Below are 57,671 nucleotides of genomic sequence, written 5' to 3' on the forward strand. Positions count from 1 at the left end.
CTCATTGTTTACCAAGGAGTTTTCCGTTTCGACTGCGCCGGAAGTGGGGCGAATTATAGACAGATATAATTCGCCGTCAACATCTAATTTCAGACTTATTCGGATTTGAGCGTAATTCGCGCAAACGCCTTCTTACCCGCCTGACAAACGTGAGTGGCGCCCAGCTCATACATAAATGTGCGATCAACCACTTCACCATCTATACGTACACCACCCGACCCCAAGAGATCACGAGCGACCGCCGAGTTCTTCACCAAGCCCGCCTTATTAAGGACAGCCGCAATCGGCATAGCCTCGGCAGCGGTCAGTTCAATCTCCGGCAGATCGTCCGGCAGCTCACCATCCTTCATACGGTTACCAGCTGCACGATGCGCACTGGCAGCAGCCTCTTCGCCATGGAAGCGCGCGACAATCTCCTCAGCCAGCTTGATCTTCACATCACGCGGATTGGCGCCTGCCTCTACGTCCGCACGCAACGCATTGATTTCGTCCATCGAGCGGAAGCTCAACAGCTCGAAGTAACGCCACATCAACGCATCAGGAATGGAAACCAGCTTGCCGTACATTACGCCCGGCGCCTCCTGGATACCCACATAGTTACCCAGGGACTTGGACATCTTCTTGACGCCATCCAACCCTTCCAGCAACGGCATAGTCAGAATGCACTGAGCCTCCTGACCGTATGCGCGCTGCAACTCACGCCCCATCAGCAGGTTGAACTTCTGATCGGTACCGCCCAACTCAACATCCGCACGCAGCGCCACCGAGTCATACCCCTGGACCAATGGGTAGAGGAACTCATGAATCGCGATCGGCTGATTGGTGGAGTAGCGCTTGTCGAAGTCATCGCGCTCGAGCATACGTGCCACGGTGTACTGGGAGGTCAGGCGAATAAAGTCTGCCGGCCCCATCTTGTCCATCCAGGTGGAGTTGAATGCCACCTCGGTCTTGGCCGGATCAAGGATCTTGAACACTTGGGTCTTGTAGGTCTCGGCATTATCGAGAACCTGCTCACGAGTCAGCGGCGGGCGCGTAGCACTCTTGCCGCTGGGATCACCGATCATTCCCGTGAAGTCACCGATAAGAAAGATGACTTGATGGCCCAGCTCCTGGAACTGACGCAGCTTATTAATAAGCACGGTATGACCCAGGTGCAGATCCGGCGCAGTCGGATCAAAGCCAGCCTTGATACGCAGGGGCTGGCCACGCTTAAGCTTTTCGATCAGCTCAGCTTCAACCAACAGTTCTTCCGCACCACGTTTTATCAGCGCTAGCTGCTCTTCAACCGACTTCATAACAGACCCGCAAGGCTCAGATTCAAAAGGGAACCAACCATACAAGATCAGGGACTAATTACAAGTTTTGCCCTGCGCACGGACACCGTTCAGCGAGCCCAGCATTCGCGAGCTTGCGCCACAGATGATTTGGTTATATTTTATACAGTTATTTCATCTTCATCATGTCATTCATCTTTTCCATTTCATCTTCAAAGTCAAATTACCTATGACCACTGAACCGTCTAAAGCGCCGCCGCTTTACCCGAAGACCCACCTGCTCGCCGCAAGTGGTATCGCCGCCCTTCTCAGCCTGGCACTGCTGGTATTCCCTTCCAGTGACGTAGAAGCCAAACGAACATCCCTGAGCCTTGATCTGGAAAGCCCAGTTGAACAACTGACACAAGATCAAGACGCTTCCGACGCCCAACAAGCCACAAACACTGCAACTGAATCACCTTTCGCACAGATCGAAAGCGCTCCCGAAGACACCCAGCAAGCCGCCCAGGAAGCACCTGCGGCAGCTGCCGCAAAGAATCCCCAGCATCGCGAAGTCATCGTGGGCAAAGGCGACACGCTATCCACCCTGTTCGAAAAGGTTGGGCTGCCTGCCACCGCTGTGAATGAAGTGCTGGCCAGTGATAAGCAAGCCAAGCAATTCACCCAGCTCAAACGCGGCCAGAAGCTTGAATTTGAACTGACGCCAGACGGCCAGTTGAACAACCTGCACACCAGCCTCAGCGACCTGGAAAGCATCAGCCTGAGCAAAGGTGCCAAAGGTTTCGCCTTCAACCGCATCACCACCAAGCCGGTTATGCGTTCCGCCTACGTACACGGGGTGATCAATAGCTCCTTGTCACAATCGGCTGCCCGCGCCGGCTTGTCCCACAGCATGACCATGGACATGGCCAGCGTATTTGGCTATGACATCGACTTCGCTCAGGACATCCGCCAGGGCGACGAATTCGATGTGATCTACGAACAGAAAGTGGCCAACGGCAAAGTGGTGGGCACTGGCAATATTCTTTCTGCGCGCTTCACCAACCGCGGCAAAACCTACACAGCCGTTCGCTACACAAACAAACAAGGCAATAGCAGCTATTACACGGCCGACGGCAATAGCATGCGCAAGGCCTTCATCCGTACGCCCGTGGACTTCGCCCGTATTAGCTCGCGTTTCTCCATGGGCCGCAAGCATCCAATTCTGAACAAAATTCGCGCACACAAGGGTGTGGACTATGCCGCTCCGCGTGGCACACCCATCAAGGCGGCGGGCGACGGCAAGGTACTGCTGGCGGGGCGCCGGGGTGGTTACGGCAATACGGTGATCATCCAGCACGGCAACACTTACCGTACGCTATACGGCCACATGCAAGGGTTCGCCAAGGGCGTCAAAACCGGCGGCAACGTGAAGCAAGGTCAAGTGATCGGCTACATCGGCACCACCGGTCTGTCCACCGGACCGCACTTGCATTATGAGTTCCAGGTCAACGGCGTACACGTCGACCCCCTGGGTCAAAAACTGCCAATGGCCGATCCGATCGCCAAGGCCGAACGCGCACGCTTCATGCAACAGAGCCAGCCGTTGATGGCACGGATGGATCAAGAGCGCTCCACCTTGCTGGCTTCGGCGAAGCGTTAAGGTATGCCGCTCTATATCGGTGTGATGTCCGGAACCAGCCTTGATGGACTGGATATCGCCCTTATCGAGCAAGGTGCGGCAATCAAGCTGATCGCCACGCACTACATCCCGATGCCAGACACCTTGCGGGCTGAACTTCTGAGCCTGTGCGCCAGCGGCCCGGATGAAATCGCCCGCTCGGCAATCGCCCAGCAACAGTGGGTAACACTCGCCGCGCAAGGCATCCGGGCCTTGCTGGAGCAAAACCGCTTCAAGCCTCAGGACATCCGCGCAATTGGCAGCCATGGGCAAACGATCCGCCATGAACCCGCTCGAAGCTTTACCGTGCAGATCGGCAACCCTGCCCTGCTCACCGAGCTGACAGGGATCAGCGTAGTCAGCGACTTCCGCAGCCGTGATGTTGCCGCCGGAGGCCAGGGAGCCCCTCTGGTTCCAGCGTTTCATGAAGCTCTGTTTGGCGAGCACACTGGCAATCGCGCAGTGTTGAATATCGGCGGGTTCAGCAACCTCAGCCTCATCGAGGCGAACAAGCCTGTAGCGGGTTTCGACTGCGGTCCCGGGAATGTTCTTCTGGATGCGTGGATTCACCACCAGCGCGGTGAACACTTCGACCGCGACGGGCAATGGGCCGCTAGCGGCAAGGTTCAGCCTCAACTACTCAACGCATTGCTCAGCGACCCGTTCTTCTTGACCAAAGGCCCCAAAAGCACAGGTCGCGAAGTGTTCAATCTGGCCTGGCTGCAACAGCACCTGAGCCCGTTGCCCGTCTTTGAGCCCGAAGACGTGCAGGCCACTCTGCTGGAGCTGACGGCCCTCACCATCGTCGAATCTCTGCAAAGCGCACAGACGAGCACTGAGACGTTACTCATCTGCGGCGGCGGCGCGCACAACACGATGCTGATGAATCGGCTGACCGCGCTATTGCCTTCTACTCACGTCAGTAGCACAGCCACTTACGGGGTAGACCCGGACTGGGTCGAAGCCATGGCCTTCGCCTGGCTGGCGCACTGCTGCCTGGAAGGCATCGCCGCCAACCGCCCTAGCGTAACCGGCGCCCGTGGGTTACGGGTGCTCGGCGCCATCTACCCGGCCTAAACTGGCTTCAGACAGCAAAACGCCGCTTGGCCCATAAAAGCCAAGCGGCGTTTCTGTATCCGCTACCGATCAGATCGAGAACGAAGATCCGCAGCCACAGGTAGTGGTGGCATTAGGGTTCTTGATCACGAAACGCGAACCTTCCAGACCTTCCTGATAATCCACCTCGGCACCAGCCAGGTATTGGAAGCTCATCGGATCCACGACCAGGCTGACGCCCTCGCGCTCGACGATGGTGTCGTCATCGGCCACATCTTCATCGAAGGTAAAACCGTACTGAAACCCTGAACAACCGCCGCCCGTAACAAATACGCGCAGCTTCAAGCGATCATTACCCTCTTCATCGACCAGGCTCTTCACCTTGTGCGCAGCACCGTGGGTGAATTGCAAAGCCGTGGGGGTGAAGGATTCAACGCTCATGCTGATAATCTCCCGGCGTAGCGCCGCCATATGCGTAATGACCGGCATTATCCGCTTCTCCTAGAAAAGCGGTCAACTATTGTTACGGTATATCAATCTGTGCAGCCGCCATAAAAACACGAAAGGCCCGATCACCGGGCCTTTTGCGTAACCACCAGACTGCGTTAAGGCAACATCCCCGCGTGGGCCAGGCCCAACTTCTCATCCAGACCGAACAGGATGTTCATGTTCTGCACCGCCTGGCCCGACGCGCCTTTGACCAGGTTGTCGATCACCGACAGCACCACAACCAGGTCGCCATCCTGCGGACGATGCACGGCGATACGGCACACATTGGCACCACGCACACTACGAGTCTCCGGGTGGCTGCCCGCCGGCATCACGTCGACGAACGGCTCATTGGCATAACGCTTTTCAAACAGCGCCTGCAAGTCGACCGAGCGATCAGTGACGGTTGCATAAAGCGTGGAGTGAATCCCACGGATCATTGGCGTCAGGTGCGGCACAAAGGTCAGCCCCACATCCTTGCCCGCGGCGCGACGCAACCCCTGGCGGATTTCAGGCAAGTGGCGATGGCCTTTTACCGCATAGGCTTTCATGCTTTCCGACGTTTCGGAGTACAAAGACCCCACCGCCGCACCACGACCAGCGCCGCTGACGCCCGATTTGCAGTCGGCGATCAGGCGCGACGCATCCGCCAAGCCAGCTTCCAGCAATGGCAGGAACCCCAACTGTGTCGCCGTCGGATAGCAACCTGGTACCGCAATCAGGCGTGCTTGCTTGATCTGCTCACGATTGACTTCCGGCAAGCCGTACACCGCCTCCTCCAACAACTGCGGCGCTCCATGAGGCTGACCGTACCACTTGGCCCACTCATCGGCGTCCTGCAGGCGGAAGTCGGCCGACAAGTCGATAACCTTGGTGCCGGCCGCCAGCAACTCACCGGCCAGTGCATGGGCGACACCGTGAGGCGTGGCGAAGAACACCACGTCGCACGCGCCCAGGGTCTTGATGTCCGGCACGCTGAACGCCAGGCCGTCATAGTGGCCTCGCAGGTTCGGGTACATATCGGCCACGGCCAGCCCAGCTTCGGATCGGGAAGTGATGACCGCCACCTCAGCTTGCGGATGCTGAGCCAACAGACGCAGCAATTCGACACCGGTGTAACCCGTGCCGCCGACGATACCGACCTTGACCATAAACCTGCCCTCAACGAACCCACTGGAAAGCCGTCGATAATAGGGGCCGTATCGCCCTGCGACAACCGTCAACGTGACGTACGGGCGCATGAGCCACTACTATCTTCGCTACCGTGAACCTGGGAATAACCAAAATGCTCTATCTATGGGTCAAAGCCTTCCACATCGTCAGCATCGTCTGCTGGTTTGCCGGGCTGTTCTACCTGCCGCGCCTGTTCGTCTACCACGCCCAAAGCGAAGACAGCGTCAGCAAGGAGCGCTTCAGCGTTATGGAGCGCAAACTGTACCGCGGCATCATGGGACCGGCGATGATTGCCACACTGGTCTTCGGTATCTGGATGCTGACGCTCAACCCCGGCATTTTCCAGTCAGGCGCATGGATGCACGCCAAACTGACCCTGGTCGTTCTGCTGATCGGCTACCACCATATGTGTGGAGCGCAGGTAAAACGCTTCGCCCGTGGCGAAAACACCCGCAGCCATGTCTTTTATCGCTGGTTCAATGAAGTACCGGTTCTGATATTGCTGGCTATCGTAATTTTGGTCGTGGTCAAACCGTTCTAGTTTCAATTACTCGGGGGAACTTCCAATGTCGCTGCCCGCTTTACTGGAACAACATCTGCGCCTACCCGTCGTGGTGGCGCCGATGTTTCTGATTTCCAATCCGCAACTGGTCCTGGCCTGCTGTCGTAATGGCGTGGTTGGCAGCTTCCCGGCGCTCAACCAGCGTGAAAGCAGTGGTTTCAGGGCCTGGCTGGAAGAAATCGAAGCGGGCTTGGCCCAGTTGGACAACCCTGCTCCCTATGCTGTGAACCTGATCGTGCACAACAGCAACCCACGGTTGGAAGCAGACCTGGCAATCTGCGTAGAGCACAAGGTACCCATCGTCATCACCAGCCTCGGCGCGGTAAAGGAACTGGTCGATGCCGTCCACAGCTACGGCGGCCTGGTGTTTCATGACGTCACCACCCGGCGACATGCCGAGAAAGCCGCTGAGGCGGGCGTCGATGGCCTGATTGCCGTAGCCGCGGGTGCCGGTGGCCACGCTGGCACCTGGAGCCCCTTCGCTCTGATCGCCGAGATTCGCCAGTTCTTTGATAAAACCCTGCTGCTGGCCGGTTGCCTCAACCACGGCCACGAAATTCTCGCCGCCCAGTTGCTGGGCGCCGACTTGGCGTATTTCGGCACGCGCTTTATCGGTACTACCGAAAGCCACGCGCCAGATGCCTATAAAGAGATGCTGCTCACGTCGCGCGCCGCCGACATCGTGCACACTCCGGCAGTCTCCGGCGTACCTGCGAGCTTTATGCGCCAGAGCCTGGAAAATGCCGGTTTCGACCTCGCCGCGCTGCAAGGCAAAGGTGAAGTCAATTTCGGTTCCAAGCTCAAACCATTGAGTGATGAGGCCAAAGCGTGGAAAACTGTATGGTCAGCGGGCCAGGGCGTCGGTGAAATCGATGATTTACCCAGCGTCGATGAACTCGTCGCCCGCCTGGATGCCGAATACCGCAAAGCACGCGAGCATGCCGCGCAACTGCGCTGGCCACGCTGACCCACTGCACGGCCCGTCGATTGGACGGGCCTGCACACCCTCCCTGATTAAGTGACAAGGATGCCCGCATGAGCGACAACCGTTTCAAGATTGTGTTTGACGGAGCCTTGCGCAAGGGTGTCGAAAGCACCACTGCCAAGCTGAACCTGGCAGAGCTATTCAAAAGCGATGTCGAGTCGATCGAAAAGCTCTTTACTGGGCGCACGGTTGCACTGAAACGCGACCTGTCCCGTGCCGATGCCGAAACCTATCTCACGGCGCTGCAAAACGCAGGGGTCGAGGCAGGCATCGAAGCAGAACAACCTGTGGCGTTCAGCCTTGCCGAAACCCACGAGGCGGATTCCTCTGGCTCCGACTTCTCCCGCGCCGCCGTATCGCCTTATGCCCCGCCACGCGCAGCGGTTGGCGATGACTTGCCGGAGTTCGCCACACTCAAGGTCTTCACCATCCACGGGCGCATCGGTCGCCTGCGTTATCTGGCCTGGACACTGGCGCTGACCGTCGCGTTGCTGGTAGCCGCAGGCATCATCAGTACCGTCGGCTTCGCAGTGGCGACAGCCTCGCCAACCATAGCCATCATCCTCGGCTCGCTACTGGGTTTCGCACTGTTTGTTGCTCTGGTAGTCGTGAGCGTGCAAATCGGTGTGCAACGCTTGCACGATATGGGCTGGTCTGGCTGGCTGTACTTGCTGAACCTGGTTCCAGTGGTCAATAGCGTGTTCCCTATCCTGTTGCTGGTATTGCCGGGGAACGCGGGTGCCAACCAATACGGCGCACCGCCACCACCGAACTCTACTGCGGTGAAAATCCTGGCCTCGCTGTGGCTGGCGTTTATTCCATTGATGCTCATCATCGGCCTGACCCTGGGCATGAACGGCTACCTGGATCAACTTGAAGCCAACATGGACAGCAGCTACGAAAGCAGCTCAATGACCTCCGATGAAGGCGCCGATCAAAGCGTCATCACTGATGAGGCCGCAGAGCAAAGTGCTGACGACGCAGCCGAACCTGTAGACTCTACGCAACAGTGAAGAAACGCCCGCCTGCCTGTGACGCCACTGTCACAGGCAGGCGACGTTGCGATGGAGAAAGGCATGACCCGTTACGCTCTGATCACCGGCGCCTCCAGCGGCATCGGCCTGGCTTTGGCCGAAGCGCTGGCTCGACGCGGCCGCAGCCTGATTCTCGTGGCCCGTCAACGTGATCAGTTGGAAAGCATTGCCATCGAACTGACCCAACGCTTCGGTGTCGAGGTGTTGTTTCGTGCCTGCGACTTGGGCGAGCCGCTGCGTTTGTCCGGTTTTTTGCTGGAACTCGAAGAAGGCGAGCGGCAGATCGACCTGCTGGTCAACTGCGCAGGCATCGGCACCAGCGGGCCATTTTTGGCCCAGGACTGGATGACCGAGCAAGACCTGATCGAAGTCAACATCCTGGCGCTAACCCGTATGTGCCATGCCCTCGGCAACTCCATGGCGCTGCAAGGCGGCGGGCAGATACTCAATGTCGCGTCGATCGCCGCCTTTCAGCCAGGCCCGTGGATGAGCAGCTACTACGCCAGCAAAGCTTATGTATTGCACTTCTCTGAGGGCTTGCGCGAAGAACTGAAGACCTGCGGCATCAACGTTTCAGTGCTGTGCCCCGGCCCTACGCGCACCGCGTTCTTCGGCACTGCGCAGATGGACACCGCAAAACTCGACCGCAGCCAGCAGCTAATGAGCCCGGAGGAAGTCGCGCTCTACACCGTACGCGCGCTGGAAAAGAACAAAGCCATCATCATTCCCGGGCGCCGCAACCGCTGGCTGGCATTCAGCCCACGTTTCAGTCCACGCTGGCTGACCCGCAAGATTGCCGGCGCCATCAATAAAGCCTATTGCCCACGCTAACCGCCTGATTACACTTACCTAGACTTTCACCCTGGAGAAACAGCTGTGGATACTCTGTTCACCAAGATCATCAACCGAGAAATACCCGCCAGGATTATCTATGAAGATGATCAAGTCCTCGCCTTCCACGATATCGCCCCACAGGCGCCGGTGCATTTTCTGGTTATTCCGAAAAAGCCGATTCGTACCCTCAATGACTTGACCGAGGAAGACAAAGCCCTGGCCGGCCATATTTTGTTCACCGCCCAGCGCCTGGCCGTGGAACAGGGCTGCGAAAAAGGCTTTCGTGTGGTGATGAACTGCAATGAAGACGGTGGGCAGACTGTCTACCACATCCATATGCACGTGCTGGGTCAACGTCAGATGAACTGGCCGCCGGGTTGAGTGCCCAGGGTCAAATTGACTCAGCGCAAACGCTTCGTCCTCTCTTGCGGTAAACTGGCCGCCGAGATTCTTCCCGGAGGTCAGCATGACTACCCAACGTCACTACTCGCCGATTGACCGTCTGCTGCTGCAAGCCGATATGGCCATGCGCACGCTGTTGCCATTCAGTGGCCAACCGTACCGCCCGTCACCGGCCATCGTACAGCCCGATGCCCAGATGAGCGAAACGGACACCCGCCATGTCGCCGGCCTGATGCGCATCAACCACACCGGCGAAGTGTGTGCCCAGGCGCTGTATCAAGGCCAGGCGTTAACTGCCAAATTGCCGCAGGTACGTGCAGCGATGGAGCATGCGGCCGAGGAAGAGATCGACCACCTGGCCTGGTGCGAACAACGTATCCGCCAATTGGGCAGCCACCCCAGCGTGCTGAACCCGCTGTTTTACGGTTTGTCATTTGGTATCGGCGCCGCCGCTGGTTTGATCAGCGACAAAGTCAGCCTCGGATTTGTCGCCGCGACAGAACATCAGGTGTGCAAGCATCTGGATGAGCATCTTGAGCAACTGCCGGCCGAAGATGAAAAGTCCCGCGCCATCCTTGAGCAGATGCGCATCGATGAAGAACACCATGCAGATAGCGCGCTGGACGCGGGCGGCTTCCGCTTTCCAGCACCGGTGCGCTTCGGCATGAGCGTTTTAGCCAAGGTCATGACCAAAAGTACCTACAGGATCTAAACCCAAAAAAGGGCGCTCGAAGCGCCCTTTCTTTTGCCAATTACCGCAATCAGCCCAACTCGATGATTTCATAATCGTGAGTGATGGCCACACCCGCGGCACCCAGCATGATCGACGCCGAGCAATACTTCTCGGCCGACAGCTCGATTGCACGCTTGACCTGGGCTTCCTTCAACGCCCGGCCCTTGACCACGAAATGCATATGGATCTTGGTAAATACCTTGGGGTCTTCAGTGGCGCGCTCGGCTTCCAGGAAGGCTTCGCAGCTTTCCACTGCCTGGCGGGACTTCTTCAAGATGCTGACCACATCAAAATTGCTGCAACCGCCAACACCCAGCAGCAACATTTCCATCGGGCGTACACCCAGGTTACGGCCACCGGCTTCCGGCGGACCGTCCATGACCACCACATGGCCACTGCCCGACTCACCGAGGAACATGGCTTCGCCCGCCCATTGGATGCGTGCCTTCATCGCCCAGACTCCACTGCTAAAAAAGGGGCGCCAGCTTAGCACAGGCCCTTGAAACAGCAGCGCCCCGGATAAAATCGATAAATGACTGCGTTTGCCGCTAAATTGGCTAATCGAGGCAGAATGTGTCTGGTAAGCTGGCGCCAAATCAATGGCGCATTGCCATGATTCTTACAGCCGGCATCAATGCCGATGCCGCTGGATAAAAACAACGCCACTTACACCGTGCAGTCTTTTCGGGATACAACCATGGTTGCTCTTACTCCCACACCCAAGATCAAGAACCTCGACAAGCTGTTGATGCATTGTCAGCGTCGGCGTCATCCGGCCAAGCACAACATCATCTGCGCCGGCGAGCGCTCGGAAACCCTGTTCTTCATTATCAAGGGCTCGGTCACCATCCTGATCGAAGATGAAGACGGTCGCGAAATGATCATTGCCTACCTCAACACCGGCGATTTCTTCGGAGAGCTGGGGTTGTTTGAACAAGCAGGCAAAGAACAGGAGCGTAGCGCCTGGGTCCGAACCAAAGTCGAGTGCGAAGTGGCCGAGATCAGCTATGCGAAATTTCGCGAATTGGCCCAGCAAGATCCGGATATCTTGTATGCCCTGAGCGGCCAGATCGCCCAGCGCCTGCGCGACACTACGCGCAAAGTCGGCGACCTGGCGTTCTTCGATGTGACCGGTCGTGTGGCGCGTTGCCTGTTGGAGTTGTGCAAGCAACCCGATGCCATGACCCATCCCGACGGCATGCAAATCAAGATCACCCGCCAGGAGATCGGGCGCATTGTCGGTTGTTCGAGGGAGATGGTCGGCCGCGTGCTCAAGGACTTGGAAGAGCGCAACCTGGTACACGTCAAAGGCAAGACGATGGTGGTATTCGGCACCCGTTAAACCGGCAGGAAGCTGGCCAGCATCTGACGGTACAAGGTATCGAGCCCATTGATCGCATCCGGTGCCGGAAAGGCTTCGTGCAGCGCGATATGGCTCTCGGCGCGAACCCGCTGCTCCAAGCCACAGGCTTGATTGAAGCGGTTGACCGCCGCAATCAACTCCTCACGATCATTCTCCAGCAACATCGCCCCATGCACCAACCCGACCGGGCGGCCACCGCTTTGCCGCCAACGCTGGGCCGTGCCCACCATTTTGCGACCATTGAGATTGACGTTGTAACGACCGTCGCAAAAGGCACCGTCAATTTCGCCGACGGATGCATCGCCGCCCAATTCAATCAATAGATCACAGATCGGTTGGCACAAGCGCTGATAACCCGTCTCGATGCGCCCTTGGTCGCCTTCGCTACGGGGCGGGGCATAGACCAGGGCGATATTGACCGTGGCGCCGGACTGCGGCACAGGCTCACCGCCGGTTTCACGCAGCAATACCGGCCAACCCGCACCGGCCGAGACTTGGCTCGCCGCCGCGAAGGCAGGCAGCCGGCTCAAACGGCGCGGCATGACCAGCGCTTGGTCGCTGGGCTGCCAGAACAGCAGCCCGAATTCCTGCTCATGCGCGCAAACGGCTGCCAATAGGGCTTGCTCGGCGGCAAGGCCTGCTTCGACAGTCATGATCACGGGCTGGAGCATCGAACACCTACCTATCTGAATAAACACAAAACCCAATATGGGAGCTGGCTTGCCTGCGATAGCGGTGTGTCAGCTACACAGAGGTTGGCTGACCCGCCGCTATCGCAGGCAAGCCAGCTCCCACAGTTTCGAGCGTATTTCACATCAATCCAATGTCGAACTGCTGATCGTCGTACCGCGCTCCGGAAAGAACAGGCGCTGCAGTTCTGCTCCCGGGTTCTCGGCGCGCATAAATGTCTCGCCCACCAGGAATGAGTAAACGCCGCTGATTTCCATCAGTTCCACATCGGCACGGTTGACGATGCCACTCTCGGTAATCACCAGGCGGTCGCGAGGAATACGCGGCAACAGATCCAGGGTATTTTCCAGGCTGACTTCAAAGGTATGCAGGTTACGGTTGTTGACCCCCACCAGCGGGGTGTCGAGGGTTTTCAATGCGCGCTCCAGCTCATCGCCGTCATGCACCTCAACCAACACATCCAGGCCGACACTTTTGGCCACGGCCGCCAACTCCGCCATCTTCACGTCATCCAGCGCCGAGACGATCAGCAATACGCAGTCGGCGCCCAGAGCACGGGCTTCGACGATCTGGTACGGGTCAACCATGAAATCCTTGCGGATCACCGGCAACTTGCACGCCGCGCGAGCTTGTTGCAGGAATAGGTCGCAACCCTGGAAGTAGTCGATATCGGTCAACACAGACAGACAAGTCGCCCCGCCCTTCTCATAGCTGACGGCGATTTCAGCTGGTACGAAGTTTTCGCGGATCACGCCTTTGCTCGGCGAGGCTTTCTTGACCTCGGCGATCACTGCCGGTTGCTTGAGCTTGGCCTGGTCGATCAGAGCATTGGCAAAGCCACGCGGCGCATCAGCGGTTTTAGCCTGCGCCTCAAGCTCAGCCAGGCTCACACGGGCGCGGCGTTCGGCCACTTCCTCGGCCTTGCGGGCCAGGATCTTTTCCAGAACGGTTGGCACACTCATCCCTCATTCTCCATCTTGAATACGGCAGTGAATGCACCCAGCTCTTCGAGCTTCTCTCGAGCCAGACCGGTGTGCAGCGCATCGTGGGCCAACGCGACACCTTCCTTAAGACTATAGGCATGGTCGGCTGCGTAAAGTGCCGCGCCAGCATTCAGAACGATCATTTCCGCAGCTTTCTGACCGTTTTCGGTTTTGCGACGCCCCAGGGCATCGCGAATCAGTTCCAGCGAAGCTGCCGGGCTCTCCACTGCCAGACCGTGCAAACTCTGGCTTTTCATGCCCAAGTCTTCAGGCTCGACCCAGTATTCGGTGACCTCGTCGTTTTTCAGCTCTGCAACAAAGGTCGGCGCCGCCAGGCTGAATTCGTCCAGGCCGTCTTTGGAATGCACTACCAGCACATGCTTGCTGCCCAAGCGTTGCAAGACTTCGGCCAGCGGCCGGCACAACGCCTGGCTGAACACTCCCACCACCTGATGCTTCACACCGGCCGGATTCGTAAGCGGGCCAAGCATGTTGAACAGGGTACGCAGGCCAAGGTCCTTGCGCGGGCCGGCCGCGTGTTTCATGGCGCCGTGATGAGATTGGGCAAACATGAAGCCGATGCCAACGCTGTCGATACAGCGCGCGACTTGCACAGGCGTGAGATTCAGATAGATGCCGGCCGCTTCCAGCAAGTCGGCACTGCCGCTCTTGCCGGACACCGCGCGGTTACCGTGCTTGGCAACGGTGCAACCAGCGGCGGCCACCACGAAGGATGACGCTGTCGATACGTTGAAAATATTCGCACCGTCACCGCCGGTGCCGACCACATCGACGACGCCGTCGAGGGTCTTGAGCTCAACCTTGTCCGCCAGCTCGCGCATCACCGAGACGGCGCCGACGATTTCGTCGATGCTCTCGCTCTTCATGCGCATTGCCATCATAAAGGCGCCGATCTGCGCGTCGGTGCATTGACCGGTCATGATTTCGCGCATCACATCGCTCATTTCAGCGGTGCTCAGGTCCAGATGGCCGACGATACGGCTCAGGGCAGTCTTGATATCCATGAAAAGTCCTTAGCGCGTGCCGCCGCTCTGCTTGAGAAAGTTGGCGAACAGCTCGTAGCCCTGCTCGGTCAGGATTGATTCAGGGTGAAACTGCACCCCTTCGATGTTCAGTGTCTTGTGACGCAGGCCCATGATCTCGTCGACCGAACCGTCTTCCAACTGGGTCCAGGCGGTCAGTTCCAAGCATTCAGGCAAGGTGTCACGCTTGACCACCAGCGAGTGGTAACGGGTCACCGTCACCGGCATGTTCAGGCCTTGGAATACACCAAGGTCCTTATGGAACACCGGGCTGGTCTTGCCATGCATCACCTGACGCGCACGCACCACATCGCCGCCAAACGCCTGACCAATGGACTGGTGACCCAGGCACACACCCAGGATCGGCAGCTTACCGGCGAAATACTGGATGGCTTCCAGCGAGATACCCGCCTCGGTCGGCGTGCAAGGGCCAGGCGAAACCACAATGCGCTCAGGGTTCAGGGCGGCGATTTGCGCAACGGTCAGCTCATCATTGCGCACCACCTTGACATCCGCACCCAGCTCGCCCAGGTACTGCACAACGTTGTAGGTAAAGGAATCGTAGTTATCAATCATCAGCAACATGTGGGTTCAAACCTCTTGAATTCACTGATTTCAAATGACCGCCTTCCAGAAGGGTAACCCGCTGCCAAACGCACGTTCCGGTTGCCGGGGTTGGCCGGCAAGGGGCGTCAGACACAGGGTGAAGAAGGCAGATCGGTACAGGTCCGGCCAGGCCGGCAGAGAAAAATGTCAGGCGCGCCAACGCCAACGGGCGTGTGCCTTGACTACTCGCATCAAGAGTTTGCTGATGATCAACACGGGGAGGGTCTCATTCATACGTTCAGGCACAGTAACGTAGCCTCGCCAGCGGTGCAATATGGAGCAGCAAATACGGGGGCCTGCGTAGACGCATTCCGCATATCTCTAAAGAAAATGCCGGAAGTTTTGCTAGTGTTTCGTTTCCTGCATAAAAACAACCAAATGGAATTCTCATGCTCAAACCAGCGTTTTTCACACCCCTTGCCGGCTGCCTCTTGGCACTGGCCTGCACCCAAGCCTTTGCCGCCCCGTCACCTTATTCAGCCATGGTGGTTTTCGGCGACAGCCTGGCCGATGCAGGCCAGTTCTCCGATGGTTCGAATGGCTCGACACTACGTTTTACCAACCGGACAGGTCCAAACTTCCAGGGTGAGTACGGCCTGGTTTCATCAACCCTGTTGGGCACCAAACTGGGTGTGGCCCCCAACGACTTGAATGCCTCCACCTCACCGGTTCGGGCGGCCCAAGGCTTGCCAGATGGAAGCAACTGGGCGGTCGGTGGCTACCGCACCGATAACATCCTGGACTCTATTACCTCGGTCTCCAACGCCGCGATCCCACCCGGAAATCCTGGCGGTGGCACAGTGTTGCGCAGTCGCCAGGGCTATCTACCGGCTAACGGCGGACGAGCCGACCCGAACGCGCTCTACTTCCTCTCCGGTGGTGGCAATGACTTCCTTCAAGGCCGCGTGCTCAGCCCCGCGCAAGCAGTCGCCGCAGGTGGGAGACTGGCCGACAGCGCCCAAGTGCTGCAGCAAGCCGGTGCGCGTTACATCATGGTGTGGATGCTGCCCGACCTGGGGCTGACGCCCGCCATCAACGGCACCCCACAGCAGGCCGCGACCTCTGCCCTGAGCAATATTTTCAACCAATCGCTGGTACAGCGCCTGTCGCAAATCGATGCCCAGGTTATTCCACTGAACATCCCGCTGCTATTGAACGAAGCCTTCGCCGATCCTGCGCGCTTCGGCCTCGCAACCGGGCAAAACCTGACCGCCACCTGCTTCAGCGGCAACAGCTGCACCGCCAACCCGGTCTATGGCATCGGCGGTACCAACCCGGACCCGACCAAGCTGGTCTATAACGACTCGGTCCACCCCACCGTAGCCGGGCAACAGCTGATCGCCGACTATGCTTACTCGCTGCTCGCAGCGCCCTGGGAGCTGACCTTGCTGCCGGAAATGGCCCAAGGCACGTTGCGCGCCCATCAGGACGAACTACGCAACCAATGGCAAGCAGACAACGGCCACTGGCAAGCCGTCGGCCAATGGCGCGCAATCGTGGCCGGCGGCGGTCAGCGCCTGGACTTCGATGATCAGAGCAGTTCAGCCAGTGGTGACGGCAGCGGCTATAACCTGAATATCGGTGGCAGCTACCGGCTTGATGACAATTGGCGTGTGGGCGTTGCAGCCGGCCTGTACCGGCAGACACTCGAAGCCGGGGCCAGCGACTCGGACTACAAGCTCAACAGCTACATGGGCACGGCATTCGCGCAATATCAGCACAATCAATGGTGGGCCGACGCCGCGTTAACGGGTGGCAAGCTGGACTTCGACAGCCTCAAACGCAAGTTCGCCCTGGGCGTCAACGAAGCGTCCGAGAAAGGCGACACCGACGGTTGGCTCTGGGCCTTGAGCGCTCGCTTGGGTTACGACCTTGCTGCACCGGGTAGCGATTGGCACCTGTCACCCTTCGTCAGCGCCGATTACGCACGCGTCGAAGTGAATGGCTACTCGGAGAAAAACAGTCGCTCCACCGCACTGACCTTTGATGACCAACAACGCGACTCCAGGCGCCTGGGCGTCGGCCTGCAAGGTAGCTACCGCATCACCCCGCAAACCCAGGTATTTGGCGAAGTGGCCCACGAGCATGAGTTCGAAAATGACACCCAGAAGGTGAACATTTCGCTCAACAGTGTTCAGGGGATCGACTTCAAGCTGGACGGCTACACGCCTCGCAGCAACTCTGACCGTTTGAGCCTTGGGGTCAGCCACAAACTGACTCAGGAGCTGGCGTTGCGGGCGGCATATAACGTGAGGAAGGATGACAACCTGACCCAGCAAGGGGTCAATGTGGGGGTGAGTCTGGATTTCTAAATACCACGCAAAACAAATGTGGGAGCTGGCAAGCCCGCTCCCACACTTTTTATTCCAGCTTTAGTCTTGTGGGGTTTGCTCTGCCAGCGCCACAGCACGAAACATCGCCCGGCGCTTGTTCAAGGTTTCTTCCCACTCAAGGGCCGGCACCGAGTCCGCCACAATCCCGCCACCGGCCTGTACATGCAGTTCGCCATCCTTGATCACCGCGGTGCGGATCGCGATCGCAGTGTCCATATTGCCGTTCCAGGCGAAGTAACCGACGGCACCGCCATACACGCCACGCTTGACCGGCTCCAGTTCGTCGATGATTTCCATCGCACGGATTTTCGGTGCGCCCGACAAGGTGCCCGCCGGCAAAATCGCGCGCAGTGCATCCATCGCCGTCAGCCCGGCCTTCAGTTCGCCAGTCACGTTGGACACGATGTGCATCACGTTGGAGTAGCGCTCGATGACCATCTTCTCGGTCAACTTCACCGAACCGATTTCTGAAACACGCCCGGTGTCATTGCGCCCCAGGTCGATCAGCATCAGGTGCTCGGCGATTTCCTTGTCATCGCTGAGCAGGTCTTCTTCCAGCGCCAGGTCTGCCTCTTCGGTTGCGCCACGTGGGCGTGTGCCGGCAATCGGGCGTACGGTGATCAGGTTATCTTCGACACGCACCAGCACTTCCGGCGAGCTGCCCACCACGTGGAAGTCGCCAAAGTTGAAGAAGTACATATACGGCGTCGGGTTGAAGCACCGCAGCGCACGGTACAGGTCGATCGGCGCGGCCTTGAAGTCGATGGACATGCGTTGTGACGGCACCACTTGCATGCAGTCACCGGCGAGGATGTATTGCTTGATGGTATCGACTGCGCGCTCGTAGTCATCCTGCGTAAAGCTGGAGCGAAACACCGGGTCGGCCGCGGGTGGGCGACTCAGGTCGAGGCCGCGACGCGGGGTGATCGGCTGGCGGAGTTTTTCCAGCAGCGCCTGCAGACTGGCCTGGCCTTGCTCGAAGGCATCCGCTTGAGCAGGGTCGGCAAGGACAATCGCATGCATCTTGCCGGCAAGGTTGTCGAACACCACTACTGCGTCGGAGACCATCAGCAAAATGTCCGGCACACCCAATGGGTCTGGGTTCGGACATTTCCCAAGACGCTTTTCGACATAGCGCACGCAGTCATAGCCGAAATACCCCACCAGGCCACCATTGAAACGCGGCAGGCCGGCAATGGTCGGTACGTTGTAGCGCGCCTTGAAAGCTTCGACGAAGGCCAGCGGGTCTTCAACGTCATGGCTTTCGATCTCTACGCCATCGTGGGTGATGCTGACATGATGGTCGTGCACGCGCAGCACCGTGCGGCATGGCAGGCCGATGATCGAGTAACGGCCCCATTTCTCGCCGCCCTGTACCGATTCGAGCAGGTAAGAGTTGGGCGCATCGGCAAGCTTCAGATAAATCGACAACGGCGTGTCGAAGTCGGCCAGGGTTTCGCAGGCCAGGGGAATACGGTTATAGCCGGCAGCGGCCAAACGCAGGAATTCTTCACGGATCATGGGGGAGCCTCGTGGCTTGAGGGTCAAACGGTCAGGTAGGCAAACGTGCCGCAGCGCGGCGAGAATCAGTCAGGCGCGCCAACGCCAGCGGGCCAGGGCCTTGATGACTTTCATCCAGAGTTTGCGAGTGACCACCACGATGGCGTTTCCAGAAGGGGACGGATCAATGTCGGGCAACGTTATCTCAGCGCCCGCTCCCAGGCAACCGGGGATTAGCAGGCGCAGATCATCAATCACCAGCGCCGGCGACTCTTCGGCAATCGGGCGCCCGTGGTTGTAGCCGTAGTTCAAGGCTACGCATTGCACGCCTGCAGCTTTTGCCGCCAGTACATCACTGCGCGAATCGCCGACAAACAATGACTGGGACGCCGGGATATTCGCCATTTTCATCACAAAGAACAGTGCGGCCGGGTCAGGCTTCTTCTGCGGCAAGGTATCGCCACCGATGATCCAGCGAAAATAACGGCCGATTTTCATCTGGTCCAACAGCGGCGCGACAAAGCGCTCCGGCTTGTTGGTGATCAAGGCCATTTCCACGCCCTGCTTGCTCAGCCATTTGAGAGTGTCACGCACGCCGGGGTAGACCACGGTGAGTTCGTGGCCGTTTTCGTACGCGACATTGAACAGTTCCAGAGCGTGCTCGGCTTCCACCTCATCGACACCCGAAGCGTCGATATTGTTGGCCAGGGCTCGGCGCACCAGCATCGGCGCGCCGTTGCCGACCCACTCGCGCACCGACTCGACCCCCGCCGGCTTGCGCCCCAGTTTGAGCAGCATCTGGTCCACCGCCGCTGCCAGGTCAGGCACCGAGTCGATCAGCGTACCGTCCAGATCGAACATCACCAGCCGTGGCAGCTTGCCGGGGAACAGCTGCTCGAAGCCGCTCATGGACGCGTCAGCGCCAGTTCGGCACGCATCGTGTCGATGACGGCCTGGTAGTCCGGTGCGTTGAAGATCGCCGAGCCTGCCACGAAGGTATCGGCGCCGGCGGCAGCGATTTCACGAATATTGTTGACGTTGACGCCGCCGTCGATCTCCAGGCGGATATCGCGCCCTGAGGCGTCGATCAGCGCTCGCGCTTCACGCAGCTTGTTCAGGGTGCCCGGGATGAATTTCTGCCCGCCGAAACCTGGGTTGACGCTCATCAGCAGCACCATGTCGACCTTGTCCATCACGTACTCAAGTACGTTCAGCGGAGTGGCTGGGTTGAACACCAAGCCCGCCTTGCAGCCGCCTTCGCGGATCAGTTGCAGGGTGCGGTCGACGTGCAGCGTGGCTTCCGGGTGGAAGGTAATGTAGGTCGCGCCGGCCTCGATGAAGTCACCGATGATGCGGTCCACGGGGCTGACCATCAGGTGGGCGTCGATCGGCGCGGTGATGCCGTATTTGCGCAGCGCTGCGCAGACCATCGGGCCTATGGTCAGGTTGGGTACGTAGTGGTTGTCCATGACATCGAAGTGCACGAAGTCGGCACCCGCGGCCAACACCTTGTCCACTTCCTCACCCAGGCGGGCGAAGTCGGCGGAGAGAATCGATGGAGCAATGACGAAGGGCTGCATGACGCACCTTTTTTGAGCTAAATCACGATGGCGCGCATTGTATACCTCATGCTTTGCTGCGCGCACCGTGACCTAACTCAACGGTTAGTAAGCCGCCCGGTAGATTTTCTCGATATCGGCCGCACTGAGCTGACGCGGGTTATTGCGCATCAGGCGCTCGATACCCGCAGCTTCCGTGGCCATGGCCGCAATGGCGTCTTCGGGCACCCCGAAACTGCGCAGCCCGGCGGGGATCTCGACGGCGGCGCATAGTCGCGTCATTGCCTCCACGGCCTGGTCGGCAGCCTCGTTGACACTCAGCCCCGTCACATTCACGCCCATGGCTTGGGCAATATCCTGCATACGTTCGACGCAGGCCAACTTGTTCCAATGCATGACGTACGGCAGCAACAGCGCATTGCTCACACCATGGGCAATATTGAAACGCCCGCCCAACGGGTAAGCCAGCGCATGCACGGCACCGACTCCGGCATTCCCGAATGCCATGCCGGCCATGAGGCTGGCAGTAGCCATGTCATCACGGGCCTGCAGGTTGGCCGGGTTGGCGTAAGCCTTGGGCAGCGCGTTGGCAATCAGCTTGATGGCGCCGATGGCCAGGGCGTCGGTGATCGGCGAGGCGTTCAGTGACAGATAGGACTCAATGGCATGCACCAAGGCGTCCACACCACTGGCCGCGGTGACACTGCGCGGGCAGGTCAGAGTCATTTGCGGGCTGATCAGCGCGACATCCGGCAGCAGGTAGTCGCTGACGATGCCTTTTTTCAGCTGTGCGGCCTTGTCGGAGAGGATCGCCACATTGGTCACCTCCGAACCGGTGCCCGCCGTGGTCGGGATGGCGATCAGCGGCGGGCCCTTGCGCGGCACCTGGTCGACCCCGAACAAATCCGCCAGCGCACCGTGGTAGCCGGCATACGCCGCCACGCTCTTGGCGATATCGATGGCGCTGCCGCCGCCCACACCAATGAGGCCGTCATGCCCGCCTTCGCGGTACGCACGCATGCAGTCTTCGACGATGGCGATTTCCGGGTCGGGCAGTACGCGATCGAAGATTTCGTAAGCACGATCGCCCAGCTGTTCGAGGGCCAGGGCCACGGTGCCAGACTTGACCAGGGCCGCATCAGTAACGATCAGCGGGTTATCCACGTCCAACCGGGTCAGTTCCGCGGCCAATTGCTCGATGGCGCCCGCGCCGGTCAGCAGTTTATGGGCGATCTTGAATGAGGAAGTACTCATGTGCGCGGCCTCTTATGAATGATGGGCTGGCACAAGAATAGCTGCCCATCGCGTGTTGTCTGCCATTCACTGGTTGAATGGTCATCGCCGATAACCTGCTGGCAGAAAACCACGCCCCACATCACTGACAAATACTGACCAACCCATTAGGCTGCTCACATCACTTATGGCCGGAAATTAACGATGCTTTTTCTCCACCGTTCGGCACTGCCAACGTTGTGCCTGTCGCTACTATGTGCCAGCGCCCTGCCTGCTCACGCCGCCGACGCGCCCGCGCCCGCTGCCGAAAAACCTGCTGAGCGCCAACCTCTGCCCGAGCGCAGCCAGTCGCAAGCCAGCGCTCTGGAGCGCCAGATTCCGCAACCGGAACAACAACAGCTGCAAGCCGGTAGCGATTCGTTCCTGGCCCTGTGGAAACCCGCCAACGGCGCAGAGGCCGAAGGTGTGGTGATTATCGTACCGGGCGCCGGGGAGAACGCCGACTGGCCGCAAGCAATCGCCCCCTTGCGGCGCAAGTTACCGGATGCGGCCTGGGGCACCTTGAGCCTGTCACTGCCGGACGTAAATGTAGACACCTTGCCGCCACGGGTCATCGAACCGCCAAAAGCTGCGGTCGACACCAGCAGCAAGGACGGCAGCACGGCTGCCAAACCTGTCGAACAGGCCGCCAGCGCCGAGGCCGAAGGTACTGATCCGGCGGTGGTGCCGGATGCGGATGAACAGGACAAGACCGACGCCAAGCGCATCTTCGACCGCATCGACGCCGCCGTCGCCTTCGCCCAGACCCAAAGCGCCCGCAGTGTGGTGCTGCTCGGCCACGGCACCGGTGCCTGGTGGGCCGCACGTTACCTGAGCGAGAAACAGCCATCCCAGGTGCAGAAGCTGATCATGGTGGCCGGGAAGACGCCGGCGGCTCGCCAACCGGACCTGCAACAACTGGCGCCGAGCTTGAAGGTGCCCACGGCGGATGTGTTTTATCAAGACACACCCCAGGAACGCAAAAACGCGCAGGAGCGTATCCAGGCGGCCAAGCGCTCGAAGAATGACGGTTACAAGCAGGTATCGCTCACGGCGTTGCCCGGCAATAGCGCAGCAGAGCAGGAACAGTTGTATCGGCGGGTTCGCGGATGGCTCAGCCCGCAGGGCGGCGCAGACTGATCATGTCTTCGAACCTGTTGCAGAAACAATGTGGGAGGGGCCTCTCAGGCCGATAGCCTCAGCGAAAATCCCGACGCTCGCGAATCAACGCGTAAGCGTTATGCAGCTCCCGGGTGCGTTCGGTGGCTTCACGCACTTGTGCAGGGCTGGCGCCCGTGCCGGCGATCTTGTCCGGGTGGTGGCGGCTGAGGAGGCGACGGTAGGCGCGTTTGATCACCGAGGGCTCAGTGGTCGCCGTCACACCCAGAACCCGCAACGCCTCCTGATAGGCTCCACCACGATTGGCCAATGGCTTGCGCTGCGGCGCGTAATCAGTTGCCAGTGCCTGGAGTTGTTGCGGCGTCCAGCCCAGCCATTTTCCCCACAGGTCGATCAGGTCGCGCTCGGCGTCATCCGCCCGCCCGTCCGCCCAGGCCATGCGCCAACAGGCACGTAGCACGCCTTCCGCCGCATGGGGTTGCGCCTTGAGCACACGCAGGTAGCTGCGCACACGGTCGCTGCCAGACTTGCCTCGGTTGAAGGCGCTGATAGCGCGACGCTGGGCCGGCTCGGACATATCCAACGCGCGCATCTCCTGACGCGCCTGCTGGATATGCCCATCCACAACCCGGCCGTTACTCTTGGCCAACCGCCCCAACAGTACAAACAACAGCTCGTCGTTGCGCAACGCCGGGCGCCCGCCCAGGCGTTCGCGCAACTGCGCCCAACTGTGCACTTGCAGGCGACGATCCAGCGCCTGCCCCAGCAATGCACCCAACAAGGCCCCCGGAATACTGGCAATGGCAAAGCCAGCCCCGGCGCCGATCAGCGTCCCTGGCCACAACATCCTACTGCTCCGCTGTCAGCAAGGTTTCGACTTGCGCCAGACGCTTCAGCGTCCCGACATCCACCCAGCGTCCCGTCATGTGCTCCCCCGTTACCAGACCTTTAGCCATGGCCGCACGCAACAGCGGCGCCAACTTGAAGGCACCGGCGCTGCAACCCGCGAACAATTTGGGGTCGAGCACTGAAATGCCACTGAAGGTCAGGTTATCGGCACCGGGCGCGGCATCATGAAGCAGACCTTTATCCAGGTAGAAATCCCCGCCTGACGGGTGGTGCTCAGGGTTGTCGACCATCACCAAGTGCGCCAGGCCCTGGATCGGCTGCCCGAGGCGGGTAAAATCGTAGTCAGTCCAGATATCGCCATTGACCACCAGGAAGGGGTCATCCCCCAGCAGCGGCAACGCCTGGAATATCCCGCCCCCCGTTTCCAGCGGCTCCCCCTCCGGCGAGTAGCGGATGCGCAGCCCGAACTGGGCGCCGTCACCCAAGTACTTCTCAATTTGCTGGCCTAGCCAGGCATGATTGATCACGATCTCGGTAAAGCCGGCCTTCGCCAAAGCTTCAAGGTGATACTCGATCAACCGCTTGCCGCCGGCTTGCACCAGCGGCTTGGGCGTATGCAGGGTGAGCGGACGCATGCGCTCGCCCTTGCCCGCCGCAAGGATCATCGCCTTCATACAATGGCCTCGGCGGGCTGGCGCAGGCTGGCGAGCAGTTCGCCCAGTTCGCTCAACTCGGGTCGGTCGGCGAGCACCGCGTCTATATAAGCAAAGAAACGCGGCACGTCGGCCAGGTAGCGCGGTTTGCCGTCACGGTGGCAAATACGCGAAAAAATACCGATGACCTTGAGATGACGCTGCACGCCCATCAGGTCGCTGGCGCGCAGAAAGTCTTCGAAGTCGTCCTGCACCGGGATCCCCAACCGCCCGGCGCGCTGCCAGTAGCCGTGCTGCCATTCACGCACACGCGCCTGGGGCCAACTGAGGAAAGCGTCCTTGAACAGGCAGGTAATGTCGTAAGTCACCGGGCCGTAGACCGCATCCTGAAAGTCCAGTACGCCAGGGTTCGGTTCACTGATCATCAGGTTGCGCGGCATATAGTCGCGATGCACCAGCACCTTGGGCTGCGCCAGGGCACTGTCGATCAATTTTTCGCTGACGCGTTGCCAGAGGGCTTGTTGCTCAGCGTCGAAGTCGATCCCCAGGTGACGGCGCACATACCATTCCGGGAATAATTCAAGCTCGCGACGCAACAAGGCCACGTCGTAGCTGGGCAATGGTGCGTCCATCGGCAATTGCTGGAAAGCCAGCAGCGCATCGATGGCATCGGCAAATAATTGATCGGCATTTTCAGCGTCAATCACATCCAGATAGGTTTTTCTGCCCAGGTCATTGAGCAAAAGAAAGCCACGAGGCAAGTCTTCTGCATAAATTTTTGGCACATTTATTCCTGATTTCGCCAGCAAATGCGCGATATCGACGAAAGGTTTGCAGTTTTCCTGGGGGGGTGGCGCGTCCATTACGACGAACGTATGGGCACCGCCCTCCCACCGGAAGTAACGCCTGAAACTCGCGTCGCTGCTGGCCGCGGTCAATGTGGCCGGGGGTACGGGGCCCCAGTCCTGAGCGTTGAAGAGGATCGGCAACTGCTCATCCAGCCAGACTTCCAGCTGTTGTAAACGTAGATCTTGCTCGGGCATTACAAGGGTCTCCGACGGCGCTAGCCGTCAAGCGGGGCATGCTTTATTATCACGCATCTTTTTCAGACCATCGAGAGGCGTGCGGCCCAAACCGCGGGCAGATGGCACGCAGGAAGCCCGGACTAATAAGATGGCATTGAAATCCCCCGCGTTTCGTAGAAAATTTCCGTTGCTGGTAACCGGCAGTCTGCTGGCCTTGCAACCTTTCGCCACCTCATTCGTGGTCGCCGCGGAACAGTATGACTGCTCAGTCTCTGCTTCGGGTGCCTGGGATTGCGCGCCGAAGACCGCCGCAGCCCCATTGCCACCGCGCCCGGTGCATGACGGTTCTGCCGTCAGCTCGGCCAACGGCACGCCGCAAGGCAAGGCTGGCGGCAGCGTCGACGCCGAGCCCAAGACCGTGCTGGTCACCGAATCCAAGGGCCGTGGCCTGCGCTCGCGCAGCGCCGACTACAGCCACCTGGACTGGGTGCCTCGCGACAAGCTGACTGCTGCGCAGCTGGCCGAGACCGGCCCTTACTGCGGCGGTGCCTACATCGAGCCGACTCGTCCTGGCATGAACGACAAGACGGACAAGAGCGATGCGCCGACCTTCATCGGTGCCAAGGCCTCGCGCTACGAGCAGGAACAGCAGGTCGCCACCCTGGCCGGTGACGTGGTCATGCGCCAGGGCAGCATGCAGCTTGAAGCGGACGAAGCCAGCCTGTACCAGGCCGAGAACCGTGGCGAGCTGAACGGCAAGGTGCGACTGCGCGACAACGGCGCGCTGATCGTGGGCGACCATGCCCAGGTCCAGCTCGACACCGGCGCCGCCCAGATCGACAACGCCGAATACGTGATGCACAAGTCGCGCATTCGCGGTAACGCCCTGTACGCCAAGCGTGCCGAGAACGCGATCATCCGTCTCAAGGACGGTACGTACACCACCTGCGAGCCGGACAGCAACGCCTGGCAGCTCAAGGGCAACAACATCACGTTGAACCCGGCCACCGGTTTCGGTACGGCCACCAACGCGACGTTGCGGGTCAAGAACATCCCGATCCTGTACACCCCGTACATCTACTTCCCGATCGACGACCGTCGTCAATCCGGCTTCCTGCCGCCGAGCTTCAGCACCGGCAGCGAGACTGGCTTTACGCTGGTAACGCCGTACTACTTCAACCTGGCACCGAACTACGATGCCACGTTGTACCCGCAATACATGACCAAGCGCGGCTTGTTGATGGAGGGCGAATTCCGCTACCTGACCAAGTCGAGTGAAGGGCAGTTTGGTGGGGCGTATCTCAATGATGATAGCGACGAGCGGAAGAAGCAGACCGATTACGAAAAAACCCGTTATATGCTCAATTGGCAGCATAAGGGTGGGTTGGATTCGCGTCTGACGTCGCAGGTGGATTACACCCGAATCAGCGATCCTTATTACTTCCAGGATTTGAAGTCGTATGAGGAAGGGGTTGAGAGCCAGGACTTCCTGAACCAACAGGGTTCCCTGACGTACCGTGGTGACTCCTATCAGGCTCGCTTGAATGTTCAAGCCTACCAGTTGGCGACAATTTCCCAAATCACGCCGTATGACCGGCTGCCGCAGCTAACACTCAATGGTCAACTGCCATTCCACCCTGGCGGCCTGAACTTCAGCTATGAAACCGAAGCCGTACGTTTCGATCGAGATTTGGAGAACGGTGATTTTACCGATGAGAACGGCTTGGTTTCGCGCCGACTGGATACCTATGTCACTGGCCTGACCCGTGCAAACGGTACTCGCCTGAATGTTGCCCCAGCGGTCGAATATCCGATGAACTGGACTTACGGCTTCGTGACTCCGAAGCTCAAGTACGTTTATACAAAATACGATCTCGACCTTGATAGCATCGGTAAAAATACGCTCGCTCCCGGCGATGAGTTCAAGAGTTCGCAAGATCGCGCTGTTCCTATCGCGAGCGTAGACAGCGGGTTGTACTTCGACCGCAAAACCAATTGGTTCGGTAAAGACTATAACCAGACCCTTGAGCCGCGGGCGTTCTATCTCTACGTACCGAACAAAGATCAAAGCGATATTCCGGTTTTCGACACCAGTGAATATTCGTTCAGCTATGCCTCTCTATTCCGTGATAACCGCTTCGCCGGTAACGATCGGATCGGTGACGAGAACAAGTTATCCCTAGGCGTAACCAGCCGGTGGATCGAAGAAAATGGCTTCGAACGCCAGCGTGTTTCCGTGGGCCAGGCACTGTACTTCAAGGATCGCGAGGTTCAACTGCCAGGAGTCCTGGCCGCTGACCGAGATGACTCCCGAACAGATGTCTCGCCGATCGCTCTGGAATACGCATTCCGCTTCAACCGCGACTGGCGTGCCACGGCCGATTATAACTGGGACACTGAAAGCCATGCCCCACGCTCTGGCAGCGCGATGTTCCACTACCAGCCAGAAGACAACCCGAACAAGGTCGTCAACCTCGGCTACCGCTATCGCAACGACCAGGTGGTCTACAACCAGCTGACCGGCAAATGGCAGTTCGGTGGTGACTACGGCACTCCGGGTCAAGAGAACTACGTGAAGGATTACTACAAAATCCAGCAACACGACTTCTCGATGATGTGGCCGATCATTCCTCAGTGGAACCTGATCACCCGCTGGCAGTATGACTATGCCCGCAACCGCACCCTGGAAGCCTTCGGTGGTTTCGAGTACGACAACTGCTGCTGGAAACTGCGCGTTATCAATCGCTATTGGGTTTCCAACGACGAATACAGCCAGATCGCCCCGCTTAACGAAAAGGGTGACCACGGGCTCTTCTTCCAGATCGTCCTCAAAGGACTCGGCGGCCTGACCGGCGCCAAGGTAGAGAGCTTCCTCGACAAAGGCATTGAAGGTTATCGTGAACGTGAAGACAAAGCTTTCTGAGTGTTTGCGCCCGCTAGTGCTGGGCGCGCTGTTCCTGGGTACTGTTTCGGCACACGCCGCGGTTCAACAGCTGGATAAAGTAGCGGCCATCGTCGACAACGACGTGATCATGCAGAGCCAGCTGGACCAACGGGTCAAGGAAGTTCAGCAAACCATCGCCAAGCGTGGCGGTGGTGTGCCGCCGACCAGCGTCCTGGAACCCCAGGTACTGGAGCGTCTGATCGTCGAAAACCTGCAGTTGCAGATCGGCGAACGTTCCGGCATCCGGATTTCGGACGAAGAGCTGAACCAGGCCGTCGGCACCATCGCTCAACGCAACAACATGAGCATTGATCAGTTCCGCGCCGCCCTGGCTCACGATGGCTTGTCCTATGAGGACGCCCGCGACCAGATCAAGCGCGAGATGATCATCAGCCGTGTGCGCCAGCGCCGTGTGGCCGAACGGGTCCAGGTATCGGAGCAGGAAGTGAAGAACTTCCTGGCCTCGGACCTTGGCAAGATGCAGCTCTCCGAAGAACTGCACCTGGCCAATATTCTTATTCCTACCCCTGACGCCGCCAACTCCGAGCAACTGAATGCCGCTGCGGCCAAGACCCAAGCGGTGTACGACCGCCTGAAAGCCGGTGCTGACTTTGCCCAGACCGCCATTGCCGTCTCCGGCAGCGATAACGCACTGGACGGCGGTGACATGGGCTGGCGTAAAGCCGCACAGCTGCCGCCTCCGTTCGATCGCGAGCTGAGCTCCATGGAAGTCGGCGGCATCACCCAACCGGCACGTACCCCAGGTGGCTTCATTATCCTCAAGCTGCTGGGCAAGCGCGGCGGCGAGACCTCGCTGAAAGACGAAGTACACGTTCGTCACATCCTGGTCAAACCAAGCGAAATCCGTACCGAGGCACAAACCAAGGAACTGGCGCAGAAGATCTACGACCGCATCGAAAGCGGTGAAGACTTCGCCACCCTGGCCAAAAGTTTCTCGGAAGACCCTGGTTCTGCCCTTAACGGCGGCGACTTGAACTGGATCGACCCGAAAGCCCTGGTGCCCGAGTTCCAACAGGTCATGGCCGACACACCGCAAGGCGTATTGTCCAAGCCGTTCAAGACTCAATACGGCTGGCATGTCCTGGAAGTCCTTGGCCGTCGCGCCACCGACAACACCAACCAGGCCCGCGAGCAGCAAGCCCTGACCGTGCTGCGTAACCGCAAATACGACGAAGAGCTGCAAACCTGGTTGCGTCAGATCCGTGACGAAGCCTACGTAGAGAACAAGCTGCCAGGCGCCGAGCAAACAGGCACCGACCAGGCAACCCAGTGAAACCCCAGCGTTTCGCGGTGACACCCGGCGAGCCGGCCGGCATTGGTCCAGACCTGTGCCTGCTGCTCGCCTCGCAACCTCAGCCACACCCCCTGATTGCCATTACCAGCCGCGACCTGCTCCTTGAGCGGGCCGCGCAGTTGGGCGTGGCTGTCAACTTGCTGGAAGTGGCACCGGGCAATTGGCCGGACCTGCCCGCCCCGGCCGGCAGCCTGTATGTATGGGACACCCCTTTACAGGCCAAGGTGGTCGCCGGGCAACTGAACAAGGCCAATGCAGCCTTTGTGCTGGAAACCCTGACACGCGCCGGGCAAGGCTGCATCGACGGCGACTTTGCCGGCATGATCACCGCGCCCGTGCATAAAGGCGTGATCAACGAATCCGGCATCGCGTTTTCCGGCCATACCGAATTCCTCGCCGAGCTGACCCATACCGAACAGGTCGTGATGATGCTGGCGACCCGTGGCCTGCGTGTTGCGCTGGTGACCACACATCTGCCACTGCGCGATATTGCCGACGCCATCACCGCCGAGCGCATAGAGCGCGTCACGCGCATCCTGCATGACGACCTGCAACACAAATTCGGCATTGCCCGACCGCGTATCCTGGTCTGCGGGCTAAACCCCCATGCCGGTGAAGGCGGCCACTTGGGCCATGAAGAAATCGACATCATTGAACCGACATTAGAGCGCCTGCGCCAAGAAGGCATGGACCTGCGTGGCCCATTGCCTGCAGACACTCTGTTTACCCCCAAATATCTGGAGCACTGCGACGCAGTGCTGGCGATGTACCACGACCAGGGGCTGCCCGTGCTGAAGTACAAAGGCTTCGGCGCTGCAGTCAACGTGACACTGGGCCTGCCGATCATCCGCACCTCCGTCGACCATGGCACAGCCCTGGACCTGGCGGGCAGCGGCAAGATCGATACCGGCAGCCTGCACGTAGCCCTGGAAACCGCCTATCAGATGGCCGAGACCCGTATATGACTGAGCATTACCAACACCGGGCGCGCAAGCGCTTCGGGCAAAACTTCCTGCACGACGCGGGTGTCATCGATCGCATCCTGCGCTCCATCCACGCCAAGCCAGAAGACCGCCTGCTGGAAATCGGCCCGGGCCAGGGCGCGCTGACCCAAGGCCTGCTGGCGAGCGGCGGGCAGCTGGACGTGGTGGAACTGGACAAGGACCTGATCCCGATCCTGAACCAGCAGTTCGCTGGCAAGCCCAACTTCAACCTGCACCAGGGCGATGCGCTGAAGTTCGACTTCAATAGCCTGAATGCCGCCCCCAATAGCCTGCGGGTGGTGGGCAACCTGCCGTACAACATCTCCACACCGCTGATTTTCCACCTGCTGAACAACGCCGGGATCATCCGCGACATGCACTTCATGCTGCAGAAGGAAGTGGTAGAGCGCCTGGCCGCAGGCCCTGGCGGTGGTGATTGGGGCCGTTTGTCGATCATGGTCCAGTATCATTGCCGCGTGGAGCACCTGTTCAACGTCGGCCCGGGCGCGTTCAACCCGCCGCCGAAGGTTGATTCAGCCATCGTACGCCTGGTGCCGCATGCCGTGCTGCCCCACCCAGCCAAGGATCACAAGCTGCTGGAGCGCGTTGTGCGTGAAGCGTTCAACCAACGCCGCAAGACGCTGCGCAACACGCTCAAGGCCCTGCTGAGCAACGCTGAAATCGAAGCTGCCGGTGTCGATGGCAGCCTGCGCCCCGAACAGCTGGACTTGGCCGCGTTCGTACGCCTGGCTGACCAACTGGCGATTCAGCCAGCTCCGACAGAAGGATAAGGCTCAACGCGATCCAATGTGGGAGGGGGCTTGCTCCCGATAGGGGAGTATCAGTGGATACATTTTCAACTGACACATCGCTATCGGGAGCAAGCCCCCTCCCACATTTGGATCACGTATCTGGCCTAGTGCCCACCTCATGGCCTAGACTGACCCGCATCTGCTGTCCCCTGCTTTTAAGGCCTCTTGCATGTCCGATCCTCGCTATCAGATCGACGTCAGCGTCGTCACCCGCTTCCTGGCGGACCAATCGCAACCCGAACAGAACCGCTTTGCCTTTGCCTACACCGTCACCGTAAAAAACAACGGGTTGGTCCCGGCCAAGCTGCTGTCGCGCCACTGGGTCATTACCGATGGCGACGGCCAGGTCGAGGAAGTGCGTGGAGCAGGCGTTGTCGGCCAGCAACCCTTGATCAACAGCGGCGCCAGCCACACCTACAGCAGCGGCACGGTGATGACCTCCAAGGTCGGCACCATGCAGGGCTCGTATCAGATGAAAGCTACCGACGGTCATTTGTTCGACGCAACGATCAAGCCCTTCCGCCTCGCGGTGCCCGGAGCCCTGCACTGATGGCGACGTACGCGGTCGGCGACCTGCAAGGTTGCCTGGAACCTCTCAAGTGCCTGCTCGAGCGCGTAGCCTTTGACCCCGCAAGCGATCGCCTGTGGCTGGTGGGCGACCTCGTCAACCGAGGCCCCCACTCCCTGGAGACCCTGCGCTATCTCTATAGCCTGCGTGACTCGCTGGTATGCGTACTCGGCAACCACGACCTGCACCTGCTCGCGGCCGGCAATAACATCGAGCGCCTGAAAAAGGGCGACACCCTGCGCGAAATCCTCGAAGCGCCGGACCGCGCCGAGTTGCTCGACTGGCTGCGCCGGCAAAAACTCATGCACTACGATGAGGGCCGCAACATGGCCTTGGTGCATGCAGGCATCCCACCTCAGTGGACGCTGAAAAAAGCCCTCAAATGCGCCGCTGAAGTCCAAAGTGCACTGGCCGATGACACCCTGTACACCACCTACCTGGACGGCATGTACGGCAACGAACCGGTGAAGTGGGACAACGACCTCACGGGCGTAACCCGCCTGCGCGTGATCACCAACTACTTTACGCGGATGCGCTTCTGCACCGCTGAAGGCAAGCTGGACCTCAAGAGCAAGGAAGGCGCCGACACCGCGCTACCCGGCTACAAGCCATGGTTCGCCCATAAGGAGCGCAAGACCCGTGATACGAAGATCATCTTTGGTCACTGGGCCGCCCTGGAAGGCAAATGCGACGAACCCGGCGTGTTCGCCCTCGACACCGGCTGCGTATGGGGCGGCGCCATGACCCTGATGAACATCGACACCGGCGAGCGCTTCGGCTGCCAGTGTGAACCCCCTCTTTCCATTACCCAGCCGGCCGCCGCCAAACCATAGGAGCCCGCCATGACCGAATTCAAACGTATCCCTCCCCAAGAAGCCCAAGCGCTGCGCGAGCAAGGCGCGGTGGTCGTCGATATCCGCGACCAGCCTACCTATGCGGCAGCTCATATCCCCGGCGCCAAGCATCTGGACAACGTCAACATCGCCGACTTCATCCGCGCCGCCGACCTCGATGCGCCGCTGATCGTAGCCTGCTACCACGGCAATTCCAGCCAGAGCGCGGCCGCTTACCTGGTCAGCCAGGGCTTCTCCGACGTCTATAGCCTGGACGGCGGCTTTGAGCTGTGGCGTGGGACCTACCCTTCGGAAATTTCCGAAGGCGATTCGCAATAATTTTTTTCACACCCCGCTATCCCGCGTGACGCTTGGGCTTGCGCCGTTTCTGACGAACGGCGCAGCCAAACTAATTGCGCATCGCGCCTTGACCTCCCGGATTCCGAACTATCCTTAAGCGCAGGCCATCCGAATCAGGGGAGAGCCGGTACACCGGCGTACGGGTCATCGGTAGCGTTTCAGGGTGTTCTGGGGGGAAAACAGCCATTGGCGCGTGTCAATGACTGCCAGCATCCGCTGATTGATCCGGCGTCGGCTCCACGTATCGAGCGAGGTGACGACGTCATGAGTATCTTTAGCCACTTCCAACAACGCTTCGCGTCCACGCAGCAGGAAGAACTCACGCTTCAAGAGTATCTCGAGCTGTGCAAGCAGGACCGCAGCACCTATGCCTCTGCCGCCGAACGCCTGCTATTGGCGATCGGCGAGCCGGAGCTGGTGGAAACCGCCAACAATTCGCGCCTGTCGCGAATATTCTCCAACAAGGTGATCCGCCGCTATCCGGCCTTTGAAGACTTCCATGGCATGGAAGAATGCATCGACCAGATCGTCTCCTACTTCCGCCATGCCGCCCAAGGCCTGGAAGAGAAGAAACAGATCCTTTACCTGCTCGGGCCAGTCGGCGGCGGCAAGTCGTCCCTGGCGGAAAAGCTAAAGCAGTTGATCGAGAAGGTGCCCTTCTACGCGATCAAGGGCTCGCCGGTCTTCGAGTCGCCCCTGGGCCTGTTCAACGCCACGGAAGATGGCGCGATTCTCGAAGAAGACTTCGGTATACCGCGGCGCTACCTCAACACCATCATGTCGCCTTGGGCCACCAAGCGCCTGGCCGAGTTCGGCGGTGATATCAGCCAATTCCGCGTAGTGAAACTCTACCCGTCGATCCTCAACCAGATCGGCGTGGCCAAGACCGAACCGGGCGACGAAAACAACCAGGATATTTCTGCACTGGTGGGCAAGGTCGATATCCGCAAACTCGAAGAATTCCCACAGAACGACGCTGACGCCTACAGCTACTCCGGCGCGCTGTGCCGGGCCAACCAGGGCTTGATGGAGTTCGTGGAGATGTTCAAGGCGCCGATAAAGGTGCTCCACCCACTGCTCACCGCTACCCAGGAAGGCAACTACAACAGCACCGAAGGCCTGGGCGCGATTCCGTTCACCGGGATCCTGCTGGCCCACTCCAATGAATCGGAATGGCACACCTTCCGTAACAACAAGAACAACGAAGCCTTCATCGACCGGATCTATATCGTCAAGGTGCCGTACTGCCTGCGGGTCAGCGATGAGATCAAGATTTACGACAAGCTGCTGTTCAACAGCTCCCTGGCCAAGGCCCACTGCGCACCCGACACGTTGAAGATGCTCGCCCAGTTCACCGTACTGTCGCGCCTCAAGGAGCCGGAGAATTCGAATATCTATTCGAAAATGCGGGTGTATGACGGCGAGAACCTCAAGGACACCGACCCCAAGGCCAAGTCGATCCAGGAGTATCGCGATACAGCGGGCGTCGATGAGGGCATGAATGGCCTGTCGACACGCTTTGCGTTCAAGATCCTGTCCAAAGTCTTTAACTTCGACCCCCACGAGATCGCCGCCAACCCGGTGCATCTGCTGTATGTACTGGAGCAGCAGATCGAACAGGAGCAATTCCAGGCGGAAACCCGCGAACGCTACCTGCGCTTCCTCAAGGAATACCTGGCACCGCGCTACATCGAGTTTATCGGCAAGGAAATCCAGACCGCGTACCTTGAGTCCTACAGCGAGTACGGTCAGAACATCTTCGACCGCTATGTGCTGTACGCCGACTTCTGGATTCAGGACCAGGAGTACCGCGATCCGGAAACCGGCGAAATCCTCAATCGCGTGGCGCTCAACGAAGAGCTTGAGAAGATCGAGAAACCGGCCGGCATCAGCAACCCAAAGGATTTCCGCAACGAAATCGTCAACTTCGTACTGCGCGCCCGTGCCAACAACAATGGCAAGAATCCCACCTGGCTCAGCTACGAGAAGCTGCGGGTGGTCATCGAAAAGAAAATGTTCTCCAACACCGAGGATCTGCTGCCGGTCATCAGCTTCAATGCCAAGGCCAGCAAGGAGGATCAGCAAAAACACAACGACTTCGTCACACGAATGGTCGAGCGCGGCTACACCGACAAACAGGTACGACTGCTCTCCGAGTGGTACTTGCGGGTGCGTAAATCGCAGTAAGGCAGCGACAAGCCAACGCTGCCAGGCATCCGGCCTGGCGGCTGACCGCTTGTCTCTAAGCTTCCAGCTCGCGGCTTGAAGCTTGTAACGTGAAGCTGCCCGGAGGGCTCCCCATGAGCTATGTGATCGACCGACGCCTTAATGGCAAGAACAAGAGCACGGTAAACCGCCAGCGTTTCCTGCGGCGTTACCGTGACCACATCAAAAAGGCCGTAGAAGAAGCCGTCAGCCGCCGCTCCATTACCGACATGGAGCATGGCGAGCAAATCAGCATTCCCGGCCGGGACATCGACGAGCCCGTGCTTCACCACGGGCGCGGCGGCAAACAGACCGTCGTGCACCCCGGCAACAAGGAATTCACCACCGGCGAACACATCCAGCGCCCACAAGGCGGCGGTGGCGGCAAAGGTCCGGGCAAGGCCGGTAATTCCGGCGAAGGCATGGACGAATTCGTGTTCCAGATCACCCAGGAGGAATTTCTCGAATTCATGTTTGAAGACCTGGAGTTGCCCAACCTGGTCAAGCGCAACCTGACCGGCACCGACACGTTCAAGACCGTACGCGCCGGGATCAGCAACGAGGGCAACCCCTCGCGCATCAACATCATCCGCACTTTGCGTTCAGCCCATGCACGACGCATCGCCCTCTCGGGCAGCAGCCGCGCAAAACTGAAGGCGGCCAAGGAAGAGCTGGCGCGTTTGAAGCGTGAAGAACCAGACAACTTCGGCGATATCCAGGAAATCGAGGTAGAAATCGAGAAACTCAGCGCACGCATTCACCGCGTCCCGTTCCTCGACACCTTTGACTTGAAATACAACCTGCTGGTCAAGCAACCCAACCCCAGCTCCAAGGCCGTGATGTTCTGCCTGATGGATGTCTCCGGCTCCATGACCCAGGCCACCAAGGACATCGCCAAGCGTTTCTTCATCCTGCTGTACCTGTTCCTGAAACGGAACTACGACAAGATTGACGTAGTTTTCATTCGCCATCACACCAGCGCACGGGAAGTGGATGAAGAAGAGTTTTTTTATTCGCGGGAAACCGGCGGCACCATCGTATCCAGCGCCTTGAAGCTGATGCAGGAAATCATGGCCGAGCGCTACCCTGCCAACGAATGGAACATCTACGCTGCACAAGCTTCGGATGGCGACAATTGGAACGACGATTCGCCGATCTGCCGCGACATTCTGATCAACCAGATCATGCCGTTCGTGCAGTACTACACCTATGTTGAAATCACCCCCCGTGAGCATCAGGCCCTGTGGTTCGAATACGAGCGCATCGGCGAAGCCTTTGCCGACACGTTCGCCCAACAGCAACTGGTCTCGGCCGGCGATATCTATCCGGTCTTCCGTGAACTCTTCCAGCGCAGGTTAGTGACATGACCGCCAAAAAAGAGAACAAGCGCCAACCCCTATCCACTGGCTCCGAGTGGACCTTTGAACTGATCCAGGCCTATGACCGGGAAATCAGCCGTATCGCGGCAGGTTATGCCCTGGACACTTACCCCAACCAGATTGAAGTGATCACCGCTGAGCAAATGATGGATGCCTATGCCTCGGTGGGCATGCCGCTGGGTTATCACCACTGGTCCTATGGCAAACACTTCCTCAGCACCGAGAAGTCCTATACGCGAGGCCAGATGGGCCTGGCCTACGAGATCGTGATCAACTCCGACCCGTGCATCGCCTATCTGATGGAAGAAAACACCATCTGCATGCAGGCGCTGGTGGTGGCTCATGCCTGCTATGGACATAACAGTTTCTTCAAAGGCAACTACCTGTTTCGAACCTGGACCGACGCCAGCTCAATCATCGATTACCTCGTGTTTGCCAAGCAGTACATCATGCAATGCGAAGAACGACACGGCATTGATGCGGTGGAAGACCTGTTGGACTCCTGCCATGCACTGATGAATTACGGGGTCGACCGCTACAAGCGTCCCTATCCGATTTCAGCCGAGGAAGAGCGCCTGCGCCAGAAGGAACGCGAGGAGCACCTGCAGAAACAGATCAACGACCTGTGGCGCACCATTCCCAAGCGCGCCGGCAAAAACAACGACAAGGACAATGCACGCTTCCCCGCCGAACCCCAGGAAAACATCCTGTATTTTCTGGAAAAACACGCCCCGCTGCTGGAGCCTTGGCAACGTGAGATTGTGCGTATCGTGCGCAAGATCGCCCAGTATTTTTATCCGCAGCGCCAAACACAGGTGATGAACGAAGGCTGGGCAACATTCTGGCACTACACGCTGATGAACGACCTGTACGACGAGGGCCTGGTCACGGACGGCTTCATGATGGAGTTCCTCACGTCCCACACCAGCGTAGTCTTCCAACCCGGCTTCGACAGCCCGTATTACAACGGCATCAACCCCTATGCCCTGGGCTTTGCCATGTACCGCGATATCCGTCGCATGTGCGAACACCCCACCGAGGAGGATCGTCGCTGGTTCCCGGAGATCGCTGGCAGCGACTGGTTGTCGACCATCAAGTTCGCCATGAGCAGCTTCAAGGACGAGAGTTTCATCCTGCAGTACCTCTCACCTCAGGTGATTCGTGACCTCAAGCTGTTCAGCATTCTGGATGACGACCTGAAAGACGACCTTGTGGTCCCGGCTATCCATGATGAACCCGGCTACCGCATCATTCGCGAAACCCTGGCCGCCCAATACAACCTGGGCAACCGCGAGCCCAACGTGCAGATCTACAGCATCGATGTGCGCGGCGACCGTTCGCTCACCCTGCGTCATCAGCAACACGACCGTAAGCCGTTGGGCGATTCCACCGAGGAAGTGCTCAAGCACCTGCACCGACTGTGGGGGTTTGACATCCACCTGGAGACCCTGCAAGGCGATCAGGTGATGAAAACCCATCATGTGCCCCCGCGCAGCGATCATAACGACAACGACTACGGCCGCTTGGACATGGCCGTCGTTCATCTCTGAAACAGCAAAGCCTCCATTGCTCAGGCACAGGCGTTATCCTGTGCCGCTAATGGAGGCTTTTTCATGAAAATCTACAAAGTCGGCGGTGCGGTGCGTGATCGCCTGCTGGGCATCAAGGTCACCGATATCGACCGTGTCGTCGTAGGTGCAACGACCGAAGAGATGCTCGCCAAAGGCTATAAGCCCGTAGGGGCCGATTTCCCGGTATTTCTCGACCCGAAAAACGGCGATGAGTACGCCCTCGCCCGCACCGAACGCAAGAGTGGCCGAGGCTACGGTGGTTTTGTGTTTCACGCGAGCCCCGATGTCACGCTGGAGGAAGACCTGATTCGTCGCGACCTGACCATCAATGCCATGGCAGAAGACGATGACGGCACCCTGACCGACCCTTATCACGGCCAACGCGATCTTGAAGCGCGCATTTTGCGTCATGTTTCCCCCGCGTTCGCCGAAGATCCTCTGCGAGTACTGCGCGTCGCCCGCTTTGCCGCACGTTATGCACACCTGGGTTTCAAGGTCGCACCCGAGACGCTGGAATTGATGCGCCAGCTCAGTGAGTCCGGCGAACTGGAGGCCCTTACCCCCGAGCGCAGCTGGAAGGAAATCTCCCGCGCACTGATGGAGGATCAGCCACAGGTTTTCATCCAGATGCTACGCGACTGCGATGCGCTGAAAACCCTGATACCGGAGGTAGATGCCCTGTTCGGCGTACCGCAACCCGAAGCCCATCACCCGGAAATAGATACTGGCGTACACACCTTGAGCGTGCTGGAACAAGCTGCATTGTACAAACAGCCGCTGACCGTACGCTGGGCCTGCCTGCTGCACGATTTGGGCAAGGGCCTGACGCCTGTGGATAAGTTGCCGCAGCATATTGCCCATGAGCACCGTGGCTTGAAGCTGATCAAGGCGGTGAACGAACGCTTCAAGGTACCGAGGGATTGCCAGGAATTGGCCTTGCTGGTGGGGCAATATCATACCCATGGGCATCGAGCGCTGGAGCTGAAAGCCTCGACTTTGCTGGAGTTGCTGCAAAGCTTTGACGTGTACCGCCGGCCGCAACGCTTCGAAGAATTTGTGATGGCCTGCGAAATGGATGCCCGGGGCCGCAAGGGTCTTGAGCAGCGCAGTTATCCACAGGCGGATTATTTGCGCGGCGCGGCGAAGGCTGCACGCGAAGTACCGGTCGCACCACTGCTGGAAAAAGGTTTCAAAGGCCCCGAGCTGGGAGAAGCGCTCAAGCGCGAACGGCTGAACGCGCTGAAAGCCTACAAGGAACAGCCTTCACCGAAATAACGGCCTTTGTGGCGAAGGAGCTTGCTCCCGCTGGAGTGCGAAGCGCTCCCAAAATAGTGGGGCTGCTGCGCAGCCCAACGGGAGCAAGCTCCCTCGCCACGGCAAGCTCGGCTTCTACAGGAGGGTGTCCGGTGTAAGTTGCTGGCCTTGCCACTCAAAGCCGACAGGCGCCAGCACCTGATCGATCTGCGCATCGCGCCACAGCTCGGCCATTGTCTTGCCAGCCTCAGGGTGAACACGGTCCGGCGCCATCATCGACAGCGGCCACAATACAAAGGCATTTTTCAGAATTTCGGCTCGCGGCAGGATCAATCCATCAAAATCCCCCACCAAGTCGCCATACAACAGCACATCGATATCCAGCGGTAACCCTTTGCGGTCAGGTGCATACCGGCCATTATCGGCCTCGATGAGTTTGAGTCGACGGTCCAGCTCCATCAACGGCAGGTCGGTATAGGCCGACACCACCAGGTTGAAAAACGGCCCGCTCTTGATACCCACCGGCTGGCTCTCGAACACCGCCGAGCAGCGCATCTGCGTCAGGAACCCTGCCAGCGCATCCAGGCCGGCACATAGACGGCTCTCGCGCTCGATGTTGCTGCCAAGCCCGAGGTAAACCTGAGTCAACGACATCCGCGCTCGATCTCCACGCCCACGCCCTTGGCAGCGGGCACCGCGCCTGGCTTGGTCAACTTGAGGTGCAACCAGGGAATCTGGAATTCGCTCATCAGCACTTCGGCCAGGCGCTCGGCAAAGGTTTCCACCAACTGATACTGGGAATGCTCGGCAAAGGCCTGGATACGCGCGGATACACTGGCGTAGTCCAGCGCCAGGGTCAGGTCATCACCCGCGGCGGCCGGGCGATTATCCCAAGCAAAGCTCAGGTCCAGGCGCAGGCATTGACGGATGCCGCGCTCCCAGTCGTAGGCCCCGATCACGGTGTCCACTTCCAGGCCTTCGATAAACACTCTGTCCAAGCACTCTTCTCCGCAGCACGACAAGGGCGCGATGCCCCGTTAGAATCAGGGCGTCCTCGCCCGGAATAGTTAGCATGTTTTGGTCACTGGCGATTTTCGCCTACCTGCTCGGCTCGCTGTCCTTCGCCATTTTGCTCAGCCGCCTGACGGGAAATCCCGACCCGCGAATGAGTGGCTCAGGCAATGCCGGCGCCACCAATATGTTGCGCCTGGCCGGCAAGAAACTTGCCGTCCTGACCCTGCTGGGCGACGTTTGCAAGGGCCTTCTGCCCGTGCTGATCGCCAGTCTCGCCGGCCTTACTTTGCAACAGCAGGCCTGGGTGGGCATATGCGCCGTCCTCGGTCACCTGTTCCCATTGTACTTCCGCTTTCGCGGTGGCAAGGGTGTCGCCACCGCGGCCGGGATGCTGCTGGGCATCTACCCACCGGCAGCATTGCTGGCCATGCTCGCCTGGCTGCTGACGTTCTACCTGACCCGTACCAGCTCGTTGGCCGCGCTGATTGCCACGCCGCTTACCCTGCCGCTGTTGGCCTGGCAGGCACCGCAGGCGTTACTGCCGATGAGCGTGCTGACACTGCTGATCGTCTGGCGCCACCGCGGCAATCTACGCGACCTGTTTGCCGGGCGCGAACGGCATTTTTAAATACGCCGGGCGAAACCGGTTCACGTAAGCCCTACAGCGGCGGCAACTGCTCCATCGGCCAGCGCGCCTGCACGCTGATCGCCAGGCTTTCATGCTGCCCGGCCTGCAAGCGCTGGCAGCCGGCGTAGGCAATCATCGCGCCGTTGTCAGTGCAGAATTCCGGGCGGGCGTAGAACACATGGCCTTGCATGTCGCCGAGCATTTTTTCAAGCGAACTGCGCAACGCCTTATTGGCGCTGACGCCGCCTGCGATCACTAGCCGCTTCATACCTGCCTGCTTGAGGGCGCGCTTGCACTTGATGGTCAAAGTCTCTACCACGGCCTGCTGGAACGCCAGTGCGATGTCGCAACGGGCTTGCTGACCGTCGTCCCCGGCGCTGACGCTCTGCTGCCAGGTATTCAGCGCGGACGTTTTCAAACCGCTGAAACTGAACATCAGCCCCGGCCGATCACACATCGGACGCGGGAAAACGTAGCGCCCGGCGACGCCTTTCTCGGCCAGACGGGCGATTTCCGGACCACCAGGATAGTTAAGCCCCATCATCTTCGCGGTTTTGTCGAACGCTTCACCGGCGGCATCATCCAGGGACTCGCCCAACAGCGTGTATTGGCCGATTCCATCGACCTGAACCAACTGCGTATGACCACCCGACACCAACAAAGCGACGAACGGGAACTCTGGAGGTGTTTTTTCCAACATCGGCGCCAGCAAATGGCCTTCCATGTGGTGCACGCCAAGGGCGGGAATACCCCAGGCAAAGGCCAGCGCCTGGGCGCAAGAAGCCCCAACCAGAAGGGCTCCGACCAATCCGGGGCCTGCCGTGTAGGCGATGGCGTCGATCTCGGTCGGCACACAGCCGGCCTCATCCAGCACCTGGCGAATCAACGGCAGCATGCGTTTGACATGATCACGGCTGGCCAGCTCCGGAACCACGCCGCCATAGGCGCGGTGCAGGTCGATCTGACTGAACAGTGCATCGGCCAAAAGCCCGCGTTCACTGTCGTATAGTGCGACTCCGGTTTCGTCGCAGGAGGTTTCAAGTCCCAGTACTAGCATGGGTTTGCGCCTTGTAGAGGCTGAATTCGAAGGCGCGCATAATAGTCGCCACTCCCCCTCCCGACTAGCGGTTTTCGATCAGAGGCTTTGCATTCCGGCCAATGAGGGGTTAACATCCGCAACCCTTAAAAACCGACGACCTCAGCCGCGAATTTTTTGCGACGAGAACGTTGATTCCCGGTAATGAAAGAAGGTAGCTCTGGATGCCAGCCGTCAAAGTAAAAGAGAACGAACCCTTCGACGTAGCTCTGCGTCGTTTCAAGCGCTCCTGCGAAAAAGCCGGTGTTCTGGCTGAAGTTCGTAGCCGCGAATTTTATGAGAAGCCAACTTCTGAGCGTAAGCGTAAAGCAGCAGCCGCTGTTAAGCGTCACGCCAAGAAAGTTCAGCGCGAACAGCGCCGCGCCGTTCGTCTGTACTAATACACAGACGTTCGTAGCAAGCTTCTGCCAAGCCCGGCCCTCAGCCGGGCTGTTGGCATTTGCGGATATCGCTTGATGCTTCACAGTCGACGCCGCACATGCGACCGAGACACTGCTTCACACGTCAGGGCTGGCTCTTTTGCCAGCGGTGCACGTCTCTTCTGACGAGCCTAACAAGGCTACTGACGAGCACACCTATTCTTCAAGCAGACGATCAACTGTATCGGCTGTGCCCATCGATGCGTTTCCGAGGCCCACCATTGGCCAAGACCGGACGCCCGGGCAACATTTCCATGCCGAACACTGATCAGAAACTACCCTCAGTGAATATTCGGCAGATACACTTCCTGAAGACCCATGCAGACGATGATGATCAAGCACTCCATACGTGCGCTTGAACACTTCACGGGCCCTCATTTACACGCAGTGATGACGAGAACGCCATGGCCGGGCTGATTCCCCAGAGCTTTATTGACGACCTTCTGAACCGCACCGACATCGTCGATGTTGTCAGCTCACGCGTACAGCTGAAAAAAGCCGGCAAAAACTACACCGCCTGCTGCCCGTTCCATAAAGAAAAAACGCCGTCATTCAGTGTCAGCCCCGACAAGCAGTTCTATTATTGCTTCGGTTGCGGCGCTGGCGGCAACGCCCTCGGCTTCCTGATGGACCACGACAACCTGGACTTTCCCCAGGCCGTCGAGGATCTGGCAAAAGCCGCGGGCATGGAAATCCCCCGGGAAGAAAGTGGCCGCCCGCACAAACCCCGGCAACCTACCGATTCGCCGCTGTATCCGCTGCTGACCGCGGCCGCCGACTTCTATCGCCAGGCGCTTAAAAGCCATCCGCAGCGCAAGGCCGCCGTTGACTACCTCAAGGGCCGCGGCCTCACCGGTGAAATCGCCCGCGACTTCGGCCTCGGTTTCGCGCCGCCCGGCTGGGACAACCTGTACAAACACCTGAGCAGCGACACCCTGCAGCAAAAGGCCATGATCGATGCCGGCCTGCTGATAGAAAACGCCGAGACCGGCAAGCGTTATGACCGTTTCCGCGACCGCGTGATGTTTCCGATCCGCGACAGCCGTGGCCGCATCATCGCCTTCGGTGGCCGCGTACTCGGGGACGACAAGCCCAAGTACCTGAACTCCCCGGAAACCCCGGTGTTCCACAAGGGCCAGGAACTCTACGGCCTGTTCGAAGCGCGCAAGAACAACCGCAACCTCGACGAAATCATCGTGGTTGAAGGCTATATGGACGTGATCGCCCTGGCCCAGCAAGGTCTGCGCAACGCCGTGGCAACCCTGGGCACCGCCACCAGCGAAGAGCATTTGAAGCGCCTGTTCCGCGTTGTGCCCAGCGTGCTGTTCTGCTTTGACGGCGACCAGGCCGGCCGTAACGCCGCCTGGCGTGCGCTTGAGGCCACACTGTCAAGCCTGCAGGACGGGCGCCGCGCACGCTTCCTGTTCCTGCCCGAAGGCGAAGACCCGGATACCCTGGTCCGTTCGGAGGGTACCGACGCGTTCCGTGCGCGCATCAATCAACATGCGCAGCCGCTGGCGGATTATTTTTTCCAGCAATTGACCGAAGAAGCCGACCCGCGCTCGCTCGAAGGCAAGGCTCATATGGCCACCCTCGCTGCGCCATTGATCGACAAGGTGCCAGGCGCCAATTTGCGCACGCTGATGCGCCAGCGCCTGCTGGAAATTACCGGTTTGAGTGGCGAAGCCGTGAGCCAGCTGGTGCATAGCGCACCGCAAGATGCGCCGCCAGCCTACGATCCAGGCATGGATTACGACGCCATGCCGGACTATGCCGACTTTCACCAGCCTCAGGAGGCCTTTGCCCCCCAACAGGAGTGGACGCCGAAAAAGCCCGGGGCCGGCAGCAAGAAATGGGACAAGAAACCCTGGAGCAAAAACGGCAAGCGCGGTGATCGCGATGAAGCCTACGCTCCACGCACACCCGTAGCAGTGGAAGCCCCGACGCTTATTGCGCTGCGTACGCTGATTCATCACCCACAACTGGCCGGCAAGGTTGAAAGCGCCGACCACTTTGCCAACGAAAGCAACACCTACGCCCAGGTGCTGATTGCCCTGATCGAGGCGGTGCAGAAAAATCCCAAGCTAAACTCAATCCAGCTGATGGCTCGCTGGCACGGCACGGAACAAGGCCGTTTATTGAAAGCATTGGCGGAAAAGGAGTGGCTAATTGACGGCGACAACCTTGAACAACAGTTTTTAGACACCATTAATAGGTTATCTGCGGGTCAACACACTCAGACCCTCGATGAGCTCATTAAGAGAGCAAGGCAGCCGGGATTGTCGGCTGAAGAGCAGATTCAGATAGCAAAACAGATGCGCGACCTCTTAAAACAGAATGTTTACGCATCAAACCCGACCTCAGCTGGCGTGTGAGGTCATAGCTCGGGTATAATCCTCGGCTTGTTTTTTGCCCGCCAAGACCTTCAGTGGATAGGGTGTTATGTCCGGAAAAGCGCAACAGCAGTCTCGTATCAAAGAGTTGATCACACTTGGTCGTGAGCAGGGTTACCTGACTTACGCGGAGGTCAACGACCACCTGCCTGAGGATATTTCAGATCCAGAGCAGGTGGAAGACATCATCCGCATGATTAACGACATGGGGATCAACGTATTCGAAGTCGCGCCAGATAAGGATTCCCTTATGCTGGCCGACGCTGATACCGACGAGGCCGCCGCTGAGGAAGCTGCTGCCGCGCTGGCTGCAGTAGAGACCGATATCGGCCGCACGACGGACCCGGTGCGCATGTATATGCGTGAAATGGGTACTGTCGAGCTGCTGACACGCGAAGGCGAAATCGAAATCGCCAAGCGTATCGAAGAGGGCATCCGTGAAGTGATGGGCGCAATTGCGCACTTCCCAGGCACGGTTGACCACATTCTCTCCGAGTACACCCGCGTCACCACCGAAGGTGGCCGCCTGTCCGACGTCTTGAGCGGTTACATCGACCCGGACGACGGCATTGCGCCGCCTGCCGCCGAAGTACCGCCGCCTGTCGACGCCAAAGCCGCGAAAGCGGATGATGACGCCGAAGACGACGACGCCGAAGCCAGCAGCGACGACGAAGATGAAGTCGAAAGCGGCCCGGACCCAATCGTCGCGGCCCAGCGTTTCGGTGCGGTTTCCGATCAAATGGAAATCACCCGCAAGGCCCTGAAGAAGCATGGTCGCTCCAACAAGCAGGCAATTGCCGAGCTGGTGGCGCTGGCTGAGCTGTTCATGCCGATCAAGCTGGTGCCCAAGCAATTCGAAGGTTTGGTCGAGCGCGTTCGTAGCGCCCTTGAGCGTCTGCGTGCACAAGAGCGTGCAATCATGCAGCTGTGCGTGCGTGATGCCCGTATGCCGCGTACCGACTTCCTGCGCCAGTTCCCGGGCAACGAAGTTGACGAAAGCTGGACCGACGCACTGGCCAAGGGCAAGGCGAAATACGCCGAAGCCATCGGCCGCCTGCAGCCCGATATCATCCGCTGCCAGCAGAAGCTGACTGCGCTTGAGACCGAAACCGGTCTGACGATTGCTGAAATCAAGGACATCAACCGTCGCATGTCGATCGGTGAGGCCAAGGCCCGCCGCGCGAAAAAAGAGATGGTTGAAGCGAACTTGCGTCTGGTGATCTCGATCGCCAAGAAGTACACCAACCGTGGCCTGCAGTTCCTGGATCTGATCCAGGAAGGCAACATCGGCTTGATGAAAGCGGTAGACAAGTTCGAATACCGTCGCGGCTACAAGTTCTCGACTTATGCAACCTGGTGGATTCGTCAGGCGATCACTCGCTCGATCGCCGACCAGGCCCGCACCATCCGTATTCCGGTGCACATGATCGAGACCATCAACAAGCTCAACCGTATTTCCCGGCAGATGTTGCAGGAAATGGGTCGCGAACCGACCCCGGAAGAGCTGGGCGAACGCATGGAAATGCCTGAGGATAAAATCCGCAAGGTATTGAAGATCGCTAAAGAGCCGATCTCCATGGAAACGCCGATTGGTGATGACGAAGACTCCCATCTGGGTGACTTCATCGAAGACTCGACCATGCAGTCGCCAATCGATGTCGCCACCGTTGAGAGCCTGAAAGAAGCGACTCGTGACGTACTGTCCGGCCTCACCGCCCGTGAAGCCAAGGTACTGCGCATGCGTTTCGGCATCGACATGAACACCGACCACACCCTTGAGGAAGTCGGTAAGCAATTTGACGTGACCCGCGAGCGGATCCGTCAGATCGAAGCCAAGGCACTGCGCAAGTTGCGCCACCCGACGCGAAGCGAGCATCTGCGCTCCTTCCTCGACGAGTGATACCAGAACCCCCGGCCCAGGCCGGGGGGTTTGTTTTGCACAGATAAAATTCCCCGCAACACCCCTCCCCTGAAATGCCCGTCTACACTCGAACTATTCCCCGTGCCATAACGAGACCGTTATGCCCAGATTGCCGACCGTGTTGCTACTGTCGCTGCTGACCTGGACCGCAACGGCTGGCGCGTTGACTCTCACGGAGGATGAGCGTAGCTGGTTGGCGGACCATCAGGAGCTTCGCCTTGGGGTGGACGCGTCCTGGCCCCCCTTTGAATACCGTGATGAGAATGGTCGTTACCAGGGCCTGGCTGCCGACTATGTACGCCTGATCCAGGACCGACTGGGTGTCAGGATCAAGCTGATCGAACCGGCAAACTGGACCGCTGTACTTGAACAAGCCCGGAGCAACCAGCTCGACTTGCTACCCGGCATCATGTCCACTCCGGAGCGCCAAAGCTACCTGGCCTTTACACGCCCCTACCTCGACTTTCCCATTGTCATCCTTGCCCATGAAGGCGGCGCGAAACCACGCAACCTAAAGGGTTTGTACGGGCTGAAAATTGCCGTGGTGGAAAACTATGCGCCCCATGAATTGCTGCGCACTCACCACCCGGACCTGAATCTGGTGGCGATGCCCAACGTCAGTTCTACGCTGCAAGCCCTGGCCACCGATGAAGTGGATGCCGTCGTCGGCGACTTGGCGTCCAGCGTCTGGAGCCTGCGCCAACTCAAGCTCGATGGCTTGTACGTCAGTGGCGAAACGCCCTATCGCTACCAATTGGCAATGGGCGTCCCGCAGGAACAGAAAATGCTGGTGGGCATCCTGGACAAAGTCCTCGCCGACCTTAGCTCAGCCGAAACCGATGCGATCCAGCAACATTGGGTCGGCAGCTTCACCGATCACCGCACCTTCTGGGTCGACCTGCTGACGTACGGCCTGCCCGCTGTATTGTTGCTCAGTACCGTGCTGGCGGTGGTCATTCGGATCAATCGCCGGCTCAGTTCGGAAATCTCCCGCAGGGTGGCCCTCGAACAAGAACTGCGCAGCAGCGAATACCACTATCGCGGCCTGGTAGAGAGCTTGTCCGCCATCGCCTGGGAAGCGAGCATCAGCGATTTCACCTACAGCTATGTATCGCCCCATGCCGAAGATTTGCTCGGCTATCCGCGCGCCCACTGGCTGATTCCGGGCTTCTGGCGCAACATCATTCACCCGGCCGACCTCACGCGCACCGAAGCGTATTGCTACCGGGAAACCCGTGCCAATCGTGATCACAGCGTCGATTACCGGGTCATCACGGCGGACGGCCGTTGCTTGTGGGTGCGCGATATTGTCAGCCTGATTGAACACGGACATGAGCCAGTGCTGCGCGGCCTGATGATCGATATCAGCGAAGCCAAGCGCACGGAGGAAGCCCTGCAACTGTCCGAGCAGAAGTTTGCGTCGGTGTTCCAGCAATGCCCCGACATTCTGGTGATCGCCAGGCTATCCGATGGCTGCCTGCTGGAGGTCAACAAGGCATTCGAGGACCAGATTGGCCTGACCGCCGACGAGGTTGTGGGCAAAGCCGCCTCAGATCTGAATATATGGCGCATTCAGGGCGTCGGGCCGGATTTGCTGCAGCGGGTACAGACCACCAGTATCCGCAACCTGGAAATGTCCTTTCTGCGCAGCAACGGCCAAGCGTTTACGGGGCTGATCTCAGCTGAGCCTTTCCAACTCGACACCACCGAAGCTCTGGTGGTGGTGGTGCGCGATATCACCCAGCTCAAGGAAACCCAACAGCAGCTGCAAACCTCCGAAGAGAAATTCGCCAAGGCGTTCCATGCGTCCCCCGACGGCTTGCTGCTGAGTCGCCAAAGGGATGGCCTATTGATTGAGGTGAACGAAGGTTTCAGCCATCTGACCGGCTTCACCAGCGCCTCTTCCCTCGACCAATCAACCCTGGACCTGGGTATCTGGGTCGATCTCAACGAACGCAAGCACATGCTGGAGTTGATGCAGCGCGACGGCTTCGTGCGTGATTTCATCTGCCATATCCGTCGCGCCGACGGCCAGCTTCGCCTCTGCGAAGTCTCCAGTCGCCCGCTGCCCATCGGTGACGAAGACTGCATGCTGACCATCGCCCGGGACATCACCGAACGCCAGCAGATGCAGGAAAAACTGCAACAGGCCGCCACGGTATTCGAGAGCACCGCTGAAGGCGTTTTGATCACCGACACACGACAGAACATCAGTGCCGTCAATCGCGCCTTCAGTGAGATCACCGGCTACAGCGAAATCGAAGCACTCGGCCATACCCCGCGCCTGCTCGCCTCGGGCCTGCATGACAGCGCATTCTATGCGGCGATGTGGCACCAATTGACGGCCCATGGACACTGGCAGGGAGAGATTTCCAACCGCCGCAAGAACGGCGAGGTGTACCCAAGCTGGCTGACCATCAGCGCCGTGCGTAACCGCGACCAATTGATCACGCACTTCGTTGCCGTGTTTGCCGACATCTCCAGCCTCAAGCTGGCCCAGGCACGCCTGGACTATCAGGCCCACCACGACCCGCTGACCGGTCTGCCCAACCGCACCCTGTTTGAAAATCGACTGCAGGCCGCCCTTAACGGCCAGCAGGAAAGCGGCAGGCAAGGCGCGGTGTTGTTTCTTGACCTGGACCGTTTCAAACACATCAACGACAGCCTCGGCCACCCGGTCGGCGACCTGCTGCTCAAAGACATCGCCGTACGCCTCAAGCAGCAACTGCGCGACGTCGACACCGTTGCCCGCCTGGGCGGGGATGAATTCATCATCTTGCTGCCCGGCTTGCAGCAGGCCGGCGATGCCCAGTATCTGGCGAACAAACTGCTCGACTGCTTTACACCCCCATTCCAGGCCGGTGACCATGAGTTTTTTATCAGCGCCAGTATTGGCACCAGCCTTTACCCACAGGATGGCACCGACGTCGCCACTCTGGTCAAGAACGCCGATGCTGCGATGTATCGCTCCAAGGCCAAGGGCCGCAACCGTGTCGAAAGCTATACCCGCGACTTGACGGCCCAAGCCAATGAACGCGTAGCGCTGGAGCACGAGCTGCGCCGTGCCATCGAACGTGAAGAGCTGAGCCTCTATTACCAACCCAAGCGCAGCCTGTTGACCCAGGAGCTGATCGGCGCCGAAGCCCTGATCCGCTGGCATCACCCGACCTTGGGCGACGTCCCGCCCGAACACTTCATCGCCCTGGCCGAAGAGAACGGCACGATCCTGCAGATTGGCGACTGGGTGCTGGAACAAGCCTGTCGGCAGTTGCACGCCTGGCAAGAGGCTTTCGACGATTTCGGGCCACTGTCGGTCAACCTCGCAGGCGCGCAGCTGCGTCACCCCAACCTGTTGTCACGCATCGAACAACTGCTGCGCGATTACCGCCTTGAACCTGGCTGCCTGCAATTGGAGATCACCGAGAACTTCATCATGAGCCAGGCCGAAGAAGCCCTGGGGGTTCTGCATCAACTCAAACGCTTGGGCGTCCAGCTGGCGATCGATGATTTTGGCACTGGCTACTCGTCCCTCAGCTACCTCAAGCGCCTGCCCCTGGACTTCCTCAAGATCGACCAATCCTTCGTTCGAGGCCTGCCCGACGATCCCCACGACGTCGCCATCGTGCGCGCCATCATCGCGCTGGGCCACAGCATGCAATTCACCATCATTGCCGAAGGCGTGGAGACCCCCGCACAGCAAACATTCCTCGCCGCCGAAGGCTGTGAACAGATGCAAGGCTACATCGTCAGCCTGCCCCTGCCGCCGGAGCTTTTTGCCGCGAGCTTCCTTCGTACGAAGCTGGAGGATTTTTCGGATGGCACAGTGAACAAACCATCGTTATAATCCGCGACCTACTGAGGGCCTATAGCTCAGTTGGTTAGAGCAGGGGACTCATAATCCCTTGGTCGCAGGTTCGAGTCCTGCTGGGCCCACCAACTTGAAAGCCGCGCATTGCGCGGCTTTTGCGTGTCTGGTGTAACGGTTCTTTCGGCCGGACCCAGCCTGTACCATGCGTACTCATTGTCGTCCGCACCGGAGTCCCCCCCTTGCCCGCCCTAGACGAAATCGACCGCCAACTGATCGCCGCCCTGCAGCTCAATGCCCGCGAAAGCGTGGCCATGCTTGCCCGGCAACTGGGGATTGCGCGCACCACAGTCACGTCACGCCTGGCACGCCTGGAGAAAACCCAGGTGATCACCGGTTACGGCGTACGCTTGGGCCAGCGCGTCGCGGATGGGGGTTTGCAGGCTTATGTGGGGATTACCGTGCAACCACGCTCAGGCAAAGAGGTGCTGCGCAGGCTGAGTGCCATGGCGCAGGTGCAGCAGTTGTGTGCGGTCAGCGGCGAATTCGATTACGTGGCCTGGCTGCGCACCGATTCGCCGGAGCAACTGGACCAACTGCTCGATCAGATCGGCAGTGTCGACGGTGTGGAGAAAACCACCACCTCGATCATCCTCAGCAACAAATTGGATCGTGGACAGCCAATCTGATCGATAACTTCGTCACATTGACAAAAATCAGTGCAATCCGACGACACATTGCGTCTTATTAACGAGCGCTACGCTCCCTAAACTGGCTGCCATCTTTTCCTATACTCAACGGGCCATATCCCGCCGAGCCGTCAGTAAGGTCAGCCATGAGCATTCCGTCCAGCACTATCAGCAAGACCAATCGTCACCCAGCAGACGGCAAGAAACCCATCACCATTTTCGGCCCGGATTTCCCGTTCGCATTTGATGACTGGATCGAGCACCCCGCCGGGCTGGGCAGTATTCCCGCCGCCAACCATGGGGCCGAAGTGGCGATCGTGGGTGCCGGTATCGCTGGTTTGGTCGCGGCCTACGAGCTGATGAAGCTGGGGCTCAAGCCAGTGGTGTATGAAGCCTCGAAGATGGGTGGCCGCTTGCGCTCCCAGGCCTTCGAAGGCGCCGAAGGCATCATCGCCGAGCTGGGCGGGATGCGTTTCCCGGTGTCGTCGACGGCGTTCTACCATTACGTAGACAAGTTGGGGCTGGAAACCAAACCCTTTCCCAACCCGCTGACCCCGGCGTCCGGCAGCACTGTGATTGATCTGGAAGGCCAGACCCACTACGCACAAAAACTCTCCGATTTGCCTGCGCTGTTTCAGGAAGTGGCCGATGCCTGGGCCGATGCACTGGAAGCCGGCTCGCAGTTCGGCGATATCCAGCAGGCGATCCGCGACCGTGATGTACCGCGGCTCAAAGAACTGTGGAACAAGCTCGTGCCGCTGTGGGATGACCGTACCTTCTACGACTTCGTCGCAACCTCCAAGGCCTTTGCCAAGTTGTCGTTCCATCATCGCGAGGTGTTTGGCCAGGTCGGCTTCGGCACCGGCGGCTGGGACTCGGACTTCCCCAACTCCATGCTGGAAATCTTCCGCGTGGTGATGACCAACTGCGACGACCATCAACACCTGGTCGTTGGCGGCGTAGCGCAAGTGCCCATGGGCATCTGGCGTCATGTGCCGGAGCGCTGCGCCCATTGGCCGGCCGGCACCAGCCTCAGCTCGCTGCATAGAGGCGCACCACGGGCAGGGGTCAAACGCATTGCTCATGCGGCCGATGGCCGTTTCGCCGTCACTGACAACTACGGTGATACCCGCGAGTACGCCGCGGTGCTGACCACCTGCCAAAGCTGGCTGCTGACCACCCAGATTGAATGCGACGAAACCTTGTTCTCGCAAAAAATGTGGATGGCCCTGGACCGCACGCGCTACATGCAGTCGTCGAAAACCTTCGTGATGGTTGACCGCCCATTCTGGAAAGACAAAGACCCGCAAACCGGCCGCGACCTGATGAGCATGACCCTCACCGACCGCCTGACCCGCGGCACCTATCTGTTCGATAATGGCGACGACAAGCCGGGGGTGATTTGCCTTTCCTACTCGTGGATGAGCGACGCCCTGAAAATGCTTCCCCAGCCTATCGACAAGCGGGTGAAGCTGGCCCTGGACGCGTTGAACAAGATCTACCCCAACGTCGATATCAAGGCACGCATCATCGGCGACCCGATCACGGTTTCCTGGGAAGCCGACCCGCACTTCCTCGGGGCTTTCAAAGGTGCACTGCCCGGCCACTATCGCTACAACCAGCGGATGTACGCGCACTTCATGCAGAAAGACATGCCCGCCGAACAACGCGGGATTTTCATCGCCGGTGACGACGTATCGTGGACGCCCGCGTGGGTCGAAGGCGCCGTACAAACCTCGCTCAACGCGGTGTGGGGCATCATGACTCACTTCGGTGGCAGCACCCACCCAGAGAACCCGGGCCCCGGCGATGTGTTCGATGAAATCGGGCCAGTCGCCCTGGCCGAGTAAGGAGCTGAACATGCGTGTCGCCCTGTACCAATGCCCGCCGCTGCCGCTGGATGTGGCCGGTAATATCCAGCGCCTGCGCCAACTGGCGCAAGAGGCATCCGACGCCGATGTGCTGGTGCTGCCAGAGATGTTTCTCTCGGGCTATAACATCGGCGCCGAAGCTGTTGGCGCGTTGGCCGAGGCGCGGGATGGGGAGTCTGCCCAAGCCATTGCCGAGATCGCGCAAAACGCCGGGCTGGCCATTCTCTACGGCTATCCGGAGCGGGCTGACGATGGGCAGATCTACAACGCCGTCCAGTTGATCGACGCCGAGGGTCAGCGCCTGTGTAACTATCGCAAGACCCACCTGTTTGGCGATCTGGATCACGCCATGTTCAGCGCAGGCGACGATGATTTTCCGGTGGTAGAACTCAACGGCTGGAAGCTGGGGTTTCTGATTTGCTACGACCTGGAGTTTCCGGAGAATACCCGGCGTCTGGCCCTGGCCGGCGCCGAACTGATTCTGGTGCCCACCGCCAACATGGTGCCGTTCGATTTTGTCGCCGACGTCACCGTGCGTTCGCGGGCGTTTGAAAACCAGTGCTTTGTGGCCTATGCCAATTACTGCGGGCACGAAGGCGAGATTCATTACTGTGGACAAAGCAGCATTGCCGCACCGGATGGCCAACGTATCGCCCAGGCCGGCCTGGACGAAGCCTTGATCGTCGGCACCCTGGATCGCCAGTCAATCCTCAGCGCACGCGCCGCCAACCACTACCTGCAAGACCGACGCCCCGAACTCTACGGCGCGCTGCACAAGCCCTGACCCCACGGGTTTGCTAGCATAGGCACTTCTCACGCCTCGGAAGTGCCCATGCCTGCGCCGGTTCACCCTCACCCCGTTCATCTGACCCTGGCCAATGGCCTGCGAGTATCCCTGCGCCATGCGCCGCGCTTGAAGCGCTGCGCCGCCGTTCTGCGCGTGGCTGCCGGCAGTCACGATGTGCCATTGGCCTGGCCGGGGCTGGCACACTTTCTTGAGCATTTGCTGTTTCTCGGTACCGAGCGTTTTCCGGCCGGGGAAGGATTGATGGCCTACGTGCAGCGCCTCGGTGGGCAGGTCAATGCCAGTACCCGCGAGCGAATCACCGAGTATTTCTTTGAGCTGCCGGTGTCGGCCTTCGCTGACGGGCTGGCGCGGTTGGCAGACATGGTGACTCATCCACGCCTGACGCTCGACGATCAACGACGTGAACGCGAAGTGCTGCACGCGGAGTTCGTGGCCTGGTCCGAGGACGCCAGGGCACAACACCAAGTTGCGTTGTTGCAAGGTTTAGCGGCCGATCACCCGCTGCGAGGATTCCATGCCGGCAACCGCGACAGCCTGACGGTGGAAAGCGACGATTTTCAGCAAGCCTTGCGCGAATTCCATAGGCATTTCTATCAAAGCGGGCAGATGACCTTGAGCCTCGCCGGTCCGCAATCGCTGGCAGATTTGCAAACCCTTGCCCAGCAGTTCGGTGACGAACTGATTGCCGGCCCCCTGCACCCGCAAACCGCACCACCACCCCTGATGCACGGCCAGGCACGCAGCTATCAACACACCGCCAGCCAGCACCTGCATCAGGTCATCATCTGTAACGCCCCCCGCCAAGCACTGGAGTTTCTCTGCACCTGGCTCAACGCTTCGGCGTCGGGCGGGTTGTTGGCCGAACTGAAAGCTAGCCAACTGGCCAGCGCGCTGCATGCGTCAGTGCTGTACCACTACGCGGACCAGGCGGTGCTGGATATCGACGTTACCCTCGATAGCGACCACCAACCGGCGACGCAGATCGAAGCCTTGTTGTATGACTGGCTGAGCTTTTTCGCACACAGCGACTGGAATCCATTACGTGAAGAGCTTGCCTTGCTCAATGCGCGTCAACAGCAGGTTCAAGGCGCCCTGACATTGGCTCGCGACGACAGCAAAGACCTGTCGGATCAAGGCATTGCAGCCCTCAAGGCCATGCTTGCATCGCTGCATCTGCCCGCGTCTGAACACAGTTGGCAACTCCCACCGGGCAACCCCTTTCTTCGTCCGCCGGCCAAGGAAGAACGCGCCGGTTTGATCCGCGGCCAAACCAGCGCCCATCGGGGCTTGCGTACCTTTGCCCAGGATCGCTTACGGGGCCGGAGGGAGTTATCGGCGCTGACCTTCAGCAACGCACTGGCGGATGACACCGACGAAGGCGCGCTGTACCTGCATTGGCGGTTTGACGCTGCCGTACCCGCCGGATTGGAAAGCCTGTTGCAGCCGTTGCGCGAGCAAGCCCGTCAAGCGGGTGTCGAGTTGTCTTGCGAAACCATTGGCAACGATTGGCGGGTGAACATGCACGGCCTTCACGAACCGATGCCGGCCGTGCTCGAAGCGTTGGCGCGCAGCCTGAGCAGCTCGGATGCACATCTGTCATCACCGACGCCCCCGCCGATGATCGCCATTCGCGAACTTCTCAAGGCGTTGCCAGCTTGCTGCGTCGGTGTTTCAGCCGACTCCTCGGAGACACCAGCGTCGTGGTCCACTGCTCACTGGCAGGGGCTGGGTGCGGGTTTGCCTGCGGCCTGTGAAGCGGCGATCAAAATCGCCGCCGCCCGCTTGCCAGGGCAGCCGGCCAACATTCAATGCACACCTGAAGTTCTCAACGGGCAGCGGATCTGGCACCCGGTGAACACCGCATCCAGCGACGCTGCGCTGCTGCTTTTTTGTCCAGTGCCGAGCCAATCTCTCGTCGATGAGGCCAACTGGCGGCTGCTCGGGCATATGCTCCAGGGCCCGTTCTACCAACGTTTGAGAGTTGAGCTGCAAATCGGCTACGCCGTGTTCAGCGGCATCCGACAAGTCAACGGGCAAACCGGCCTGTTGTTTGGCGTGCAATCGCCCAGCCTGTCACTGGGCAGGATCGCCGAACACCTGCAAGCCTTCCTGCAACAACTGCCGTCTTTGATCGAACGCAGCGCAGACGTGGGCAATCAGCCTCTTGCGCAGCAATTCACGGCGCAGGCACTCCCCGTCAGCCAAGCCGCCGATTTGCTTTGGCACGCGCAGTTGGCGGGTCATTCGTCGAGTTACCTGGATCAACTTCAACACCTGATCCAAAGCCGCACACGCGAGGACTTGCAGCACGCAGCCCAACAACTCCTTGAAGCAGCAGGCGGCTGGCGTTGCGTGGCTAACGGCCCGCGTATCAGCGATGACTGGCAAGCGGCACAATGATCGTTGCCAACCCTGCAACAGGCTTTTTCCATCGAGACAGCGCTAACTTGAAAAGAATTGCGTAACATTGCGCAGCAATATCTGAACATCTCCAGTGGGAGGTGGACTATATGTATTACTTGGTAGTGAACGTCCCATCCCTTGATAGGAGTAAGAATATGACCTGGTCCAAACCTGCTTACACTGATCTGCGTATTGGTTTCGAAGTCACCATGTACTTCGCCAGCCGTTGATTGGCTGAGTAATACAACGCCTCGGTTCGCCCGGGGCGTTTTTGTTTTAAGCTGCGCTTGATGGAGAGATCATGTTTGTCCAGATTCTAGGTTCCGCCGCCGGCGGTGGCTTCCCGCAGTGGAACTGCAACTGCGTGAACTGCGCAGGCTTTCGTGATGGCAGCCTGCGGGCCCAGGCGCGCACCCAGTCGTCCATCGCGATCTCCGACGACGGTGTGAATTGGGTACTGTGCAACGCGTCGCCGGATATCCGCGCGCAACTCCAGGGCTTTGCGCCCATGCAACCCGGGCGCGCCCTGCGCGATACCGGTATCAGCGCAATCATCCTGATGGACAGCCAGATCGACCACACCACTGGCCTGTTGAGCCTGCGGGAAGGCTGCCCGCATCAGGTATGGTGCACCGACATGGTCCATGAAGACCTGAGCACCGGGTTCCCGTTGTTCACCATGCTGACCCACTGGAACGGCGGCCTGGCCTGGAACCGCATCGAACTGGACGCCAGCTTCACCATCCCGGCCTGCCCCAACCTGCGTTTCACCCCACTGCCGTTGCGCAGCGCAGCGCCGCCCTACTCGCCGCACCGCTTCGACCCGCACCCTGGTGACAACATCGGCCTGATCGTCGAAGACCTGCGCACCGGCGGTAAACTGTTCTACGCCCCGGGCCTGGGCAAGGTCGACGCGCCGCTGCTGGATATCATGGGCGGCAGCGATTGCCTTTTGATAGACGGCACGATGTGGGATGACGATGAAATGCAGCGCCGTGGCGTCGGCACCCGCACCGGTCGCGAGATGGGCCACCTGGCGCAGAACGGCCCGGGCGGTATGCTCGAAGTGCTGGAGCAGTTGCCCAAGCAGCGCAAGGTGCTTATCCACATCAACAATACCAATCCGATCCTCGATGAAGATTCCCCCGAGCGAGCCGAGTTGGTGCGGCGCAATGTCGAAGTGGCGTACGACGGCATGAGCAT

At 59.4% G+C, this 57,671-nt stretch carries 51 protein-coding genes and 1 tRNA gene (1 of these 52 running past the window's edge); 34 read left to right on the plus strand and 18 right to left on the minus strand.

Going from position 1 to position 57,671, the window contains the following annotated elements; translation table 11 throughout:
• Positions 1-95: 95 nt before the first annotated feature.
• Positions 96-1,295 carry a tyrosine--tRNA ligase gene (gene tyrS / locus TK42_RS22995; protein WP_103735226.1) on the minus strand — a complete coding sequence of 400 codons (1,200 nt, stop codon included), beginning with the start codon at positions 1,293-1,295 and terminating at the stop codon, positions 96-98.
• A 208-nt stretch (positions 1,296-1,503) separates the two neighbouring features.
• Between tyrS and TK42_RS23005 the strand changes: the two genes are divergently transcribed.
• Positions 1,504-2,916 (plus strand): peptidoglycan DD-metalloendopeptidase family protein, encoded by a 1,413-nt coding sequence (locus TK42_RS23005; protein ID WP_005792000.1) that lies wholly within the window; start codon positions 1,504-1,506, stop codon positions 2,914-2,916.
• A 3-nt stretch (positions 2,917-2,919) separates the two neighbouring features.
• Positions 2,920-4,011, plus strand: coding sequence for an anhydro-N-acetylmuramic acid kinase (locus tag TK42_RS23010; protein ID WP_032879209.1), 1,092 nt, complete (start codon positions 2,920-2,922; stop codon positions 4,009-4,011).
• A 69-nt stretch (positions 4,012-4,080) separates the two neighbouring features.
• Here the strand turns inward: TK42_RS23010 and erpA are convergent, their stop codons facing one another.
• Both erpA and argC read right to left on the minus strand, forming a co-directional pair.
• A complete protein-coding gene (gene erpA / locus TK42_RS23015) occupies positions 4,081-4,431 on the minus strand; it encodes an iron-sulfur cluster insertion protein ErpA (RefSeq protein ID WP_003176443.1) in 351 nt (116 codons plus the stop codon).
• A gap of 164 nt (positions 4,432-4,595) precedes the next feature.
• Complete coding sequence (gene argC / locus TK42_RS23020; protein WP_103735227.1) at positions 4,596-5,630, minus strand: N-acetyl-gamma-glutamyl-phosphate reductase; 1,035 nt, start codon at positions 5,628-5,630, stop codon at positions 4,596-4,598.
• 134 nt (positions 5,631-5,764) lie between these two features.
• On the opposite strand from argC, the gene hemJ reads away from it, so the two are divergent.
• The 6 genes from hemJ (at position 5,765) to coq7 (ending at position 10,181) form a co-directional block, all read left to right on the plus strand.
• Positions 5,765-6,193 carry a protoporphyrinogen oxidase HemJ gene (gene hemJ, locus TK42_RS23025; protein ID WP_032879206.1) on the plus strand — a complete coding sequence of 143 codons (429 nt, stop codon included), beginning with the start codon at positions 5,765-5,767 and terminating at the stop codon, positions 6,191-6,193.
• Between the two features lie 25 nt (positions 6,194-6,218).
• Positions 6,219-7,181, plus strand: coding sequence for a nitronate monooxygenase family protein (locus TK42_RS23030; RefSeq protein ID WP_005792009.1), 963 nt, complete (start codon positions 6,219-6,221; stop codon positions 7,179-7,181).
• Between the two features lie 68 nt (positions 7,182-7,249).
• A complete protein-coding gene (locus tag TK42_RS23035; protein ID WP_103735228.1) occupies positions 7,250-8,212 on the plus strand; it encodes a DUF805 domain-containing protein in 963 nt (320 codons plus the stop codon).
• A gap of 63 nt (positions 8,213-8,275) precedes the next feature.
• The gene (locus TK42_RS23040) at positions 8,276-9,064 is read left to right on the plus strand and encodes an SDR family oxidoreductase (RefSeq protein ID WP_103735229.1); all 789 of its coding nucleotides are present in this window, start codon (positions 8,276-8,278) and stop codon (positions 9,062-9,064) included.
• 45 nt (positions 9,065-9,109) lie between these two features.
• Positions 9,110-9,448: a histidine triad nucleotide-binding protein gene (locus TK42_RS23045; RefSeq protein ID WP_032879203.1), complete on the plus strand. Its 339-nt coding sequence runs from the start codon at positions 9,110-9,112 to the stop codon at positions 9,446-9,448.
• Positions 9,449-9,533: 85 nt separating this feature from the next.
• The gene (coq7, locus tag TK42_RS23050; protein WP_005792017.1) at positions 9,534-10,181 is read left to right on the plus strand and encodes a 2-polyprenyl-3-methyl-6-methoxy-1,4-benzoquinone monooxygenase; all 648 of its coding nucleotides are present in this window, start codon (positions 9,534-9,536) and stop codon (positions 10,179-10,181) included.
• A 49-nt stretch (positions 10,182-10,230) separates the two neighbouring features.
• Here the strand turns inward: coq7 and TK42_RS23055 are convergent, their stop codons facing one another.
• Positions 10,231-10,653, minus strand: a complete 423-nt coding sequence (locus TK42_RS23055) for an OsmC family protein (protein WP_005792019.1) — start codon at positions 10,651-10,653, stop codon at positions 10,231-10,233.
• A gap of 246 nt (positions 10,654-10,899) precedes the next feature.
• Between TK42_RS23055 and crp the strand changes: the two genes are divergently transcribed.
• Complete coding sequence (gene crp / locus TK42_RS23060) at positions 10,900-11,544, plus strand: cAMP-activated global transcriptional regulator CRP (protein WP_103735280.1); 645 nt, start codon at positions 10,900-10,902, stop codon at positions 11,542-11,544.
• Here the strand turns inward: crp and TK42_RS23065 are convergent.
• From TK42_RS23065 to TK42_RS23080, 4 genes are all read right to left on the minus strand, one after another.
• Entirely contained in the window at positions 11,541-12,236 is a 696-nt protein-coding gene (locus TK42_RS23065; RefSeq protein WP_103735230.1) for a lipoate--protein ligase family protein, read from the minus strand. The genes crp and TK42_RS23065 overlap by 4 nt on opposite strands.
• 144 nt (positions 12,237-12,380) lie before the next feature.
• A complete protein-coding gene (trpC, locus tag TK42_RS23070) occupies positions 12,381-13,217 on the minus strand; it encodes an indole-3-glycerol phosphate synthase TrpC (RefSeq protein WP_103735231.1) in 837 nt (278 codons plus the stop codon).
• Complete coding sequence (gene trpD / locus TK42_RS23075) at positions 13,214-14,263, minus strand: anthranilate phosphoribosyltransferase (protein WP_003194694.1); 1,050 nt, start codon at positions 14,261-14,263, stop codon at positions 13,214-13,216. Before trpD ends, trpC begins: the two co-directional genes overlap by 4 nt.
• A 9-nt stretch (positions 14,264-14,272) precedes the next feature.
• A complete protein-coding gene (locus TK42_RS23080) occupies positions 14,273-14,866 on the minus strand; it encodes an aminodeoxychorismate/anthranilate synthase component II (RefSeq protein ID WP_032879198.1) in 594 nt (197 codons plus the stop codon).
• A gap of 410 nt (positions 14,867-15,276) precedes the next feature.
• Between TK42_RS23080 and estP the strand changes: the two genes are divergently transcribed.
• A complete protein-coding gene (gene estP, locus TK42_RS23085; RefSeq protein ID WP_103735232.1) occupies positions 15,277-17,199 on the plus strand; it encodes an esterase EstP in 1,923 nt (640 codons plus the stop codon).
• Between the two features lie 60 nt (positions 17,200-17,259).
• Here estP and trpE read toward each other — a convergent pair whose 3' ends face one another.
• The 4 genes from trpE to TK42_RS23105 form a co-directional block, all read right to left on the minus strand.
• Complete coding sequence (gene trpE, locus TK42_RS23090; protein ID WP_005792028.1) at positions 17,260-18,741, minus strand: anthranilate synthase component I; 1,482 nt, start codon at positions 18,739-18,741, stop codon at positions 17,260-17,262.
• Positions 18,742-18,810: 69 nt separating this feature from the next.
• Positions 18,811-19,629: a phosphoglycolate phosphatase gene (locus TK42_RS23095; RefSeq protein ID WP_103735233.1), complete on the minus strand. Its 819-nt coding sequence runs from the start codon at positions 19,627-19,629 to the stop codon at positions 18,811-18,813.
• Positions 19,626-20,300: a ribulose-phosphate 3-epimerase gene (rpe, locus tag TK42_RS23100; RefSeq protein WP_005792031.1), complete on the minus strand. Its 675-nt coding sequence runs from the start codon at positions 20,298-20,300 to the stop codon at positions 19,626-19,628. The genes TK42_RS23095 and rpe overlap by 4 nt, the downstream gene beginning before the upstream one ends.
• An 84-nt stretch (positions 20,301-20,384) precedes the next feature.
• Positions 20,385-21,533 carry an iron-containing alcohol dehydrogenase gene (locus TK42_RS23105; protein WP_103735234.1) on the minus strand — a complete coding sequence of 383 codons (1,149 nt, stop codon included), beginning with the start codon at positions 21,531-21,533 and terminating at the stop codon, positions 20,385-20,387.
• 183 nt (positions 21,534-21,716) lie between these two features.
• Between TK42_RS23105 and TK42_RS23110 the strand changes: the two genes are divergently transcribed.
• Positions 21,717-22,691: an alpha/beta hydrolase family protein gene (locus tag TK42_RS23110; protein WP_032879192.1), complete on the plus strand. Its 975-nt coding sequence runs from the start codon at positions 21,717-21,719 to the stop codon at positions 22,689-22,691.
• Positions 22,692-22,749: 58 nt separating this feature from the next.
• On the opposite strand, the gene TK42_RS23115 is transcribed toward TK42_RS23110, so the two are convergent.
• From TK42_RS23115 to TK42_RS23125, 3 genes are read right to left on the minus strand one after another with little or no spacing between them, the layout of a single operon-like run.
• On the minus strand, positions 22,750-23,517 hold the full coding sequence (locus TK42_RS23115) for a TerB family tellurite resistance protein (RefSeq protein ID WP_103735235.1): 768 nt from the start codon (positions 23,515-23,517) through the stop codon (positions 22,750-22,752).
• 1 nt (position 23,518) lies between these two features.
• Positions 23,519-24,193 (minus strand): N-acetylmuramate alpha-1-phosphate uridylyltransferase MurU, encoded by a 675-nt coding sequence (murU, locus tag TK42_RS23120; protein ID WP_103735236.1) that lies wholly within the window; start codon positions 24,191-24,193, stop codon positions 23,519-23,521.
• Positions 24,190-25,215: an aminoglycoside phosphotransferase family protein gene (locus TK42_RS23125; protein WP_032879188.1), complete on the minus strand. Its 1,026-nt coding sequence runs from the start codon at positions 25,213-25,215 to the stop codon at positions 24,190-24,192. Before TK42_RS23125 ends, murU begins: the two co-directional genes overlap by 4 nt.
• A 130-nt stretch (positions 25,216-25,345) precedes the next feature.
• On the opposite strand from TK42_RS23125, the gene TK42_RS23130 reads away from it, so the two are divergent.
• The 11 genes from TK42_RS23130 to TK42_RS23180 all read left to right on the plus strand — a co-directional run bounded on the left by TK42_RS23130 (position 25,346) and on the right by TK42_RS23180 (position 39,442).
• A complete protein-coding gene (locus tag TK42_RS23130; protein WP_032879186.1) occupies positions 25,346-28,120 on the plus strand; it encodes an LPS-assembly protein LptD in 2,775 nt (924 codons plus the stop codon).
• A complete protein-coding gene (locus tag TK42_RS23135; RefSeq protein ID WP_143508490.1) occupies positions 28,101-29,435 on the plus strand; it encodes a peptidylprolyl isomerase in 1,335 nt (444 codons plus the stop codon). The genes TK42_RS23130 and TK42_RS23135 overlap by 20 nt, the downstream gene beginning before the upstream one ends.
• A complete protein-coding gene (gene pdxA / locus TK42_RS23140) occupies positions 29,432-30,421 on the plus strand; it encodes a 4-hydroxythreonine-4-phosphate dehydrogenase PdxA (protein ID WP_078822479.1) in 990 nt (329 codons plus the stop codon). Before TK42_RS23135 ends, pdxA begins: the two co-directional genes overlap by 4 nt.
• On the plus strand, positions 30,418-31,230 hold the full coding sequence (gene rsmA, locus TK42_RS23145; RefSeq protein ID WP_005792048.1) for a 16S rRNA (adenine(1518)-N(6)/adenine(1519)-N(6))-dimethyltransferase RsmA: 813 nt from the start codon (positions 30,418-30,420) through the stop codon (positions 31,228-31,230). Before pdxA ends, rsmA begins: the two co-directional genes overlap by 4 nt.
• A 190-nt stretch (positions 31,231-31,420) precedes the next feature.
• Positions 31,421-31,801 carry a Co2+/Mg2+ efflux protein ApaG gene (gene apaG, locus TK42_RS23150; RefSeq protein ID WP_032879182.1) on the plus strand — a complete coding sequence of 127 codons (381 nt, stop codon included), beginning with the start codon at positions 31,421-31,423 and terminating at the stop codon, positions 31,799-31,801.
• Positions 31,801-32,652: a symmetrical bis(5'-nucleosyl)-tetraphosphatase gene (locus TK42_RS23155; RefSeq protein ID WP_078822480.1), complete on the plus strand. Its 852-nt coding sequence runs from the start codon at positions 31,801-31,803 to the stop codon at positions 32,650-32,652. Before apaG ends, TK42_RS23155 begins: the two co-directional genes overlap by 1 nt.
• 9 nt (positions 32,653-32,661) lie before the next feature.
• A complete protein-coding gene (glpE, locus tag TK42_RS23160; protein ID WP_032879179.1) occupies positions 32,662-32,991 on the plus strand; it encodes a thiosulfate sulfurtransferase GlpE in 330 nt (109 codons plus the stop codon).
• A 285-nt stretch (positions 32,992-33,276) separates the two neighbouring features.
• Entirely contained in the window at positions 33,277-35,199 is a 1,923-nt protein-coding gene (locus tag TK42_RS23165; RefSeq protein WP_003194732.1) for a PrkA family serine protein kinase, read from the plus strand.
• Between the two features lie 113 nt (positions 35,200-35,312).
• Positions 35,313-36,584, plus strand: coding sequence for a YeaH/YhbH family protein (locus TK42_RS23170; protein WP_005792055.1), 1,272 nt, complete (start codon positions 35,313-35,315; stop codon positions 36,582-36,584).
• Positions 36,581-38,146, plus strand: coding sequence for a SpoVR family protein (locus TK42_RS23175; protein ID WP_005792056.1), 1,566 nt, complete (start codon positions 36,581-36,583; stop codon positions 38,144-38,146). The genes TK42_RS23170 and TK42_RS23175 overlap by 4 nt, the downstream gene beginning before the upstream one ends.
• Before the next feature lie 63 nt (positions 38,147-38,209).
• A complete protein-coding gene (locus tag TK42_RS23180; protein WP_103735237.1) occupies positions 38,210-39,442 on the plus strand; it encodes a multifunctional CCA addition/repair protein in 1,233 nt (410 codons plus the stop codon).
• 114 nt (positions 39,443-39,556) lie between these two features.
• Here the strand turns inward: TK42_RS23180 and folK are convergent, their stop codons facing one another.
• On the minus strand, positions 39,557-40,075 hold the full coding sequence (gene folK / locus TK42_RS23185; RefSeq protein ID WP_032879174.1) for a 2-amino-4-hydroxy-6-hydroxymethyldihydropteridine diphosphokinase: 519 nt from the start codon (positions 40,073-40,075) through the stop codon (positions 39,557-39,559).
• On the minus strand, positions 40,066-40,419 hold the full coding sequence (gene folB / locus TK42_RS23190; RefSeq protein WP_032879173.1) for a dihydroneopterin aldolase: 354 nt from the start codon (positions 40,417-40,419) through the stop codon (positions 40,066-40,068). Before folB ends, folK begins: the two co-directional genes overlap by 10 nt.
• 74 nt (positions 40,420-40,493) lie before the next feature.
• On the opposite strand from folB, the gene plsY reads away from it, so the two are divergent.
• Positions 40,494-41,063, plus strand: a complete 570-nt coding sequence (plsY, locus tag TK42_RS23195) for a glycerol-3-phosphate 1-O-acyltransferase PlsY (protein WP_005792062.1) — start codon at positions 40,494-40,496, stop codon at positions 41,061-41,063.
• A 31-nt stretch (positions 41,064-41,094) separates the two neighbouring features.
• Here plsY and tsaD read toward each other — a convergent pair whose 3' ends face one another.
• On the minus strand, positions 41,095-42,120 hold the full coding sequence (gene tsaD / locus TK42_RS23200; protein WP_005792063.1) for a tRNA (adenosine(37)-N6)-threonylcarbamoyltransferase complex transferase subunit TsaD: 1,026 nt from the start codon (positions 42,118-42,120) through the stop codon (positions 41,095-41,097).
• A 203-nt stretch (positions 42,121-42,323) separates the two neighbouring features.
• Between tsaD and rpsU the strand changes: the two genes are divergently transcribed.
• From rpsU to pqqB, 11 genes are all read left to right on the plus strand, one after another.
• A complete protein-coding gene (gene rpsU, locus TK42_RS23205; RefSeq protein ID WP_002551877.1) occupies positions 42,324-42,539 on the plus strand; it encodes a 30S ribosomal protein S21 in 216 nt (71 codons plus the stop codon).
• A 443-nt stretch (positions 42,540-42,982) separates the two neighbouring features.
• Positions 42,983-44,953, plus strand: a complete 1,971-nt coding sequence (gene dnaG / locus TK42_RS23210; protein WP_103735238.1) for a DNA primase — start codon at positions 42,983-42,985, stop codon at positions 44,951-44,953.
• A 67-nt stretch (positions 44,954-45,020) separates the two neighbouring features.
• Positions 45,021-46,871 carry an RNA polymerase sigma factor RpoD gene (rpoD, locus tag TK42_RS23215; protein ID WP_005792068.1) on the plus strand — a complete coding sequence of 617 codons (1,851 nt, stop codon included), beginning with the start codon at positions 45,021-45,023 and terminating at the stop codon, positions 46,869-46,871.
• Between the two features lie 121 nt (positions 46,872-46,992).
• Complete coding sequence (locus tag TK42_RS23220; protein ID WP_032879171.1) at positions 46,993-50,736, plus strand: bifunctional diguanylate cyclase/phosphodiesterase; 3,744 nt, start codon at positions 46,993-46,995, stop codon at positions 50,734-50,736.
• A 15-nt stretch (positions 50,737-50,751) separates the two neighbouring features.
• A tRNA-Ile gene (locus TK42_RS23225) sits at positions 50,752-50,828 on the plus strand.
• A gap of 111 nt (positions 50,829-50,939) precedes the next feature.
• Positions 50,940-51,386, plus strand: coding sequence for an Lrp/AsnC family transcriptional regulator (locus TK42_RS23230; RefSeq protein ID WP_003194755.1), 447 nt, complete (start codon positions 50,940-50,942; stop codon positions 51,384-51,386).
• A gap of 167 nt (positions 51,387-51,553) precedes the next feature.
• A complete protein-coding gene (locus tag TK42_RS23235) occupies positions 51,554-53,236 on the plus strand; it encodes an NAD(P)/FAD-dependent oxidoreductase (protein WP_103735281.1) in 1,683 nt (560 codons plus the stop codon).
• 10 nt (positions 53,237-53,246) lie between these two features.
• Complete coding sequence (locus TK42_RS23240; protein WP_032879127.1) at positions 53,247-54,041, plus strand: carbon-nitrogen hydrolase family protein; 795 nt, start codon at positions 53,247-53,249, stop codon at positions 54,039-54,041.
• A gap of 48 nt (positions 54,042-54,089) precedes the next feature.
• A complete protein-coding gene (pqqF, locus tag TK42_RS23245; RefSeq protein ID WP_103735239.1) occupies positions 54,090-56,465 on the plus strand; it encodes a pyrroloquinoline quinone biosynthesis protein PqqF in 2,376 nt (791 codons plus the stop codon).
• A gap of 158 nt (positions 56,466-56,623) precedes the next feature.
• Positions 56,624-56,698 (plus strand): pyrroloquinoline quinone precursor peptide PqqA, encoded by a 75-nt coding sequence (gene pqqA, locus TK42_RS23250; RefSeq protein WP_003194766.1) that lies wholly within the window; start codon positions 56,624-56,626, stop codon positions 56,696-56,698.
• 71 nt (positions 56,699-56,769) lie between these two features.
• Positions 56,770-57,671: the 5' portion of a pyrroloquinoline quinone biosynthesis protein PqqB gene (gene pqqB / locus TK42_RS23255; protein WP_103735240.1), read on the plus strand. 10 nt of this gene lie beyond the right edge of the window; only the first 902 of its 912 coding nucleotides appear in the window; its start codon is at positions 56,770-56,772; the stop codon falls past the right edge of the window.

The organism is Pseudomonas sp. GZJR-8, assembly GCF_002916705.1.
Taxonomy (GTDB): Bacteria; Pseudomonadota; Gammaproteobacteria; order Pseudomonadales; family Pseudomonadaceae; genus Aquipseudomonas; species Aquipseudomonas synxantha_A.

Bases quoted from the DNA above. Each gene is read 5' to 3' on its own strand.
- estP (WP_103735232.1), top strand. From the start codon at position 15,277: ATGCTCAAACCAGCGTTTTTCACACCCCTTGCCGGCTGCCTCTTGGCA.
- argC (WP_103735227.1), bottom strand. From the start codon at position 5,630: ATGGTCAAGGTCGGTATCGTCGGCGGCACGGGTTACACCGGTGTCGAA.
- hemJ (WP_032879206.1), top strand. From the start codon at position 5,765: ATGCTCTATCTATGGGTCAAAGCCTTCCACATCGTCAGCATCGTCTGC.
- trpD (WP_003194694.1), bottom strand. From the start codon at position 14,263: ATGGATATCAAGACTGCCCTGAGCCGTATCGTCGGCCATCTGGACCTG.
- TK42_RS23155 (WP_078822480.1), top strand. From the start codon at position 31,801: ATGGCGACGTACGCGGTCGGCGACCTGCAAGGTTGCCTGGAACCTCTC.
- TK42_RS23065 (WP_103735230.1), bottom strand. From the start codon at position 12,236: ATGCTCCAGCCCGTGATCATGACTGTCGAAGCAGGCCTTGCCGCCGAG.
- coq7 (WP_005792017.1), top strand. From the start codon at position 9,534: ATGACTACCCAACGTCACTACTCGCCGATTGACCGTCTGCTGCTGCAA.
- tsaD (WP_005792063.1), bottom strand. From the start codon at position 42,120: ATGCTAGTACTGGGACTTGAAACCTCCTGCGACGAAACCGGAGTCGCA.
- folK (WP_032879174.1), bottom strand. From the start codon at position 40,075: ATGTCGTTGACTCAGGTTTACCTCGGGCTTGGCAGCAACATCGAGCGC.
- murU (WP_103735236.1), bottom strand. From the start codon at position 24,193: ATGAAGGCGATGATCCTTGCGGCGGGCAAGGGCGAGCGCATGCGTCCG.
- TK42_RS23005 (WP_005792000.1), top strand. From the start codon at position 1,504: ATGACCACTGAACCGTCTAAAGCGCCGCCGCTTTACCCGAAGACCCAC.
- rpe (WP_005792031.1), bottom strand. From the start codon at position 20,300: ATGCAGCCCTTCGTCATTGCTCCATCGATTCTCTCCGCCGACTTCGCC.
- TK42_RS23180 (WP_103735237.1), top strand. From the start codon at position 38,210: ATGAAAATCTACAAAGTCGGCGGTGCGGTGCGTGATCGCCTGCTGGGC.
- tyrS (WP_103735226.1), bottom strand. From the start codon at position 1,295: ATGAAGTCGGTTGAAGAGCAGCTAGCGCTGATAAAACGTGGTGCGGAA.
- plsY (WP_005792062.1), top strand. From the start codon at position 40,494: ATGTTTTGGTCACTGGCGATTTTCGCCTACCTGCTCGGCTCGCTGTCC.
- dnaG (WP_103735238.1), top strand. From the start codon at position 42,983: ATGGCCGGGCTGATTCCCCAGAGCTTTATTGACGACCTTCTGAACCGC.
- crp (WP_103735280.1), top strand. From the start codon at position 10,900: ATGGTTGCTCTTACTCCCACACCCAAGATCAAGAACCTCGACAAGCTG.
- TK42_RS23110 (WP_032879192.1), top strand. From the start codon at position 21,717: ATGCTTTTTCTCCACCGTTCGGCACTGCCAACGTTGTGCCTGTCGCTA.
- TK42_RS23105 (WP_103735234.1), bottom strand. From the start codon at position 21,533: ATGAGTACTTCCTCATTCAAGATCGCCCATAAACTGCTGACCGGCGCG.
- rsmA (WP_005792048.1), top strand. From the start codon at position 30,418: ATGACTGAGCATTACCAACACCGGGCGCGCAAGCGCTTCGGGCAAAAC.
- TK42_RS23125 (WP_032879188.1), bottom strand. From the start codon at position 25,215: ATGCCCGAGCAAGATCTACGTTTACAACAGCTGGAAGTCTGGCTGGAT.
- glpE (WP_032879179.1), top strand. From the start codon at position 32,662: ATGACCGAATTCAAACGTATCCCTCCCCAAGAAGCCCAAGCGCTGCGC.
- rpsU (WP_002551877.1), top strand. From the start codon at position 42,324: ATGCCAGCCGTCAAAGTAAAAGAGAACGAACCCTTCGACGTAGCTCTG.
- TK42_RS23040 (WP_103735229.1), top strand. From the start codon at position 8,276: ATGACCCGTTACGCTCTGATCACCGGCGCCTCCAGCGGCATCGGCCTG.
- TK42_RS23240 (WP_032879127.1), top strand. From the start codon at position 53,247: ATGCGTGTCGCCCTGTACCAATGCCCGCCGCTGCCGCTGGATGTGGCC.
- TK42_RS23055 (WP_005792019.1), bottom strand. From the start codon at position 10,653: ATGAAGGCACGCATCCAATGGGCGGGCGAAGCCATGTTCCTCGGTGAG.
- TK42_RS23130 (WP_032879186.1), top strand. From the start codon at position 25,346: ATGGCATTGAAATCCCCCGCGTTTCGTAGAAAATTTCCGTTGCTGGTA.
- trpE (WP_005792028.1), bottom strand. From the start codon at position 18,741: ATGATCCGTGAAGAATTCCTGCGTTTGGCCGCTGCCGGCTATAACCGT.
- TK42_RS23035 (WP_103735228.1), top strand. From the start codon at position 7,250: ATGAGCGACAACCGTTTCAAGATTGTGTTTGACGGAGCCTTGCGCAAG.
- TK42_RS23010 (WP_032879209.1), top strand. From the start codon at position 2,920: ATGCCGCTCTATATCGGTGTGATGTCCGGAACCAGCCTTGATGGACTG.
- trpC (WP_103735231.1), bottom strand. From the start codon at position 13,217: ATGAGTGTGCCAACCGTTCTGGAAAAGATCCTGGCCCGCAAGGCCGAG.
- TK42_RS23165 (WP_003194732.1), top strand. From the start codon at position 33,277: ATGAGTATCTTTAGCCACTTCCAACAACGCTTCGCGTCCACGCAGCAG.
- TK42_RS23095 (WP_103735233.1), bottom strand. From the start codon at position 19,629: ATGAGCGGCTTCGAGCAGCTGTTCCCCGGCAAGCTGCCACGGCTGGTG.
- apaG (WP_032879182.1), top strand. From the start codon at position 31,421: ATGTCCGATCCTCGCTATCAGATCGACGTCAGCGTCGTCACCCGCTTC.
- TK42_RS23080 (WP_032879198.1), bottom strand. From the start codon at position 14,866: ATGTTGCTGATGATTGATAACTACGATTCCTTTACCTACAACGTTGTG.
- TK42_RS23170 (WP_005792055.1), top strand. From the start codon at position 35,313: ATGAGCTATGTGATCGACCGACGCCTTAATGGCAAGAACAAGAGCACG.
- TK42_RS23115 (WP_103735235.1), bottom strand. From the start codon at position 23,517: ATGTTGTGGCCAGGGACGCTGATCGGCGCCGGGGCTGGCTTTGCCATT.
- pqqF (WP_103735239.1), top strand. From the start codon at position 54,090: ATGCCTGCGCCGGTTCACCCTCACCCCGTTCATCTGACCCTGGCCAAT.
- rpoD (WP_005792068.1), top strand. From the start codon at position 45,021: ATGTCCGGAAAAGCGCAACAGCAGTCTCGTATCAAAGAGTTGATCACA.
- TK42_RS23220 (WP_032879171.1), top strand. From the start codon at position 46,993: ATGCCCAGATTGCCGACCGTGTTGCTACTGTCGCTGCTGACCTGGACC.
- TK42_RS23030 (WP_005792009.1), top strand. From the start codon at position 6,219: ATGTCGCTGCCCGCTTTACTGGAACAACATCTGCGCCTACCCGTCGTG.
- TK42_RS23175 (WP_005792056.1), top strand. From the start codon at position 36,581: ATGACCGCCAAAAAAGAGAACAAGCGCCAACCCCTATCCACTGGCTCC.
- erpA (WP_003176443.1), bottom strand. From the start codon at position 4,431: ATGAGCGTTGAATCCTTCACCCCCACGGCTTTGCAATTCACCCACGGT.